General features: G+C 46.9%; 51 protein-coding genes, 1 tRNA gene and 1 pseudogene (2 of these 53 cut by a window edge). 25 read left to right on the forward strand and 28 right to left on the reverse strand.

Annotation, left to right across the window (positions count from 1 at the left end; translation table 11 throughout):
• The 8 genes from ACMUEV_RS16220 to trpE all read left to right on the forward strand — a co-directional run.
• Positions 1 to 161, forward strand: partial view of a histidine kinase gene (locus ACMUEV_RS16220; protein ID WP_190652332.1) — the end only. It extends 988 nt beyond the left edge of the window; 161 of the gene's 1149 nt are visible here — the last part of the coding sequence; its start codon lies beyond the left edge, outside the window; it ends in the stop codon at positions 159 to 161.
• Positions 162 to 1132: 971 nt separating this feature from the next.
• Positions 1133 to 1408, forward strand: coding sequence for an Npun_R1517 family heterocyst differentiation transcriptional regulator (locus ACMUEV_RS16225; RefSeq protein ID WP_017288067.1), 276 nt, complete (start codon positions 1133 to 1135; stop codon positions 1406 to 1408).
• A gap of 258 nt (positions 1409 to 1666) precedes the next feature.
• Complete coding sequence (locus ACMUEV_RS16230; RefSeq protein WP_190652333.1) at positions 1667 to 3070, forward strand: TldD/PmbA family protein; 1404 nt, start codon at positions 1667 to 1669, stop codon at positions 3068 to 3070.
• 161 nt (positions 3071 to 3231) lie between these two features.
• Complete coding sequence (gene ispF / locus ACMUEV_RS16235; protein ID WP_190652334.1) at positions 3232 to 3711, forward strand: 2-C-methyl-D-erythritol 2,4-cyclodiphosphate synthase; 480 nt, start codon at positions 3232 to 3234, stop codon at positions 3709 to 3711.
• A 171-nt stretch (positions 3712 to 3882) separates the two neighbouring features.
• Positions 3883 to 5871, forward strand: coding sequence for a DICT sensory domain-containing protein (locus tag ACMUEV_RS16240; protein ID WP_190652335.1), 1989 nt, complete (start codon positions 3883 to 3885; stop codon positions 5869 to 5871).
• A gap of 15 nt (positions 5872 to 5886) precedes the next feature.
• Positions 5887 to 6915: a hypothetical protein gene (locus ACMUEV_RS16245; RefSeq protein WP_190652336.1), complete on the forward strand. Its 1029-nt coding sequence runs from the start codon at positions 5887 to 5889 to the stop codon at positions 6913 to 6915.
• 424 nt (positions 6916 to 7339) lie between these two features.
• The gene (locus tag ACMUEV_RS16250; protein WP_017288063.1) at positions 7340 to 7762 is read left to right on the forward strand and encodes a photosystem I reaction center subunit II PsaD; all 423 of its coding nucleotides are present in this window, start codon (positions 7340 to 7342) and stop codon (positions 7760 to 7762) included.
• Positions 7763 to 7899: 137 nt separating this feature from the next.
• Entirely contained in the window at positions 7900 to 9426 is a 1527-nt protein-coding gene (gene trpE, locus ACMUEV_RS16255; protein WP_190652337.1) for an anthranilate synthase component I, read from the forward strand.
• Between the two features lie 44 nt (positions 9427 to 9470).
• On the opposite strand, the gene ACMUEV_RS16260 is transcribed toward trpE, so the two are convergent.
• From ACMUEV_RS16260 to clpS, 4 genes are read right to left on the reverse strand one after another with little or no spacing between them, the layout of a single operon-like run.
• The gene (locus ACMUEV_RS16260) at positions 9471 to 10388 is read right to left on the reverse strand and encodes an NAD(P)H-dependent glycerol-3-phosphate dehydrogenase (protein ID WP_190652338.1); all 918 of its coding nucleotides are present in this window, start codon (positions 10386 to 10388) and stop codon (positions 9471 to 9473) included.
• Positions 10385 to 11275: a lipoyl synthase gene (lipA, locus tag ACMUEV_RS16265; protein WP_326498319.1), complete on the reverse strand. Its 891-nt coding sequence runs from the start codon at positions 11273 to 11275 to the stop codon at positions 10385 to 10387. The genes ACMUEV_RS16260 and lipA overlap by 4 nt, the downstream gene beginning before the upstream one ends.
• 9 nt (positions 11276 to 11284) lie before the next feature.
• Complete coding sequence (locus ACMUEV_RS16270; RefSeq protein WP_190652340.1) at positions 11285 to 12109, reverse strand: CPBP family intramembrane glutamic endopeptidase; 825 nt, start codon at positions 12107 to 12109, stop codon at positions 11285 to 11287.
• Positions 12110 to 12124: 15 nt separating this feature from the next.
• On the reverse strand, positions 12125 to 12406 hold the full coding sequence (gene clpS / locus ACMUEV_RS16275) for an ATP-dependent Clp protease adapter ClpS (protein WP_017288055.1): 282 nt from the start codon (positions 12404 to 12406) through the stop codon (positions 12125 to 12127).
• Between the two features lie 243 nt (positions 12407 to 12649).
• On the opposite strand from clpS, the gene ACMUEV_RS16280 reads away from it, so the two are divergent.
• The 3 genes from ACMUEV_RS16280 (at position 12650) to ACMUEV_RS16290 (ending at position 16244) form a co-directional block, all read left to right on the forward strand.
• Positions 12650 to 13009 carry a hypothetical protein gene (locus ACMUEV_RS16280; RefSeq protein WP_190652341.1) on the forward strand — a complete coding sequence of 120 codons (360 nt, stop codon included), beginning with the start codon at positions 12650 to 12652 and terminating at the stop codon, positions 13007 to 13009.
• 263 nt (positions 13010 to 13272) lie between these two features.
• Positions 13273 to 13608 carry an STAS domain-containing protein gene (locus ACMUEV_RS16285; RefSeq protein WP_190652342.1) on the forward strand — a complete coding sequence of 112 codons (336 nt, stop codon included), beginning with the start codon at positions 13273 to 13275 and terminating at the stop codon, positions 13606 to 13608.
• 77 nt (positions 13609 to 13685) lie between these two features.
• A complete protein-coding gene (locus ACMUEV_RS16290) occupies positions 13686 to 16244 on the forward strand; it encodes a TIGR03960 family B12-binding radical SAM protein (protein ID WP_190652343.1) in 2559 nt (852 codons plus the stop codon).
• 216 nt (positions 16245 to 16460) lie between these two features.
• Here the strand turns inward: ACMUEV_RS16290 and ACMUEV_RS16295 are convergent, their stop codons facing one another.
• Complete coding sequence (locus ACMUEV_RS16295; protein WP_017288051.1) at positions 16461 to 16664, reverse strand: hypothetical protein; 204 nt, start codon at positions 16662 to 16664, stop codon at positions 16461 to 16463.
• Positions 16665 to 16704: 40 nt separating this feature from the next.
• Here ACMUEV_RS16295 and ACMUEV_RS16300 point away from each other — a divergent pair.
• Positions 16705 to 17871: pseudogene (locus tag ACMUEV_RS16300) on the forward strand (Rne/Rng family ribonuclease); the annotation flags it as partial.
• A gap of 722 nt (positions 17872 to 18593) precedes the next feature.
• Here the strand turns inward: ACMUEV_RS16300 and ACMUEV_RS16305 are convergent.
• A complete protein-coding gene (locus ACMUEV_RS16305; protein WP_415354789.1) occupies positions 18594 to 18734 on the reverse strand; it encodes a hypothetical protein in 141 nt (46 codons plus the stop codon).
• Between the two features lie 107 nt (positions 18735 to 18841).
• Between ACMUEV_RS16305 and ACMUEV_RS16310 the strand changes: the two genes are divergently transcribed.
• On the forward strand, positions 18842 to 19483 hold the full coding sequence (locus tag ACMUEV_RS16310) for a ribonuclease HII (protein ID WP_190652345.1): 642 nt from the start codon (positions 18842 to 18844) through the stop codon (positions 19481 to 19483).
• On the opposite strand, the gene ACMUEV_RS16315 is transcribed toward ACMUEV_RS16310, so the two are convergent.
• Positions 19467 to 20045, reverse strand: coding sequence for a DUF1997 domain-containing protein (locus tag ACMUEV_RS16315; RefSeq protein ID WP_017288048.1), 579 nt, complete (start codon positions 20043 to 20045; stop codon positions 19467 to 19469). The two genes, ACMUEV_RS16310 and ACMUEV_RS16315, sit on opposite strands and share 17 nt — an antisense overlap.
• A gap of 169 nt (positions 20046 to 20214) precedes the next feature.
• Here ACMUEV_RS16315 and pheA point away from each other — a divergent pair, with 169 nt between their 5' ends.
• Complete coding sequence (pheA, locus tag ACMUEV_RS16320; RefSeq protein ID WP_190652346.1) at positions 20215 to 21060, forward strand: prephenate dehydratase; 846 nt, start codon at positions 20215 to 20217, stop codon at positions 21058 to 21060.
• 48 nt (positions 21061 to 21108) lie between these two features.
• On the opposite strand, the gene ACMUEV_RS16325 is transcribed toward pheA, so the two are convergent.
• Together ACMUEV_RS16325 and rpsJ are read right to left on the reverse strand one after the other, a co-directional pair.
• Positions 21109 to 21756: an LON peptidase substrate-binding domain-containing protein gene (locus ACMUEV_RS16325; protein ID WP_017288046.1), complete on the reverse strand. Its 648-nt coding sequence runs from the start codon at positions 21754 to 21756 to the stop codon at positions 21109 to 21111.
• A gap of 114 nt (positions 21757 to 21870) precedes the next feature.
• Positions 21871 to 22179, reverse strand: coding sequence for a 30S ribosomal protein S10 (gene rpsJ, locus ACMUEV_RS16330; protein WP_239741349.1), 309 nt, complete (start codon positions 22177 to 22179; stop codon positions 21871 to 21873).
• 206 nt (positions 22180 to 22385) lie between these two features.
• Here rpsJ and ACMUEV_RS16335 point away from each other — a divergent pair, with 206 nt between their 5' ends.
• The gene (locus ACMUEV_RS16335; protein ID WP_190652347.1) at positions 22386 to 22943 is read left to right on the forward strand and encodes a Uma2 family endonuclease; all 558 of its coding nucleotides are present in this window, start codon (positions 22386 to 22388) and stop codon (positions 22941 to 22943) included.
• Positions 22944 to 23235: 292 nt separating this feature from the next.
• Here the strand turns inward: ACMUEV_RS16335 and tuf are convergent, their stop codons facing one another.
• The 7 genes from tuf to ACMUEV_RS16370 all read right to left on the reverse strand — a co-directional run bounded on the left by tuf (position 23236) and on the right by ACMUEV_RS16370 (position 30801).
• Positions 23236 to 24465, reverse strand: a complete 1230-nt coding sequence (tuf, locus tag ACMUEV_RS16340; protein ID WP_017288041.1) for an elongation factor Tu — start codon at positions 24463 to 24465, stop codon at positions 23236 to 23238.
• Between the two features lie 23 nt (positions 24466 to 24488).
• Positions 24489 to 26627 carry an elongation factor G gene (gene fusA, locus ACMUEV_RS16345; RefSeq protein ID WP_017288040.1) on the reverse strand — a complete coding sequence of 713 codons (2139 nt, stop codon included), beginning with the start codon at positions 26625 to 26627 and terminating at the stop codon, positions 24489 to 24491.
• Between the two features lie 84 nt (positions 26628 to 26711).
• The gene (rpsG, locus tag ACMUEV_RS16350; protein ID WP_017288039.1) at positions 26712 to 27182 is read right to left on the reverse strand and encodes a 30S ribosomal protein S7; all 471 of its coding nucleotides are present in this window, start codon (positions 27180 to 27182) and stop codon (positions 26712 to 26714) included.
• Between the two features lie 189 nt (positions 27183 to 27371).
• Positions 27372 to 27758 carry a 30S ribosomal protein S12 gene (gene rpsL / locus ACMUEV_RS16355; RefSeq protein WP_017288038.1) on the reverse strand — a complete coding sequence of 129 codons (387 nt, stop codon included), beginning with the start codon at positions 27756 to 27758 and terminating at the stop codon, positions 27372 to 27374.
• Between the two features lie 148 nt (positions 27759 to 27906).
• Positions 27907 to 28239 carry a HesB/IscA family protein gene (locus tag ACMUEV_RS16360; RefSeq protein WP_017288037.1) on the reverse strand — a complete coding sequence of 111 codons (333 nt, stop codon included), beginning with the start codon at positions 28237 to 28239 and terminating at the stop codon, positions 27907 to 27909.
• 192 nt (positions 28240 to 28431) lie between these two features.
• Entirely contained in the window at positions 28432 to 28839 is a 408-nt protein-coding gene (locus ACMUEV_RS16365; protein WP_017288036.1) for a cupin domain-containing protein, read from the reverse strand.
• Positions 28840 to 29019: 180 nt separating this feature from the next.
• Positions 29020 to 30801: a phosphodiester glycosidase family protein gene (locus ACMUEV_RS16370; RefSeq protein ID WP_190652348.1), complete on the reverse strand. Its 1782-nt coding sequence runs from the start codon at positions 30799 to 30801 to the stop codon at positions 29020 to 29022.
• 561 nt (positions 30802 to 31362) lie between these two features.
• Here ACMUEV_RS16370 and gltB point away from each other — a divergent pair.
• Positions 31363 to 35997 (forward strand): glutamate synthase large subunit, encoded by a 4635-nt coding sequence (gltB, locus tag ACMUEV_RS16375; RefSeq protein ID WP_206753993.1) that lies wholly within the window; start codon positions 31363 to 31365, stop codon positions 35995 to 35997.
• 69 nt (positions 35998 to 36066) lie between these two features.
• Here gltB and ACMUEV_RS16380 read toward each other — a convergent pair whose 3' ends face one another.
• Positions 36067 to 36648 carry a Uma2 family endonuclease gene (locus tag ACMUEV_RS16380; RefSeq protein WP_190652350.1) on the reverse strand — a complete coding sequence of 194 codons (582 nt, stop codon included), beginning with the start codon at positions 36646 to 36648 and terminating at the stop codon, positions 36067 to 36069.
• 169 nt (positions 36649 to 36817) lie between these two features.
• Here ACMUEV_RS16380 and ACMUEV_RS16385 point away from each other — a divergent pair, with 169 nt between their 5' ends.
• Positions 36818 to 37321 (forward strand): DUF29 domain-containing protein, encoded by a 504-nt coding sequence (locus tag ACMUEV_RS16385; RefSeq protein ID WP_242044608.1) that lies wholly within the window; start codon positions 36818 to 36820, stop codon positions 37319 to 37321.
• Positions 37322 to 37331: 10 nt separating this feature from the next.
• Here the strand turns inward: ACMUEV_RS16385 and ACMUEV_RS16390 are convergent, their stop codons facing one another.
• The 7 genes from ACMUEV_RS16390 to ACMUEV_RS16420 all read right to left on the reverse strand — a co-directional run bounded on the left by ACMUEV_RS16390 (position 37332) and on the right by ACMUEV_RS16420 (position 44144).
• Positions 37332 to 37676 (reverse strand): type II toxin-antitoxin system RelE/ParE family toxin, encoded by a 345-nt coding sequence (locus ACMUEV_RS16390; RefSeq protein ID WP_190652352.1) that lies wholly within the window; start codon positions 37674 to 37676, stop codon positions 37332 to 37334.
• Entirely contained in the window at positions 37673 to 37921 is a 249-nt protein-coding gene (locus ACMUEV_RS16395; protein WP_190652353.1) for a hypothetical protein, read from the reverse strand. The genes ACMUEV_RS16390 and ACMUEV_RS16395 overlap by 4 nt, the downstream gene beginning before the upstream one ends.
• Before the next feature lie 359 nt (positions 37922 to 38280).
• Positions 38281 to 39963 (reverse strand): DUF262 domain-containing protein, encoded by a 1683-nt coding sequence (locus ACMUEV_RS16400; RefSeq protein ID WP_190652354.1) that lies wholly within the window; start codon positions 39961 to 39963, stop codon positions 38281 to 38283.
• Positions 39964 to 40147: 184 nt separating this feature from the next.
• A tRNA-Arg gene (locus ACMUEV_RS16405) sits at positions 40148 to 40220 on the reverse strand.
• Between the two features lie 97 nt (positions 40221 to 40317).
• Positions 40318 to 42078: a ribonuclease J gene (locus ACMUEV_RS16410; RefSeq protein ID WP_190652355.1), complete on the reverse strand. Its 1761-nt coding sequence runs from the start codon at positions 42076 to 42078 to the stop codon at positions 40318 to 40320.
• A 103-nt stretch (positions 42079 to 42181) separates the two neighbouring features.
• Entirely contained in the window at positions 42182 to 43078 is an 897-nt protein-coding gene (dapA, locus tag ACMUEV_RS16415; protein WP_026148616.1) for a 4-hydroxy-tetrahydrodipicolinate synthase, read from the reverse strand.
• 25 nt (positions 43079 to 43103) lie between these two features.
• The gene (locus ACMUEV_RS16420) at positions 43104 to 44144 is read right to left on the reverse strand and encodes an aspartate-semialdehyde dehydrogenase (protein WP_026148615.1); all 1041 of its coding nucleotides are present in this window, start codon (positions 44142 to 44144) and stop codon (positions 43104 to 43106) included.
• 436 nt (positions 44145 to 44580) lie between these two features.
• Here ACMUEV_RS16420 and tig point away from each other — a divergent pair, with 436 nt between their 5' ends.
• The 4 genes from tig (at position 44581) to ACMUEV_RS16440 (ending at position 49138) form a co-directional block, all read left to right on the forward strand.
• The gene (gene tig / locus ACMUEV_RS16425; protein WP_190652356.1) at positions 44581 to 45987 is read left to right on the forward strand and encodes a trigger factor; all 1407 of its coding nucleotides are present in this window, start codon (positions 44581 to 44583) and stop codon (positions 45985 to 45987) included.
• A 191-nt stretch (positions 45988 to 46178) separates the two neighbouring features.
• Positions 46179 to 46874 carry an ATP-dependent Clp endopeptidase proteolytic subunit ClpP gene (gene clpP, locus ACMUEV_RS16430; protein WP_086371024.1) on the forward strand — a complete coding sequence of 232 codons (696 nt, stop codon included), beginning with the start codon at positions 46179 to 46181 and terminating at the stop codon, positions 46872 to 46874.
• Positions 46875 to 46883: 9 nt separating this feature from the next.
• On the forward strand, positions 46884 to 48221 hold the full coding sequence (gene clpX, locus ACMUEV_RS16435; protein ID WP_026148614.1) for an ATP-dependent protease ATP-binding subunit ClpX: 1338 nt from the start codon (positions 46884 to 46886) through the stop codon (positions 48219 to 48221).
• A gap of 62 nt (positions 48222 to 48283) precedes the next feature.
• Positions 48284 to 49138 carry an alpha/beta fold hydrolase gene (locus ACMUEV_RS16440; protein WP_190652357.1) on the forward strand — a complete coding sequence of 285 codons (855 nt, stop codon included), beginning with the start codon at positions 48284 to 48286 and terminating at the stop codon, positions 49136 to 49138.
• Here ACMUEV_RS16440 and cofG read toward each other — a convergent pair.
• Positions 49084 to 50055: a 7,8-didemethyl-8-hydroxy-5-deazariboflavin synthase subunit CofG gene (gene cofG / locus ACMUEV_RS16445; protein WP_190652358.1), complete on the reverse strand. Its 972-nt coding sequence runs from the start codon at positions 50053 to 50055 to the stop codon at positions 49084 to 49086. The two genes, ACMUEV_RS16440 and cofG, sit on opposite strands and share 55 nt — an antisense overlap.
• A 97-nt stretch (positions 50056 to 50152) precedes the next feature.
• A complete protein-coding gene (locus ACMUEV_RS16450; RefSeq protein ID WP_190652359.1) occupies positions 50153 to 50839 on the reverse strand; it encodes a helix-turn-helix transcriptional regulator in 687 nt (228 codons plus the stop codon).
• A 358-nt stretch (positions 50840 to 51197) separates the two neighbouring features.
• On the opposite strand from ACMUEV_RS16450, the gene ACMUEV_RS16455 reads away from it, so the two are divergent.
• The 3 genes from ACMUEV_RS16455 to ACMUEV_RS16465 all read left to right on the forward strand — a co-directional run bounded on the left by ACMUEV_RS16455 (position 51198) and on the right by ACMUEV_RS16465 (position 55240).
• Positions 51198 to 52232, forward strand: coding sequence for a hypothetical protein (locus tag ACMUEV_RS16455; protein WP_017288021.1), 1035 nt, complete (start codon positions 51198 to 51200; stop codon positions 52230 to 52232).
• A 177-nt stretch (positions 52233 to 52409) separates the two neighbouring features.
• Positions 52410 to 53492: a photosystem II q(b) protein gene (psbA, locus tag ACMUEV_RS16460; protein WP_017288020.1), complete on the forward strand. Its 1083-nt coding sequence runs from the start codon at positions 52410 to 52412 to the stop codon at positions 53490 to 53492.
• Positions 53493 to 53632: 140 nt separating this feature from the next.
• Positions 53633 to 55240 (forward strand): DUF697 domain-containing protein, encoded by a 1608-nt coding sequence (locus tag ACMUEV_RS16465; protein ID WP_190653710.1) that lies wholly within the window; start codon positions 53633 to 53635, stop codon positions 55238 to 55240.
• Here the strand turns inward: ACMUEV_RS16465 and ACMUEV_RS16470 are convergent.
• Positions 55237 to 55539 carry an isochorismate lyase gene (locus tag ACMUEV_RS16470; protein ID WP_017288016.1) on the reverse strand — a complete coding sequence of 101 codons (303 nt, stop codon included), beginning with the start codon at positions 55537 to 55539 and terminating at the stop codon, positions 55237 to 55239. The genes ACMUEV_RS16465 and ACMUEV_RS16470 overlap by 4 nt on opposite strands.
• A complete protein-coding gene (gene murD / locus ACMUEV_RS16475; RefSeq protein ID WP_190653709.1) occupies positions 55536 to 56900 on the reverse strand; it encodes a UDP-N-acetylmuramoyl-L-alanine--D-glutamate ligase in 1365 nt (454 codons plus the stop codon). The genes ACMUEV_RS16470 and murD overlap by 4 nt, the downstream gene beginning before the upstream one ends.
• A gap of 175 nt (positions 56901 to 57075) precedes the next feature.
• On the opposite strand from murD, the gene ACMUEV_RS16480 reads away from it, so the two are divergent.
• Positions 57076 to 57671 carry the start of a 16S rRNA (cytosine(967)-C(5))-methyltransferase gene (locus ACMUEV_RS16480; RefSeq protein ID WP_017288014.1) on the forward strand. 727 nt of this gene lie beyond the right edge of the window, so 596 of the gene's 1323 nt are visible here — the first part of the coding sequence; the start codon lies at positions 57076 to 57078; its stop codon lies beyond the right edge, outside the window.

Here is a 57671-nt window from a genome sequence, read left to right on the forward strand (position 1 = left end):
ATCATTATCGGCTGCAACGCGATGAAGCTCAGGACGGATACGGCATTGGATTATCCTTATGCCAAAGGATTGTCAGAGCGCACTACGGGCAGATTTGGGTCGATTCGATCGCAAATCAAGGCAGTTGTTTTCACTTTACCCTGCCTATATTCCGCTCCTAGCCTGTGGAGAATACGGAGTTTTCAGTAGTTGTACTGAATGATCGTTTTTGAACCAACGAAGGTTCAAAAATCAATGTGCTTGAATGCTTGAATATGTAAGGATCTGAGCAAGAAAGATACTATTTCGGAGAATGCCATCTGAACCGAAAAAGCAGAATTTAAGAACCGAATCTTGCCTTATACAAAATCTTTAAACTCATGGTCTAAAACAACTCGTCTACTGAAGTGCGATCGATACTTAGCAACTCAGAAAAAACTAGGCTTGATTTCAGTCAATGTATTTTTAATTACATTAAATTTAGTTAAATACGTAGAGAACAAGATTGAGGATTTCAAGGCGCATTCTCTAAAAACTGATTCGCTCTAGTTTTGCGAAGTCCACTCAGATCAGATCGAAATCAACCTAATCTGATATTGCTTAGATTTGTGCAATCCTTACGTATAGGATTTAAGGATCGTAATACAGGCTACAAGGGAATTTACTAGCTTCAGAAATTGAAATTACAGGTTGCTGAATCAGGGAGAACTTCATCAATGCATCACACAAATTTGAGATCAAAAAATCAAAGACAGACTCGATCAAAATTTTGCATTCAATCTTTCTGACTCTCCAATTCAAAGTGCCTGAAAGATTGGTGTTATTACGGTACTAATTCCAAAATCACTCCTCTATAACTGAGCATAAGCAGGATTTGAGAACGGCTGAGAAAATCAGGTTCACTTCTCAATGAAGCTGAGATATTGATGAATTTGATTCAGCGATATAGCTGATCTGACTAACTTCCTAAAAGTGCTAAGTTCAAGCAGTTAAAGGAACATCTACCAGATTGCTTCTAGATTAATTGCTGTTTCGGCGTGATTTCTTGAAGCACTCAACTTATCTGCATCTTTTTCGTGGCGATCTGCCAATCGAACAGCCTAATTCTGAAACCCTATCCAACTTAACCGCGTCATTGGGACTGCCTGCGTAGATGAATTACGATCCTTTAGAGTGTAAAGTCACAGCTCCAGCAGAGGTTGGAGTTTACGAGTGTGAGGTTCGACTGAAGTTTAGACTGATTGAAGAGAAGGGCGCTTTGAGCAACCCAGAGCAACTTCTAGAGTTTCTCTTAGATGCTTATTCCTGCGGAGCAGATGAATATTTAGAACCTCTGGATGTGGATGTAAAGGCAACGGAGATTTCTGAACTGGCGGCTTCTCCTCAGATGCGTCGCCGTCTCATGCGCCTTCGTAACTCGAAAGATTGAATCGTTCGTAAATTGAATACTTCAAGAAAGGAGCCGACGACAATCCGTGGCTCCTTTTTTGCAGGGTGGCGCGATTAGGCGCACAATTAAGAAGTGAATTTGATAGGTTAGCAGCCTCATGACTCGCGGCTGCCATCTCCTAAATCCGCTATGTCACCTGCTTTCTCGTTGGGAAACTCGCTCGACGAAGTGACTGAATCATTTTGGGGAATTTGACGATCGAATTTGCGACTAATCTAGTGATTTTCTAAAACATCTATGAATTCGGCATTATCTGACGCTAAGAACTTAATTTCTGATTTGATGAGTCGCTACCGTCATCAGGTCGATTATTTGGCAATTCGACTCGAAGCGGCAGAAGGAACCGACATTTTATTGCGAGGTCATAAGATCGAAACGCTGAGTGAAGGAATTTCAATCGGGGGACAGGTTCGCGCTTGCTATAAAGGCGGTTGGGGGTTTTCGAGTTTTAATCAGTTGTCGAGTTTGAAAGAGCGCGTTGAAGATGCGATCGCTGCTGCAAAATTAGTCGGCATTGATGAAACGATTTTGGCGCCTGTTGCGCCAATTCAAGACGATCGCGCTTTACGACTAACAGGAAGCGATCCACGTCAGATTTCGCTTGCTCAGAAAAAATCGCTTTGCCAACATTACGGAGAAATTCTTCGCAGTGTCGATCCTCGGATTGCGACGATTTCGGTGCGATATGGAGATAGCGCCCAGAAAATTATTTTGGCAACGTCTGACGGCAGTCTGATCGAGCAGTCTTGGGTAGACCTAGAGATGCGATTTGCAGCGACAGCCCGTGACGGCGAAACTGTGCAGACAGGGCGCGAAACGGTTGGATCACGCAAGGCTTACGAGGATTTACTGGGACTCGATCGACAAGTTGAAGAAGCCGCGCAGCGCGCTGTCAACTCGCTCGCATTGCCCCCGGTCAAAGGTGGGGCGTATACCGTTGTCATTGATCCGATTCTGTCTGGATTGTTTGTGCATGAGGCGTTTGGGCATTTGTCTGAAGCAGATATGGCATATGAGAATCCGGACATTTTGGAAGTGATGAGCCTAGGGCGACGGTTTGGATCGCCGGAATTGCAGATTTATGATGGAGCCGCGATCGAGGGACATCGAGGCAGCTACTTTTACGATGACGAAGGCGTTCCAGCCACTACGACGCAACTGATCAAAGATGGCGTTTTGGTGGGACGACTGCATTCGAGGGAAACCGCTGGAAAATTAGAAGAAGCGCCGACAGGAAATGCACGCTGCTTGAACTATCACTATCCCCCGATCGTCAGAATGACCAATACCTGGATCGAGCGGGGTAAGACTCCCGTCAAAGATCTCTTTCAGAATATTCAAGAAGGTGTTTATGCCCGCAATTGGATCGGAGGCATGACCAATGGCGAAATGTTTACCTTTACCGCAGGTGAAGCTTGGATGATTCGGAATGGGGAAGTCGCTGAACCCGTAAGGGATGTAACGCTTTCAGGTAATGCATTTAAGACCCTAGCCGACATTGAAGCGATCGGAGATGATTTCTTCTGGGATGAGTCGGGAGGGTGCGGCAAAGGTGGACAGAGTGGATTGGCCGTCGGATGTGGCGGGCCGAGTCTAAGAATTCGAGATGTCGTGGTTGGGGGAGAAGCGATCGACGATTAGCAGAGCGTGTCGCCTAACACCTGAGATTCTCAATGCTTCGGGCGTTTTGATTTTCAGGTTCAGCACGGTGTAACTTTTGCACCTGCATCATCGGAACCTAAATCCAACGCCTAAACTGCGATATTGTAAAAATTGTGATCGATCGTTAATTTCACACTCTCATGAAGCTTCGCATTGGCAACGGATACGATATTCATCGCTTAGTTAGCGGACGAGACTTAATCTTAGGTGGCATCCAGATCGCACATGAAACCGGATTGCTCGGTCACAGTGATGCAGATGTGCTGACTCACGCCATTATGGATGCCATGCTAGGAGCTTTGAGCTTAGGGGATATTGGGCATTATTTTCCGCCGACTGATCCGAAATGGGCAGGAGCCGACAGCATTGTGCTGTTAGAACAAGTTCATCGACTCATTCAAGATCAAGGTTGGCAAATTAGTAACATTGATTCGGTGATCGTGGCAGAGCGTCCGAAATTGAAGCCGCATATTGAAGCGATGCGATCGCGTCTTGCCAATGCTTTGAACCTCACACCTGATCAAGTCGGTGTGAAAGCAACCACGAATGAAAAGATGGATGCAGTTGGGAACGAACAAGCGATCGCATCCCATGCGGTAGTTTTACTAATTCAAGCATGAGTTAAGAAACAAAACATGATTCAGTCATCGATCCCGCTCAACCTTTACAATGGCTGAGAATATAGTCCTATATGGGTCTGGGTCGTCGGCTGAACCCTCAACGACCTCAGCTTCTCGACCTAACTGGAAATTGCACAAAAAATTACACAGTTGGCGGGTTAATTATTATCGATGATTCTTACTGATTCTGTCCTGGAAGCCTTACTGAATGCGCTTCCCCAGGTGCGACCTCAAATCTATTTCAAGTCTTCCTTAACGGCATTGTCCCATGCCATGGAAGACCAAGTTTTAGCAGGTCACGATCGCCCACTGGTGATTGCGAGTTTCCAGCGCGAACGGTTCTATCGTCAAGAAGCGCATCGATATTTGAGAATTGCAAGCCGCACGGATCAAGTTTATGTGCTTGCCGCTCCTGAGACAGATTTCACCAATCGCTCAGAGCATTATGAAACGATCGCGTTTGAGCCAGAGGATGGACTCAGCCAAGAATGGCATTTAGTCGTCATGAGCGAACAATACGCATCGTGTTTGATTTGCCGAGAACGGGATTTAACGACGGAGAATCAATCTGCTCCACCGCTGCATGTCGATCAATCGCGGCGATTTGAAGGCATTTGGACATTCGATCGCGATATTGTCCTCAAAGCCGCTGAGATTTTGTTGCACCGGATTCTGCAATATCGCCCTGAATTGCAAAGCAAGATTGCGCCTGTGCTAGATCAGATGGCAACAGGCATGGTTTCTAAGTTAAATCAAGTCGATCCGGCTCCGTTTGCCGATCGCTTAGTGACTTATTTGCAAGCAGGACAGTACAAATTAGCGAAAGCCTATCGCTCGATCGCTGAAAAAGAACGCAAAGAGCGCTTAGTCAATTCGATCACGTCAGCAGTTCGACGATCGCTGAATCCAACTGAAATTCTGAATGTTGCGGCAGAAGAACTCGGCAAAGTTCTCGGTGCAGAGCGCTGTTTGATTTATCGGTGCAAATCGACTGATTTATCTGCCACTTTAAGTCACGAATATCTCACAGAATCCATGCCGTCTTTAGTAGGGCATGTCTGGACATTACAAGGCAATCCTCTGTTTGAAGAAGTTGCTCAGCGCCAGGAAGCCGTCTTTATTGAAGATACGCAAACCGATCCGCGATTCTCCATGATCAAGGATGGCGATCGTACCTTGCAGGCATTAACGCTCGATTGGAATATTCGATCATGGTTAATGGTTCCGGTTCTGCATCAAAACCAAGTGCTCGGCATGGTGGAATTGCATTATTGGGGTGCAACACCGCATGTTTTAGAGCGCGATGAAGTCGAAATGGTAGAAGCGATCGCGACTCAAATCGGGGTTGCCCTGATTCAAGCCGAATCGTTTGCGAATTTAGAAGATCTCAATCAGCAGTTAGAGGCACTCGATCGCACGCGCAGCAATTTGATCGCGATTACTGGACACGAGCTTCGGACTCCACTTTCAACGATTCAAGTCTGTCTAGAAAGCCTAGCGAGTGAACCTGACATGTCCCCCGACTTGCGGCAAGTCATGCTGAATTCTGCTCTCGTTGATGGAGAGCGGATGCGAAAGCTGATTCAGGATTTTCTCACGTTGTCTCGCCTAGAAAGCGGTCGAGTCGAATGGCGATTTGAACCCTTACCTCTGTGGGAATGCGTCGATTTAGCGCTGAGTAGTCTGCAAACTCGCCGTATGACTACGAATTTGCCGCAAATTGTCACACAGCTTTCAACGGAATTGCCTCTGGTACAAGTCGATGGCGAATGGCTCGTCGAAGTCTTAACCAAACTGCTGGATAATGCTTGTAAATTCACTGACGCTACTGGCAGAGTGACGATTCGAGCACAGCGTAGCGGAGACACGATGCTAGAAGTCATGATTTCTGATACAGGACGCGGAATCGAGGAAAACCGCCTAGAAACCGTGTTCGATCGCTTTTACCAAGAGGAAGGCGCGCTCCGTCGAACGACAGGCGGAACAGGGCTTGGACTTGCGATTTGTCGCCAAATTATTACGAATTGGGGCGGAAAGATTTGGGCAGAGTCGAGCGGCAAAGATTTAGGCAGTGAGTTCCACTTTACGATTCCAATCGTTGCTACAGGCGAGACAAAGAGAACGGCACAGCGGAAAAGAACGTCTCGATCGAGAGACTAATCTTTGACATCAACAATGAAAAGACCGCCGCCCGATTGGGCAAATGATGCAAATTTTCTGAGTCTCACGATTTCAGAGAATCTGATTGTTTTGCCAATCCCAACTTGCCCGCTTCCCAGTGGTTTTACTTTCATTGTGGTCGAAGTAAATAATCCGAGTTCGGGAGACCGATGGGTTAATCTGCATGGTTTTTTGCCAGACTTACTGGATGATTCACTAGAGCCTGTGACAAGGCATTTCGCGCAACCTGATCAATGTGATTCTCTTTACCTCACCCGCATTCATAGCCATCGAGATGCAGGCTCGACGCTGATGTTTCGCTTAGCTTGGCAAGGTGAGAGGTTAGATATGGAAATTAGGACACATTTTGTCCGAGAGCTTCGAGCAACGTTTGAGAATCTGCGAGCGGGTGAATATTTGCTGAGGTTCAAACACTATCTTCCTTCTGGAACAAAATGGAAATCAACCGCTCTAGAAAGCAATTTCAAGACACTACGCTTTGTTGAGCCTGTGGGTTCGGATTATGGAATAGTTGAGGTTGATGGGATTCAATTTGAAGCGATCGCACCCGAAGAAATTTTAATTCCATCTCAGCAAGTCGAATCCAGCATTCCGGTCGAATTCAAATTACGAATTCACAATACTTCGTCAATCCCACAGCTTTTTCTTTTGTTTCAATTGATGCCTGAAATTCAAGACAGCACAGGGCAAGTGCTCGATCGCTCGTATAACCGCAATGCAAGTTATAATCCGCGCGAACTTGATTTTCGCTGGCTGCAACCTGGAGAAGATCTAGCGTTTGCGATAAATGGCGAGTTTTATTGGTATGAGAATCAGCTTCATTTGCGCGGCTATGAGAACTCAGGAGGGTTCTGGGGTTTTACGATTCCAGCAGGAGAATATTGGCTACGAGTCACTTACTGTAAACGTCGATGGAATCGAGACCCAAAATATTGCGAAGATAATGCATGGAAACTACATCGAGAGATTTGGGAGGGATGTGTCTCTACTCCAGTTAAGAAATTTAGAGTGATAACAGACTAATCGTTACTACTCTCAAATTCATCGGCAAATAGAGTTGGCAAATCACGTGCGCCATGAATAATTTTCAGATTCAGAATTTCAATTCCAGATTTGCTCGGCTGATAAAAAATTAAATAATTCTCAAAGTCTCTCTGTTTCTAGACATACATTCCAGCAAGTACTGGAATATCAACATCGTGATTTACGCCTAGATTGAGTTGGGAAAGCAAAAGGGCAAAGGCTTGAGATCAAGCCTCATAACACCATAATCCTCCAGCAATACTGAAATAGGTCGCAATCTGAAGAGCTTCACGATCTAACGATATGAACGATACGTTAGGTGTCTCAACAGGCAGCACACTCTCGCCTATTAACAACTGTTACGGAATCGTTAAACCTGTAAACAGCCGATGATACGATGCCAAAAACGTTTAGAGCGAGACCTATGTCAGAAACTCTTACTGGACAAGCACCTTTGTTCGGAGGCAGCACAGGCGGACTGCTTACCAAAGCCTTAGTAGAAGAGAAATATGCGATCACATGGAGCAGCCCCAAAGAGCAAGTCTTTGAAATGCCCATGTGTGGTGCAGCCAAAATGCGTCAAGGTGACAACTTGCTGTATTTAGCTCGCAAGGAACACTGTCTTGCACTCGGTGGACAACTTCGCACGAAGTTTAAGATCACCAACTACAAGATCTACCGTGTCTTCCCCAACGGCGAAATTCAGTATTTGCATCCCGCAGATGGTGTTTTCCCTGAGAAGGTGAACGAAGGTCGCGTAGCCGTGAATAGCGTGCCGCGCAACATCGGTTCTAACCCCGAACCTGCAAAATTGAAGTTTAGCGGTCGTCTCCCTTACGATCCTTAATTTCAATTTTATTGGTTGTGCTTTTAGGAGCCAAAGTTTAGCCGTTTCGGTTGAAGTTTGGCTCCTCTTGTTGTTTCTGGCATACCAAACTGCTAATTAAGCTTGTATTCTTTAAAGCCAAGCTCAAACGTGATTCTATGATTTCTCCTGATTTTTCTCAGTTTGCCGAACTTGCAAAACAAGGTAATTTTGTCCCGGTTTATCAAGAATGGGTCGCAGATTTAGATACACCTGTCTCCGCGTGGTATCGCGTCTGTGCCGGACAGCCTTATAGCTTTTTGCTCGAATCGGTGGAAGGCGGAGAAACGATCGGGCGATATAGCTTTTTAGGATGCGATCCGTTGTGGATTTTAGAAGCGAAAGGCGATCGCACAACCCAAACGCATCGAGATGGCACTCAGCAAGTTTTTGAGGGCGATCCATTTACGACATTGTCTGAATGTTTAGCGCCTTATCATCCGGTAAAAGTGCCAGAATTACCACCAGGAATCGGGGGACTGTTTGGGTTCTGGGGATATGAACTGATCAATTGGATTGAGCCGCGTGTCCCGATTTATCAGGCGACAGAAGACGATTTGCCCGATGGGTTATGGATGCAGATCGATCAAGTGTTGATTTTTGATCAAGTGAAGCGGAAAATTTGGGCGATCGCTTATGCCGACTTGCGTGATCCAAATACAGATTTAAAGGCAGCTTATCAACAAGCGTGCGATCGCGTTTCTCAACTCGTCGATAAACTCAAAGCTCCCTTTTCCGAGGAAGATCGCCTCCTGTCTTGGACACCAAAGAATGATACTTCGGTGAATTGGACGAGTAACACGACGAAAGAACAGTACTGTGCCAGCGTAGAGACCGCAAAGAACTATATCAAAGCGGGTGACATCTTCCAGGTTGTGATTTCTCAACGGCTTTCTTCAGAATTTGAAGGCGATCCGTTTGCCTTGTATCGATCGTTGAGATTGATTAATCCTTCGCCTTACATGGCGTATTTCAACTTTGGCGATTGGCAGATCATTGGCTCAAGCCCAGAAGTCCTGGTGAAAGCAGAACAAGCAAGCGATCCAACTGAACCCAGAATTGCTACTGTTCGCCCGATCGCAGGAACTCGCAAACGCGGCAAAACTCATGCAGAAGACGTTGCCTTGGAACAGGATTTACTCGCTGATCCAAAAGAAGTGGCTGAGCATGTGATGTTAGTTGATTTAGGACGCAATGACTTAGGGCGGGTTTGCATCAATGGCACTGTCAAAGTTGACGAACTGATGGTGATTGAGCGCTACTCTCATGTCATGCACATTGTCAGTAATGTGATTGGACAGCTTTCACCCGATAAATCCGCCTGGGATTTACTCAAAGCCGGATTTCCTGCTGGAACGGTGAGCGGTGCGCCGAAAATTCGAGCAATGGAAATTATTCATGAGTTAGAACCTTGTCGGCGGGGAGTTTACTCCGGCGCGTATGGTTACTATGACTTTGAAGGGCAATTGAATAGCGCGATCGCGATTCGGACAATGGTTGTTCGCGATCAAGGCAACGGCAAACATACCGTGAGTGTGCAAGCTGGAGCCGGACTCGTCGCTGATTCTGTCCCGGAAAGCGAATATCAGGAAACCCTGAACAAGGCGCGGGGGTTGTTAGAAGCGATTCGATGTTTACAATCTTAAGTGCGATCGAAGGGGGGTGGATGAACGATTCGCCCCACTGCAATCTACTGTTCGGGTTTACTATCACGCTGCATCAGTTCATTGACTGCCAGTTGAGGCGTAATTTCCCCTCGCAGTAAGCGATCGACTTGAGTCGAAATCGGCATCGAAATTCCTTGCTCTTTTGCCAGTCTGACTAAAACTTGAGAGGTATTAATTCCCTCGGCTGTCCCTTCCAAATTTGTGAGAATGTCATCGAGCGATCGCCCTTGAGCCAGCCCACATCCCACCTGATAATTACGGCTCAACGCACTGCTGCAAGTCGCCAACAAATCCCCTAATCCCGACAATCCGTAAAACGTTTCTGGTTTCGCGCCCCAAGTTGTCCCCAAGCGAATCATTTCAGCCAGTCCACGTGTGACTAATGCTGATTTTGCATTGGTTCCAAGCTGCAATCCATCACAGGCACCCACTGCGATCGCAATCACATTCTTCAACGTGCCACCCAGTTCAACGCCTAGCGGATCAGAGTTGGTATACACCCGAAATCGACTCGATGAAAAGGCTCGTTGCACTTGATCTGCAAGCGTTTGATCCTGGCTTGCAACTACACTCGCTGCGGGTAAACCTTGCTGAATTTCTTTCGATAAATTTGGGCCTGATAAAACTGCGATCGCACTCTTTTCAAATGCAGATTGCCAAACCTGGGACGGCAACAAGGGCAAAGCCTGATCACTAACTGATTGTGAATCTAGCCCCTTTGTGGCGGTCACAATGGCGGGAATCGGAATGGAGATTTGTTCAATAACAGAACGAACCCCTTTCATCGACACAGCAGAGATTACCAGTTCAGAATTTGCGATCGTATCGTTGAGCGATCGCTCACTGCGACGCGACCAGATCGACACGTCATGCCCATTATCGCGGACTAATCCTGCCAGCGTTGACCCCCAGGCCCCCGCCCCAATCACAGCAATCTTCATCGCGGATACTGTTCCATCAATGCGCGAACCTGCTCTGCGTGATACGAGCTACGAGTCAGCGGAGTCGAAACAACTTGTAAGAAGCCAATCGACTCGCCATATTCTCGCCACGCATCGAATTGCTCTGGAGTCACGAAGTCTTTTACGTCTAAATGCTTCTGAGTCGGCTGGAGATATTGACCAATCGTTAAAATATCGCAGTTCACCGATCGCAAATCTCGCATCGTTTGGCGCACTTCTTCATCAGTTTCGCCAAGTCCAACCATGATCCCCGACTTCGTATAAACGTGAGGATTAATGTCTTGAACTTTTTGCAGGAGTTCTAGCGATCGCGCATAATCCCCTTGCGGACGCACCCGACGATAAAGCCGAGGAATCGTTTCAGTATTATGATTCAAGACTTCCGGTGATGCGCTGAGAATCGTTGCCAGAGCGTCCCAGTTGCCACAGAGATCAGGAATGAGCAGTTCGATCGTGGTTTTTGGTGAAACAGCTCGAATTCCTTCAATACAGCGAACAAATTGCGATGCGCCTCCATCGGGCAAATCATCCCGATTCACAGAAGTAATCACAACGTGGTTCAGATTCATCCGCCGAACGGCTTCTGCCAAGCGAGTTGGCTCTGTCGGGTCGAGCGCTTTCGGCTTCTTTTCAAAATCAATATCGCAATACGGACAAGCCCGCGTACAAGCTGGACCCATGATTAAAAACGTCGCTGTACCTGCATTGAAGCATTCGCCGATATTGGGACAAGATGCCTCTTCACAGACTGTATTTAGTTCGAGATCTCGCAGAATTTCTTTAACGCTGCCGACTCGTTCCCACTGCGGAGCCTTAACTCTTAACCACTCTGGCTTAACAACCACGTTTTTAACCCGATGTGCGATTTGCGTGATCTATCTTAACGCTCTTACACTCGCTTTTTTGAGACTCAACGAGATCGCGCTCAATGCCAAAATCCCAATCAGCCCTGCCAACGGATTTCGATCAATTCCCGTCACCCACTCCGGAGCGTGATTCGTATACTTCACCAATTGCCCGACATTCACTAAGTAATAGCCCCACACCAATCCAGCATGAAGTCCGATCGATCGACCTAATCGCCCTTCTGTTCCTCGTTTCGCCCAAACTAAAGCTACTCCAAGCAGCACCAGCGCAAAAAACTGCGGTCGAGTGCCATGAACGATCGCAAAAATGAAACTACTCACCCACAAGGAAATCCGAGGCGAATAATCCCGATCGAGTTCATTCAGCAACCATCCGCGAAACAGCAATTCCTCTGCAAAGCCAACTGCGATCGCCATCACCCCACCTTCTAACAGAATTCGGGGAAACGAACTTTGTGGAGTTTGCCACTGCACCAAGCCCAATAGACCTTGCAGTAAAAACATCAGCATCAAACTGCCAAGCCCGATCGCAAGCCCTTTCAGCAGATCGCGAACAGTTTGACGAGGCTGCCTGAGTCCATAAGTTTTGAAGAGATTCTCGTGGTAAACCGCTCGACTCCAAACTCTCACTAAGACAATGAATTCGAGGTACAAAATCACCAGCGTCACGATCGAAGCAAGATTTCGAGCCGCATCATTTACGCCATAAAGAACAGAAATCACCCACTCGATTGGGAGCTTCACAGGCAACCAAATTGCCAACAACATCAGCAAAAATAGCCCAATCCGGATCGGAGTTGGGCGGTGAGCAAGGTTGGCAAAATTAAGCTTCAAGTCGGGTTCTGAGGTTTATTCGTCAGGCTCGATCGTACTATCTAAGCCCTTCATTTTCAGCGTTTCGCTATAAAACTCCGCATGTTCCTGAGCACAGGTGATCACAAGTCCAACGCCACTATTGTGCGTTTCCATCATGATATTGACCGCTTGGGGCTGGGTCAGACTGGGAACCGTTTCCATCAGAGCTTGCACCACGTATTCCATCGTGTTGTAGTCATCGTTATGAAGCAAAACACGATAGCGAGGGGCAAGTTTACGGGTTGTTGAGCGCTGTTCAATCGTTTCAACAGACACAAGTCTTTCCTCTCGGTAAGCAATTAGGGGTTTACTACAATGTTGTGGGCAAATCCACCCACCTAATTTTAATGACTTCGACCAAAATTGGCGAAATCAGATGGATTGTTTGAACAATCCGGGTTTAAACGAATTTAATCTAGCGATCGTATTCTAGCTTGAAGCTCCCAGACGCGACTCAAGAGTAGCAGATCTAATTTTCAGACCTCTAGAATTAGAAATAGCAACCTTCAACCGTTTTCTATGACCGCGCTGATCAAGTTTCATGCCTCCCAAGTTGTTTTTCTCGAACACGACCATTCACGCCTCTATGCTGAAGTGGTGCAATTCGTAGAGTCAAGGCAGCTTTGCTGGGTGCGCCCGATCGCACTCGTCACCGACCCAGAACAGAGGTGGACAGATTATCAGTACTGGATGATTCAAGATCTGCGAGATGGCTCCGATTTGATGTGTCCGGCTCGTCTCTTTCATGAAGCATTAGATACCGAGGTATTGCCCTTACTCGATCGACTGTATCAACTGCAAGATTCTAAACCTCAATCCTCAGATTTACATCAATTCATCCACGAGATTTGGCAAGCGCATCCTGAAGCATTTCAATAACTTTATGGTGTAGTGAATAATACGTAAATATCTCAGCCAAAATAGTTGGTTATATAACGATTTAGCTTATGCCTTTTACTGCCGAAATGTGTAAAATTACACATTTTTGGATTTCAAGCTTACTGAAAAATTTAAACAATTGAGGTAATCAAGTGAAGTTTCTGCGAAACTCGTATTTCTCTCTAGGCTTTCGCGGATGCCGACAGTTATCGTCAAAGCGTTCACATGAAAGTTGTGTTTGAGAGCTTAAAGGGTAAGTAGTTATGCAGAGTTTGCTCGTTCGTCCACAGGCTGTCATCATCCGTCCTTGCGGTTCTCTCAATGCTGCGAATGCCGCAGAATTTCAACAGCAACTAAATGCAGCCGTTCTCTCAGAGCACAATAACGCCCTTGTGGTTGATATGAGCCAGGTTGAAGCCTTAGATAGCGCTGGCTTGATGGCACTGGTTTCCACTTTGAACTTAGCAAAAGTGAATCAAAAGCGTCTCAGTCTGTGTTCTGTTTCCTCCTCAGTCCGGATCGTATTTGAACTGACTCAACTCGATCGCGTATTTGAAATCTTCGAGAGTATTTCTGGATTTGAACTTGCCGCAGCCTAATTTCCCAAATTCGCCTTGCGTTCGTCGCTATACTAAAAGACTCGAACGCATCTGATTTAGAAACGCAAGGTGGAATCGTGGCAATTGCAGTAGAAAACCTCTTAACAACCGATATTCTGCGCCCCGCTCGATATCTTGGGAACGAATTGGGCGCAGTTCACAAAGATTGGGAAACCACGGTCGTTCGATGGGTGCTGACTTACCCAGAAGTTTATGAAGTCGGGGCATCGAATCTCGGTCACATCATTCTCTATAGCATTCTCAATACCCAGCCGCGTCAATTGTGCGATCGCGCTTATCTGCCCGCTCCCGATCTCTCTACAAAACTTCGGGAAACGCAAACGCCACTCTTTGCGGTTGAATCGCGTCGCCCTCTCACCGATTTCGATATTCTTGGTTTCAGCCTCAGCTACGAATTGGGCGCAACTAATATTCTCGAAATGCTCGACCTCGCTGGCATTCCTTTGACCTGGAGAGAACGATCAGAATCCGATCCCCTAATTTTTGCAGGTGGACAAACCGCGACTTCCAATCCCGAACCTTACGCGGATTTCTTTGATTTCGTCGCTTTAGGCGATGGCGAAGAATTACTCCCAGAGATTGGATTAATTCTTGAAGAAGGGAAGCTTGCAGGACTGAGCCGCGAAGACCTTTTATTCGATCTGGCACAGATTCCAGGGGTTTATGTGCCGCGATTTTATGACATGGCGGCAGATGGCTCGGTGCACCCGAATCGCCCAGACGTACCCAAACGAATTTTGAGACGAGTTGCAACTCCGATTCCAGCGTATTCGATTGGCTTAGTGCCCTATGTGCAAACTGTCCACGATCGCTTAACGATCGAAATCCGGCGCGGCTGTACTCGCGGCTGTCGATTCTGCCAGCCGGGTATGCTCACGCGTCCGGCACGGGATGTTGAACCAGAACAAGTGGTCGAAGCGATCGAATCCGGAATGAGAGCCACCGGATATAACGAATTCTCGCTGCTTTCATTGAGTTGTTCTGATTATTTGGCACTTCCAGCCGTTGGGGTTGAGATTAAGAATCGGTTGCACGGTGAGAATATTTCGTTGTCTTTACCGAGTCAGAGAGTCGATCGCTTCGATGAAAATATCGCCAATATCATTGGCGGAACTCGTCAAATCGGGATTACCTTTGCGCCGGAAGCTGGAACTCAGCGAATGCGCGACATTGTGAACAAAGGTTTGACCAATGAAGAACTGCTCAGAGGCGTGAAGACCGCCGTTGAGCAAGGTTGGGACAAGGTGAAGCTTTATTTCATGATTGGGCTTCCCGGTGAAACTGACGAAGATGTTTTAGGCATTGCAGATACAATTCGCTGGTTGCGCCGCGAGTGCAGTAAACAGGGGCGCAGACGGTTGGATTTCAACATTACGATTTCTAATTTCACACCGAAACCGCATACGCCGTTCCAATGGCACTCTGTTTCGACCTCAGAATTCAAGCGCAAGCAAGAATTATTGAAAGAAGCGTTTCGATCGATTAGAGGCACAAAGGTCAATTTCACCGACACGCGGATTTCGGCAATGGAAGATTTTGTCGGCAGAGGCGATCGACGATTAGCGCCTGTTGTGAAGCGGGCTTGGGAACTCGGTGCAGGGATGGATTCCTGGTGGGAAAGTGTCGAAAAAGCATTTGGAGCTTGGACACAAGCCATTGAAGAATCAGACTTAACGTGGAAATATCGCCAAGTCGATAGCGGTGAGTGGAATATTTTTGATGCAAATGAATCCATTTCGCTTGATGCACCGCTGCCCTGGGATCATTTGGATACCGGAATCGATAAGAAATGGCTACAAGAAGATTTGCAGAAGGCATTAGAAGCCGCGATCGTGCCGGATTGCTCGTTTGAAGGCTGTTCTCACTGTGGCGTTTGTGGCGTTGATTTTGGACACAATATTGTGATTCCGCCACCAGAAATTCCAGAGTTCACCGGGCACTTTGTTCCCAATCAAACCCGCGCTCAACGAATTCGGGTACGGATGGGCAAAGAAGGAGAAATGGCGTTATTGAGTCATTTGGATTTAATGCGATTATTCGATCGAGCCGTTCGCCGCGCTTCGATTCCACTTACCTTTACAGGCGGATTTCATCCTCAACCTAGAATTGTGCCCGCGAGTGCGTTGCCGCTTGGGGTCAGTAGTTCTGGTGAAATTGTGGATTTTGAATTGACTGAGCCAATGTCGATCGAAGAATTCCGCACTAAACTCGCGGCTCAACTTCCGGCTGACATGCCCATCTATGAAGTGCAAGACGTAGATCCGAAACAACCTGCCGCCGCAGTTTTGCTACAGAAAGCTGAATATTGGCTTGAAATTGCGGGTGATCAGGGAAATTGGCAAGATTGGATCGAGCAAATTTTGGCGAAATCTGAGATTCTCCTAGAACATACGACGAAATCGGGTAAGACCTATCCGTTGAACATGCGCGATCGCTTATTTGAATTGGAATTACTCGAATCGTCTTCAGATCGAGCGATCGTTCGTTATGTCGGAAGCTGTCAGAATGACGGGACATTGTTGAAACCTGAACAACTGGTTTCAATCTTTGAACAGGTGAGCCAGCAAGAACTCCACTTGTTAACCATTCATCGAATTCAGCTGGTTTTAGCGTAATTTGTCATCCCCAAAAGGGGGAGTTAGGCAATAAGAACACGGTCATAAGCTACGCTTTTACTCCCACTTTTTGAATCCAATTGTTAAAAATGGTACGGATGCAGATTCGCACGTTATAATGCTTTGCATCACAAGCTGAAGCAAGCTAGGAATCCCCGTAGATGCTGTCGGGAGATAGTCTTAGAGTCTTTGCTCATCTTGTCTGCCAGATTTTCGCTATTCTTCATCCGGATGCAGCATGCGTAACTCTTTACCACCGCTGCTAGCTTGATCGAAGTTCACTCGTTGGATGCCTATCGTCATTTGGCGAGAAGTGGCTTGAGGTTGTCGGTTTTTCAGAAACCACTTCAGCCAGAAACCGCCCAGATTTGTGTGATTTTGTGCGCCTGTATTTTTGTTTGTTAACGCGAAAGAAGTCAAACTTCAAAGCTTCGATCGCGCTCAGTTTTGAGGAAATTGAATGCCTAAGCAAATTGTGATTGCTGAGCAGCATAGAATCGCTGCTGTATTTTCAGAAGATCAAATTCAAGAATTAATCGTTGCCACCGGAAGCCACCAGGTTAGTGACATTTATTTAGGAATTGTTGAGAACGTCTTACCCGGAATCGACGCTGCATTTGTCAATATTGGCGATTCAGAACGAAACGGATTTATTCACGTCTCGGATCTCGGCCCCTTACGTTTAAAGCGTGCGGCAGGTTCGATTACCGAATTGCTTGCCCCGCAGCAGAAAGTTTTAGTTCAGGTGATGAAGGAGCCGACCGGAAATAAAGGTCCTCGACTGACTGGCAATATTTCCATGCCAGGTCGCTATTTAGTCTTGATGCCGTACGGTCGCGGCGTTAATCTCTCTCGTCGGATTCGCAACGAGAATGAACGAAACCGATTACGGGCATTGGCAATTCTAGTGAAGCCTGCTGGAATGGGCATTGTCATCCGCACCGAAGCCGAAGGAATGCCCGAAGAGGCAATCATCGAGGACTTGGAAGCGCTGCAACGGCAGTGGGAAGCGATTCTGCAAGAAGCAAGCTCCACCCGTGCCCCAGCGCTCTTGAATCGAGATGACGACTTCATTCAAAAAGTGCTGCGCGATGTCTACAGTTCAGACGTGAACCGGATTGTGGTCGATTCTCATACCGGGCTGAAGCGCGTCAAACAACAACTGCTCAACTGGGGCAGTGGCAAAACGCCTCAAGGAGTTCTGATCGATCATCACCGCGATCGCATTCCGATTCTCGATTATTTCCGGGTCAATGCCGCGATTCGAGAAGCGCTCAAACCGAGAGTAGACCTACCTTCTGGCGGTTACATCATTATTGAACGCACCGAAGCTTTAACGGTCATTGATGTTAACTCTGGATCATTTACGCGATCGGCAACGGCAAGAGAAACGGTTCTCTGGACAAACTGCGAAGCGGCAACCGAAATCGCTCGACAACTCCGCCTCCGCAACATTGCCGGGGTGATTATCGTAGACTTTATCGATATGGACTCACGCCGCGACCAATTGCAGGTCTTGGAGCATTTCAATAAAGCATTGCGATCGGACAAAGCAAAACCGCAGATCTCTCAATTGTCCGAACTCGGACTCGTCGAACTGACCCGGAAACGCCAAGGGAAAAACATTTACGAACTCTTTGGTCGTCCTTGCCCAACTTGTGGCGGTTTAGGTCATGTCGTTCACTTGCCGGGTGAAGCAGACTCATCTGAAGAATTTGAGACTTTAGAGCAGCGTCCTGCGGCTCGTTACACTGAGCGAGATGCTTCGGTTCGCCGCATCGAATCGCGACGCGACACTCCAGCCACTTCAGAATCATTTTGGGAAGGCGACGATTTAGAAGGTGATTCGGGCGATTCTGACCTCGAACTTCTGCATCATCCGAGTTATCAAGAACGGGGTCGATCCGCGAAAAGAACGCGTCATCGTCGCCAAGATGCCCCACGTGAATCGAGTCGATCCGAAGCTCCTGTGCGCGAATCTGCCCCCAGACCTTCTCGTTGGGAAGAATCCGGCAGCAGCCGTCCCCCAGTTTCTGCACCCACTTTGGTGTCTCGATCGAATAGCGATTTCCCCGCAGAACCCGTTGCAGAACCCCCAACCGAAGAAGCCCCTCGCGAAAATCGATACGAAGAGCGTCGCGGTGGACGGTCACAAAGACGCGATCGCTTTAATAAAACGCCATCCGAACCGCCCGAATCGGTTTATGTCGAAATGACTCCCGATGAACAGGATGTTTACGCCTGGATGGGAATTTCACCGCTGATTCTCTCGAATCAAGAAGTGAAGAATCCCAAAAATGCAATCGTGTCCATTCTTCTACCCGGTGAAGTTCCACCTCCTGAAGCAGTTCAATCTCTACCATCTGTTGACGTAGAATCTTCTCCAGTAGAGGATCTCGAAGCGTTTGCAGAACCAGAGTTTGAAGCTCCAGAGTTTGAAGAACCTGCGTTTGAAGAACCTGCGTTTGAAGTTCCAACATTTGCAGACATTTCAGAACCAGAGCCACCCGCAGTTGAGGAAGCTCCGGCGGAACCCGAAGAAGACACAACGGTTCGTCGTCGTCGTCGTCGCTCGTCTGCTTCGACAAACGAGTAAAATGCCGCAGAATCCGACCCTAGAAATCGAGCAGTCTTTGTGGAAGCAAGGACTGCTTCGGATCGTGGGTGTAGATGAAGCCGGATTAGGATGTCTTGCTGGTCCAATTGTGGCCGCAACCGTTCTCTTGCCTGTGCATTGCGAAATGATTGCCGGAGTCAGAGATTCTAAATTGCTTTCTGCATCTCAGAGAGAGCGACTGTTTGACGTGGTTAAATCAAATGCGATCGCGATTGGAGTGGGCATTGCCACAGTTCGAGAAATTGAGCAAATCAATGTTCTCCGCGCTTCCTATCTCGCGATGCAACGCGCTTTAAGCCGAGTTGCACCTTATGATCACGCATTGATTGATGGTCGTCCAATTCGGCAAACGGATTTAGGCTCACATACTGCAATCATTGACGGAGATGCGACCTGCTACGCGATCTCGTCTGCCTCGATCATTGCTAAAGTCAGACGAGATCGCTTTATGTGCCGTTTGGCACAACGATATCCAGGGTACGGATGGGAGAAAAACGCAGGATACGGAACAAAGCAGCATCTTGCCGCGATTCAATCCTTGGGAATTACTCCTTATCACCGCAAAACTTATGCTCCGGTACAGAAAGTCATTCAGCAATTCGAGCTTAATTTAGAGGCTTAAGCACAACCGAATCTTGCACAGAATTAGTTCCCACTTGCACTGCAACCCAGTTCCGATAATCAGTCAATAACTGCTGCATTAATCTTTGCTTAATCGTGGTTAAAACACTCAACAGCAAACCGTTTCCAGTCGTCTCAATCAGGGGGCGTGGCATAAAGGTCAGAGGTGGCGGAAGTTCAACTGCGACCGCAAGATTCGCCAAGCCTTTCAAATAAGTTTCACCATGCTGCTGACAGGGTGATAATTGTCCTTTCAAATCAAATAAAAACTTGTCATTGACATACTCAATTCCGCGCAATTCGCAGGCAGCCGATTGAATATTAATCGCTGCTTCCTCATTTGCCCAAACGCGCATATCGACAATCGGTTGAATGCTCAGGGTCATAAAATTCAGCGATCGCATTTTCAGCCGATAAAGGTCTGAATCCAATCGCTCAATCTGGCTAGAAGCGGCGAGTGCATTGACAACACGTTGCGGCTGGCGCAAGTAATTCGTAATATGAATGGGCTGCTCTGGAACAACCATTTCAACTCCCAGAGAGGCGGAAAACCGAGTATCCATTCGCAAAGATTTAGGGAAGGTTTGATCTAATTATGAACTAATTTTAAGGGCTTCTCAGTCACGTAAGTCATCTTACTGAAATATAAACATAATTACTTATACAAAAGATTATTGTTTTACAAAACTCAGCAGAGTATATAGAGTACTGAATCATTTTTGGAAAAAGGCGATGACTATTTCGATCGCACATTTAGGACCGCATGGAACTTATACAGAAACGGCTGCACTGAAGTATCTCAACTGGTTCACGAAAAGCCACGATCAAGCTGCGTTGCTGTGTCCTTATCCCAGTATTACGCAATCTTTAGAAGCTGTGGCAAAGGAACAAGTTCAGTGTGCAGTTGTCCCAATCGAGAATTCGATCGAAGGCAGTGTCACGATGACCTTAGATGCTCTCTGGCGGCTTGATACCTTGCGAATTCAGCATACGATCGTGTTACCGATTCATCATGCGCTATTGTCGATCGCATCTGATTTCAGCGAAATTCAAACGGTCTATTCTCATCCGCAAGCGCTGGCTCAATGTCAAAATTGGCTCGATCGTAATTTACCTTCGGCGCAAGTCATTGCCGCAAATTCCACAACTGAGGCATTACAGCATTTAGGCGAGAATCAAACGATCGCAGCGATTTCCTCACAAAGAGCAGCACAACTCTACAGCCTGCCCGTTCTTGCGTCTCCAATTAATGATCATCCAGAGAACTGCACGCGATTTATTGTTGTCAGTCTCGATCCTTCACCCGGTGGAAGTCGAACTTCGATCGCGTTTAGTGTCAGTGCGAACCAGCCTGGAGTATTAGTTAAACCGTTGCAGATTTTTGCAGAAAAAGAGATTAACCTGAGCCGAATTGAATCGCGCCCAACAAAGCGATCGCTCGGCGATTACGTGTTCTTTGTCGATTTAGAAGCCGATACCCGACAAGATGCGATTCAATCTGCACTCGCTGAGTTAGAGCATTGCACCGAGACTCTGAAAATCTTCGGAAGCTATGACGTTTTACCCGCGATCGGTTAAATGCTTGCAGATTCAAACGATCGCTTCTTCATTCGCTTGATTCTTCAACTATTCAGCAACGTCTTTTAAGGTGTCCTTTAAAACCGTTCTAGCTGCCAAATGGTTCCGAGTTGAAGTTAAAATCTCAGACTCTCGCTCTAGGCGAGCTTCCGTATCTTGCAACTCAAGCAATGCTTGCTGCTCGTCTGGAACATTGTGCAAGTTACTAGCAATCCAGTAGGAAAGCTCAGTCGGTAGCTCTGGAATATCTTCAGGCAGATCAATCTCTTGTCCAGAAAGCTTCTCAGTCAACCTAACCACATCATGCAGAAGTTGATTGACTTCTTTTGCTAAAGGTCTGAGATCGATCGCGGGAGGATGATCTTCAATCCACTCCACCAAACCAACTCGATATGGCTTTTCGCGAGTATATTCCAATACTCTAAATCGCTGCTGTCCAAGTGTGAGAATTTTCATGCGATCGTCTTGCAACCGCTGAAACTGAACAATCTCAGCACAGCATCCCACCGGAGCAGGCTGTCCTTTAACGGGATCCCACATTAATACTCCAAATCGTCGATCGCTTTCCAGAATCGTGTTCATCATCATGCGGTAGCGAAACTCGAAGATGTGAAGAGGAAGGGGGCGACCTGGGAAAAGTACCAGGTCGGGAAGAGGAAACAGGGGGAGTTCACGAACCGCGATCGATGATGTCATGCTCTGCAAACTTGTGATTGAGGGTGCTTACTCTACTCTAACGGATCTGTTATTGAGAAATGTAAACATCTTTAAAAAATTAAAGGATGTGATCACTCACATCCTTTCAAAGTTCTAGAGTTTGACTTCAATATCAACACCAGCGGGAAGGTCAAGCTTCATCAAGGCATCAATGGTCTTAGAAGAAGGTTGATAGATATCAATCAAGCGATGGTGAGTGCGAGTTTCAAAATGCTCACGCGAGTCTTTATCAACGTGGGGAGAACGCAGAACGCAATAGATTCTACGGCGAGTCGGGAGCGGAATAGGGCCAATTGCAGTGGCATTCGTGCGGTTTGCAGTATCGACGATCTTTTCACAAGATGTATCGAGTAAACGTCGATCGAACGCTTTCAGACGAATCCGAATTTTTTGCTGTTGAATCGTTGCCATTTGAAGTTAAGTTCCCAAGTTGTCAATGGTTCAGATGTGGACGCGCGATCGCGCCAGTAAAATATTGTAGCGCTAAAAACGCTTCAGACTCGCTCTTTTCTCAAGAAACCTTGATCGACTGACTTGATCAGCAGTGAGCAACATACGGTCAGTGAATTCTCAGTAAAATAGAACCAGGTTCAAGTGGAGCGAGGCAGATGACGATCGCAACTTACCAATGGACAATCGACCGTTACCATCAAGCAGTAGAAGCTGGCGTGTTTGAGGATCAAGCGATCGAATTGTTGAAAGGAGAATTGGTTCTGATGTCGCCTGAAGGGACACCTCATGCTTATTACAGTGATAGAGCCGCTCGTTACCTCAGACGATTATTGGAACTTCCTGAACTCGCTTATGTCAGAGAGGCAAAACCGATCACGTTGCCGAATGCATCAGAGCCAGAACCAGATATTGCGATCGTTCAACCCCTTGATCAAATTTATCTAGCGCATCATCCTTATCCAGAAAATGTATTTTGGGTCATTGAATATGCCCAGTCAAGCTTGACGAAAGATCTGGAGATTAAACGCAAAATCTATGCAGAAGTAAACATTGCTGAATATTGGGTGATTAATCTGCGTGACAAGAAATTGATTGTTTTTCGCATTCCAGTAAATGGAGAGTATCAATCAGAAGTTAGTGTCACTTCTGGAGTAATCAGCCCATTGTCTTTCCCAAATATTCAAATTGATGTGCGACAGTTGATGACTGTCTAAAGGCTGAACATAAGCGGCGAAATAAACTGATGCAAGGATTTGGGCAGGACGAATTAGGTTTATGTTTATGCAATCGGCAGAAGGTCGATCGGGGCGTTTAGGGTGTGATACATAGGATATTTTTTGCGATACAAGCTCAAATCAAGGCATTGCTCTAGAAAGCGAGCAATAGTCCGTGACCTTCATCTTGTCGATCGAGCAACCAATTGCGATTGCGATCAATTTTGAAGCGCAAAAAGCAAAGCCCCCAGTGGAGTACTCCACTGGGGGCTTCAAGCTAGTCAACTAAGATTTACTTGAGGATCTTAGCAACAACACCTGCACCAACAGTACGACCGCCTTCACGGATTGCGAAACGCATTCCTTCTTCAATTGCGATCGGGTTGATCAATTCAACCGTCATTTTGATGCGGTCGCCGGGCATCACCATTTCTGCTGCGCCACCTTCGTCAGTCGTGAAGTCGCTGATCGTTCCAGTTACGTCAGTTGTACGAACGTAAAACTGAGGACGATAGCCAGGGAAGAACGGAGTGTGACGGCCGCCTTCTTCTTTCTTCAGAATGTAAACTTCAGACTCAAACTTGGTGTGAGGCTTGATCGAACCTGGCTTAGCCAAGACCATCCCACGCTCAATGTCAGCCTTCTGAATACCACGGAGAAGAATACCAGCGTTATCACCAGCAACCCCTTCATCCAAGGACTTCTTAAACATTTCGATACCCGTTACAGTACTCTTGCGAGTGTCACGAATACCAACGAGTTCAACTTCGTCTTGAACCTTGACTTTTCCACGTTCAATCCGACCCGTTGCAACCGTACCCCGACCTGTAATCGAGAATACGTCCTCAACCGCCATCAAGAAAGGCTTGTCAACATCACGCTCAGGAGTCGGAATGTATTCGTCAACGGAATCCATCAACGCATAGATACAATCAACCCACTCGTTTTCACCCTTCTTGGTTTTGGGGTTCGCGGTCATCGCTTCAACTGCTTGGAGAGCAGAACCTGCGGTGATAGGAATTTCGTCACCGGGGAAGTCGTAAGAACTGAGAAGTTCGCGAACTTCAAGTTCTACGAGTTCGAGCAGTTCTTCATCATCCACCATGTCTTTCTTGTTCAAGAAGACAACCAGACGGGGAACGCCAACCTGACGAGCCAAGAGGATGTGTTCGCGAGTTTGGGGCATGGGACCATCAGCCGCCGATACCACCAGGATCGCGCCGTCCATCTGAGCCGCACCCGTGATCATGTTCTTCACATAGTCAGCGTGTCCAGGACAGTCTACGTGAGCGTAGTGACGGGATTCAGTTTCATACTCCACGTGAGCGGTGTTGATGGTGATACCCCGTGCTTTTTCTTCCGGAGCTGCATCAATGTCTTCATACTTCCGAGCCGCTGCTTGACCCAGAGCTGATAGGGTCATCGTGATTGCAGCCGTCAGCGTCGTTTTACCGTGGTCAACGTGACCAATCGTGCCGATGTTAACGTGGGGTTTAGTCCGTTCAAACTTTGCGCGTGCCATGAATTACAATTCCTCTTTCCTGATTAAGCGTTCCCTTTGTTTTTCGCAATGATGGTTTCAGCGACGTTCTTAGGTACTTCCTCGTAATGGCTAAATTCCATTGTAAAAGTACCGCGTCCCTGAGTCATCGATCGGATATCCGTAGCATATCCAAACATTTCTGCCAGTGGAACCTTGGTGGTGACTTTGGCGATTCCGCGCTCGACACCTTGAGCTTCAATTTGCCCACGCTTCGAGATCAGATTCCCCATTACACTGCCAAGAAAGTCTTCTGGCACTTCAACTTCGACCTTCATCATCGGCTCTAAGAGTACCGGACTGGCTTTCATAACGCCATCCTTAATCGCCATCGATCCAGCAATCTTAAACGCCATTTCAGAAGAGTCTACATCGTGGTACGAACCATCGACGAGTGTTGCTTTCACATCAATCAATGGATAGCCCGCAACGATCCCACTTTCGCAAGCTTCTTTCATCCCTTGCTCAGCAGGACCGACATATTCCTTCGGAACTGTACCACCTACGATTTTCGAGACAAACTCGAATCCGCTTCCGACTTCGCCGGGTTCAAGCTGGATCACAACGTGACCATATTGACCTTTACCACCACTCTGACGGACAAATTTGCCTTCAGCTTTGACAGCTTTGCGAATCGTTTCACGGTAAGCAACTTGAGGCGCACCGACGTTTGCTTCAACTTTGAACTCGCGAAGCATACGATCGACCAAGATTTCCAAGTGCAATTCGCCCATTCCGGCAATTACAGTTTGGTTCGTTTCTTGGTCAATGCTGACGCGGAACGTCGGGTCTTCTTCAGACAGTGCCTTGAGCGCTTTGGAAAGTTTTTCCATATCGCCTTTGGTTTTCGGTTCAACTGCAACCGAAATCACAGGCTCAGGAATAAACAGCGACTCAAGCACAATGTTGTCGCCTTCAGGACAAAGAGTGTCACCCGTGAGCGTGTCGGACAATCCAGGAATCGCTCCCAAATCACCAGCCCTGAGTTCGTCTACGTCAATCCGCTCATCTGCTTTCAAGATGATCAAACGAGAGACGCGCTCTTTCTTACCTTTGGTCGAGTTGTAGATGTAGCTTCCTTTCGCAAGCACACCAGAGTATACGCGAACAAAGGTTAAGCGACCCACGAACTTGTCGGTCATGACTTTGAAAGCGAGTGCAGCCAAAGGTGCATCGTCTTTCGGCGGACGAGCTTGAAGGCTTCCATCCGGCATCGTTCCTTGGATCGGCGGAATATCGATCGGGGAAGGAAGGTAATCCAAGACTGCGTCGAGCATCTGCTGAACGCCTTTGTTCTTAAAGGCAGAACCACAAAGCAGCGGAACAAAAAATTCTCCGTCGATTCCTTCGATCGTGCCTTTGCGAATTGCAGCTTTAATTTCTTCTTCGGTCAGTTCTTCACCAGCGAAGTACTTCTCAAGTAGAGCTTCATCGGTTTCTGCAACGGATTCGATCAGAATCGTGCGGAATTCTTCAGCTTTCTCTTTGAGATCTTCAGGAATATCGGTGACTTCAATTTCACGACCTAAATCGTCTTTGTGGATGTACGCTTTCATCCGAACCAAGTCGATGATGCCTTTGAATTGATCTTCAGCACCGATCGGAATTTGAATTGGAACAGCGTATTTAACGTTTAAGCGATCGCGAATTTGACCGTAGACCTTAAAGAAGTCTGCGCCAGTTCTGTCCATCTTGTTAACGAACACCATGCGGGGAACGTTATAGCGATTCGCCTGTTTCCACACAGTTTCGGACTGGGGCTGAACGCCACCCACGGAACAGAACACAGCAATTACGCCATCTAGAACTCGCATGGAACGCTCAACTTCAATCGTGAAGTCTACGTGTCCAGGCGTGTCGATGATGTTGATCTTGTGTTCGAGTTCGCCTTCACCGGGCTGGTTCGGCTTGTCTGCATCGCGACGAGTCCATTGAGTACTAATTGCAGCAGCGGTAATTGTGATTCCCCGCTCCCGCTCTTGCTCCATCCAGTCCGTTGTGGCTGTCCCCTCATGCACTTCGCCAATTTTATGGACGATGCCGGAGTAAAATAAAATCCGTTCTGTTGTTGTTGTTTTGCCCGCATCAATATGCGCGGCGATCCCGATGTTTCTTACTCTTTCGAGCGGGACGGTACGAGCCACAGCTACCTCCTTAGCATCTGTGAAAAGGGTCTTGGGTTTAAATCACACTACTGCGTCTGTGCGTCTGTTAAGATTCTATACTTTTTAATAGCGATAGTGCGCGAATGCTTTATTTGCTTCTGCCATCCGGTGCGTTTCTTCGCGTTTACGAATTGCGCTTCCGGTTTCATTTGCAGCATCCATCAATTCATTCGCCAGTTTCGCTGACATGGACTTTCCTGCCCGCGCCCGTGCGAATTGAATTAACCATCTCAAGGCCAACGCGATTCCTCGATCGGTTCGCACTTCCATCGGAACTTGATAAGTCGCACCACCAACCCGACGCGCTTTCACTTCGACGAGTGGCGTTGCATTTTTTACAGCCCGTTCAAAGGTTTCGAGCGGATCAGCGCCAGTGCGCTCTTTGATCGTTTCAAACGCATCATAAACAATGCGAGTGGCGAGAGATTTCTTGCCACTTTTCATAATCCGCCGCACCATCATGGTGACGAGACGGGAATTGTGTACCGAGTCCGCAGGAATGGGACGCTTTTTGATTGCGACGCGACGAGACATAATGAGCCTTCAAGAAAAACAACGATGGATTGAGGTTCAACCAGCATAGTTGACCGACAAAAGCGCGATCGCAGAACAGAAAGCCGTGAGATGTTTTCTATCAATACCTTCGATCGCTAACAAACGAACCTCATTGACTCATAGATGTGAGCGACGAGGTTCTTTATTAAGCAGATAATTTTAGCGTGCTTATTTAGCAGCCGCTGGTTTCGGACGTTTCGCGCCGTACTTAGAACGACCTTGTTTGCGGTCTTTTACACCAGCCGTGTCAAGAGTTCCGCGAATGATGTGGTAGCGGACACCAGGTAAGTCTTTTACCCGTCCGCCCCGAATCATCACAACGGAGTGTTCTTGTAAGTTGTGACCGATACCGGGAATGTACGCTGTCACTTCAAATCCTGAAGTTAAACGAACCCGCGCCACCTTACGCAGAGCCGAGTTCGGCTTCTTCGGCGTAGTGGTATAAACCCGTGTGCAAACTCCACGACGCTGAGGGCAACTCTTCAGAGCCGGGGATTTGGTTTTCTTCTTAGCTTTACTGCGCTCATCTCGGATGAGTTGCTGGATGGTGGGCATCTTCTAAAATGTATTGGAGAATGCAGTTTCGAGACTGCTCCGACTTTCAACGATCACTAAACATACCAATGGATCGATACGCCTGTCAAACCCTTTTTTTGGGAAATCCAGAACGATCGACATTTTCGGAATGTAAAGCCTATCTATTCTAGCTCTCGTTTACCGAGAAGGAGACCCCACAGTCGCAACTTTTTTTAGCATTGGGGTTATGGAAGCGGAAACTGCCGCCCATTAAGTCTTCTGAAAAGTCGATCGTTAATTCAGTTAAATAAGTGGCGGTTTGTGGATCGATCGCGACTTGGATGCCGTGACAATTGAAAATGCGATCGTCGGACCTACTTTCAAGATCGAATTTCGTTTCATAAGCAAGTCCGGCACATCCGCCTGGAATGACTTGGAGACGGAAAAGAGCGTCAGGAGTAGAGTGGCGGGTGCGAAGGCGTTGGACTTCGGCGATCGCCGAAGGGCTTAAGTTGATCATGGAATTTCCTAGAATTAACAACCCGCACCAGTTCACTACATTTCTAGGGTGATTGTCCTTGAACTGGGACTTTATAGAACTGGCACGATATTGGATGCAAAATTTTGTGTTCCTATCGTACCGCGATTGGAATTTCCAAAAACATAGAGGGGCAATCCCGGTAGAATTGCCCCTCTAGAAAATAAATAAGATTTAGTTAGCGCGGGAGTAGTCGTCTTGGAATCTTACGATGTCGTCTTCGCCAAGATATTCGCCGTTTTGAACTTCGATCAGAATTAGAGGAATGACGCCAGGATTTTCTAAGCGGTGGGTCGTGCATTGAGGCACATAGGTCGATTGATTACTGCTGAGGGTAATTTCTTCACCGCCACACTCAACCTTTGCTGTCCCGGAAACTACAATCCAGTGTTCGCTGCGGTGGTGATGCATCTGTAAGCTAAGACGATGACCAGGTTTGACTTCGATCCGCTTAATCTTGTAGCCACGACCTTCTTCCAGAACTGTAAACGAACCCCAAGGACGGAGTTCGGAAGCACCCACCGACTTCAAAGCAGTTGGCGATAAAGTAAGGGTTGGGGTCTTTTCTTGAGCCTGAGCCACCGTTTTTCCTCCTCTAAAACTTAGGAACGAAGTCGTACTGCTTGACTTCACCGATTGGATTACCAACCAAGAAGCCTAACAGACCAATCTAGAACTCGCTTGTCTATAGTGGACGATTTGCGAAGATTTCACGAAGTCTTGACTTAAATTGCTTAATCGGTGAAGAAGGGCGAAGAGGCGTTAGGGCTGGATAAAAACGCCAATTCCATTATGAACACGGGCAGAAGTACGAGGAGGTCGATCGAGCAACTGTCCTCCTAGATAAAGCGTGGTTGAACTTCCTCCATCGAGATTTAACGCATTGACCGCACCTAATTGCTGCATGATGTCTGCCATGTCACTGAGTGTCGCGCCTAGACCTGCAACATTATTTTGAGCAGTAACAATGAGAATTCTGCCGTCAGAAGTTTGTCCGATCGCGCTTCGAGCTGCCGTTTCTCGAATGAAAGCATCACTAAATTGCTCGAGTCGAGCATCGAGAACGATTTGACCGTCACGGATGAGAAGTGGTCCACCGCCAATCAGATTGGGAAAAGCAGCGAGGTCAGAAGGAGTAAAGATACTTTCTAGTTGAATTGGCGTTGCAGGTGGGAAAGATGCGGCAGCGGTTCGATTCGATCGAAAAACGAGCAAATATCCAGTCGTTGGCAACGGAATGACCGTTCCCGCTTTTTCTGCGGCTTGCTGAGTTCCCGCTTGATTATTCTGGACAGTGAGCAGAATTTCATTATCGGTTAAAGTCGTATAAGTGCTGCCCCAATCAGCGGTGTACCGGGCAATCCCAGCTTGAACATAAGCAGAATTTAGAGCAGTTAAAGGGAAGCGTTGACCCGAACTGAGAATGAGAGTTTCTTGAAGTCTTAAGCGATCGAAATTCCAATTTCCCGCTGCATCCCAGCCGACAACCCCCCGATTCAAGATTGGACCAGAAGCAAATCGCTGATTTACCTTAATTGCTCCTAGAGGAAGCTGATTATTGCGATTGAAATATCCACCGTTAATGGCTGCTGAAGTGAGGGACTGTTGAGCCGTGGTAAATAAAGGTAGGGTTCCCGTCAATATTGTAGCATTGGGCAAAATCGGGCGGATGCTGAGACCCGGTTGACGTGGATTTACTTCAAACCAAACGATCGGGAATTGATTCGATCGTACAGTTAAGGATCTTTGCCGCCAGAGTAAGCCGTTTGTCCAGAGGATATCTCTGTCACTGAGAAAGTTGGAACCGATATCGATGACGATACGATCGGGATTGGAAAGCGTGGTAATTCGAGGTCTGAACCCAATGGGAATACCGAGCCGAACCGTTGTTCGGTTTGGCGTCGGTTCGACTTTGAGAGAACGAAGTCGAAAAGATGGCGTCGGCTTAAACGCTTGAATCCGGTTCTGATCCGCCTGAGCATCGAATGTTAAAACAAGTTCATTCGACTGCGGATCAGCTTGCCAGGTAATTGGGCGATCGAGCGAAATTGTAATGCGATCGACGTTTCCAGCCAGTTGCTCTTGCTGAATCGCTGTCAGGTTTGCTTTTGGAGTCGAAATCTGGAGAATATTGCCGCTAATTTGCAGTTGCCACCCGTACTTTTGGGCGAGATCTGTAACATCCAAATATCGCAGGGGTGGTGTGAGTCGAGTTGGTAAAACGGCTTCAGAGAACCATTGCACAGGTTGGCGAGTAGCATCGGTTGTACTGAGAAGCTCCGCTCCGAATTGAGAACGAATGATGGCATCACTGATTCCGACGCGATTTCCCTGCCATTGCATCCAATTTCCGCTGATGGTTACGCCATTCAAATTAATTTGAGTACCTTGAGCCGTTGGAACATTGAAATTCAAAGCAGGAACTCTTTGGGGAACGGATTGTTGCGCCACGTTAAAATCAAGAGCTGCAGGGGCATCAGCCCGAGCAGGAAGTGAAAAAGAGAGAAGTGCTAGGACGTAGAAACCAAATTTGGGAGAAGTCATCTAGACAAGATTTCGTGAAAGAGATTCCGCAATACCTGCGGTATTTTACTGCGATCGTCCAAAGGTGAAACTATCAACAAACCATAACTTTCCTCAGGGGACTTTATGGGAATCTACTGGCTCAGCAAAGCGATTGGGCTGAGAACGTCAGTCTATTTCAGTTGAAACCGCAATTTTACAGGGATTGTCAGAAGTCAAAATTTTCTATAATATTCTTAATCCGGTCTTTATAAAAATTCAGTCAAGCTAAGATCTCTTCGGCGATTGGGTATAGGCTGGCTAGTTCAGCTCTGATAAATCTGACATCACCATGAACGAGTGAATGGTTTCTCAGACTTGAGGTTTGGCAACAGATTTGGCTGTTTTGTTGTGATAGATCTTTTACGATGCCTTCGTCACAGGTAAGCGTGGCTACAGAACTGCTTGACGAGCAGAATCTTTTCCTTGATTGTTAAGTTTATGTGATCGTTCTTCTCCTTTCTTCATAAAAGTTTCTCAAGTCCCAGCGCTCTCCGTTCTAACCCTCAAATTCTCATTGAAATGAATCGAATCAATCCACCCATGAGTCAAGCAAGTGTTCCGTCTCCGAATGAATCTCAGTCAATCTCGAATGGATATGCAGGGCAGCGCTGGTTAGTCGAGGAACGCGATGCCTGTGGAGTTGGTTTTATTGTCGATCAGCAAGGTCGAGCCAGTCATGATCTGATGTCCAAAGCGCTGATTGCCCTGTCTTGTATGGAGCATCGGGGCGGATGCAGCGCGGATCAAGACTCCGGAGACGGCGCGGGTGTGATGGCAGAAATTCCTTGGGAGATTCTGAATCAATGGGCAAGCGATCGCGGTGTAACTCTTAAAATTGGTTATACCGGAGTCGGCATGGTTTTCTTGCCACAAGATTCTACGATCGCGGCTGAAACAAAACAGGTCGCAGAGAAAATTATTGCTGAAGAAGGGCTGACCCTTTTAGGTTGGCGAAGCGTTCCAGTCCAACCCGAAGTTTTAGGCGTTCAAGCTCGAGACAATCAGCCGCTGATTGAACAGTTAATTGTGCAGTCTGAAGTTGCCGATGAAGAATTAGAGCGCAAGCTTTATGTTGCTCGCAAACGCATTCATCGCACACTTGCAGTAAGACCTGAAGCCGGATTTGATGAGCTTTATGTTTGCTCTTTCTCGACGCGGACGATCGTGTACAAGGGCATGGTGCGATCGGAGATTTTAGGCGAGTTTTATCTCGACTTGCAAAATCCAGAATACAAAACCACCTTCGCGCTGTATCACCGCAGGTTTAGTACCAACACAATGCCGAAGTGGCAACTCGCGCAGCCGATGCGATTGCTCGGTCATAACGGCGAAATTAACACCCAGCTTGGCAACGTCAACTGGATGAGAGCGCGAGAAGCGGACTTAGCGCATGAGGTTTGGGGCGATCGCATTGATCTGCTCAAACCAACTGTGAATTCCAACAACAGTGATTCCGCGAATTTGGACAACGTGATGGAATTGTTAGTGCGATCTGGACGTAGCCCGGTCGAAGCGCTAATGATGATGGTTCCAGAAGCGTATAAGAACCAGCCCGAACTAGCAGATCATCCTGAAATCACCAATTTCTATGAATACAACAGCGGTGTACAAGAGGCGTGGGATGGCCCTGCACTGCTGGCATTTTGCGATGGAAAAATCGTTGGAGCAACTCTCGATCGTAATGGCTTGCGTCCAGCGCGTTACAGCATTACGCGCGATGGCTACTTTGTTGTCGGTTCAGAAGCGGGCGTTGTAGATCTGCCAGAATCTGAAATCATTGAGAAAGGGCGGCTCGGCCCAGGACAGATGATTGCGTTCGATTTGCAATCTCATGAAGTGCTGAAAAACTGGGAAATTAAGCAACGTATTGCCAGCGCTCATCCGTATGGAGAGTGGTTGAAGCAAAATCGTAAAACGCTGCAATCTCAAGCTTTCTTGGAATCAACGGCATTGGATGCAAAATCGCTGCTGACGCATCAAACTGCCTTTGGCTACACCTTGGAAGATTTGGAAATGGTCATCCAAGACATGGCGGCTCAAGGTAAAGAGCCAACATTCTGTATGGGGGATGATATTCCCCTTGCGGTGCTGTCTGAGCGTCCTCATTTGCTGTATGACTACTTCAAGCAGCGCTTTGCTCAGGTGACGAATCCGCCGATCGATCCACTGCGCGAAAAACTCGTCATGTCGTTGACGATGCAGCTAGGTGAGCGCGGAAATCTGCTGAAAATTAATTCAGATGGCGCAAATCTCTTCTTACTTGATTCTCCAGTATTAACTGAACCTGAGTTAGATCAGATTCGTGAATCGGGTTTGGCGACTGCAAATCTTTCGACTTTATTTGAAGTCGCAGCAGGCCCAGAAGGTTTGAAAGCTGCGGTGGCTCGCTTATGTGAGCAGGCGACGGCAGCAGTGCGATCCGGAAGCAAGATTTTGGTCTTGAGCGATCGCTTAGATCAATCTGGCAATCCAACTCAACTGAATGCGGACTACAGCTACATTCCGCCCATGTTGGCAGTGGGAGCTGTTCACCATCATTTGATTCAGAAAGGCTTGCGGATGAAAGCTTCTCTGGTCGTCGATACGGCCCAAGCTTGGAGTACGCATCATTTCGCTTGCTTAATTGGGTATGGTGCGAGTGCAGTTTGTCCTTACTTAGCTTTGGAATCTGTTCGTCAGTGGTGGTCAGATTCTAAGACTCAGGCTTTGATGGAACGTGGAAAAATTAAATCTGCCAGCATTGCAGCCGTTCAAGCAAATTTCAGAAAAGCGATCGAAGATGGCTTGCTGAAGATTCTCTCGAAAATGGGAATTTCGCTGCTTTCGAGCTATCAAGGCGCACAGATTTTTGAAGCGATCGGAATTGGGGGCGATTTACTCAATACTGGATTCTTCGGAACAGCTTCACGCTTGGGTGGTTTGACCTTAGCGGAACTGGCTCAAGAAATTCTCTCCTTCCATAGCAAGGCATTCCCTGAGCTGACAACCAAGAAGCTGGAAAACTTTGGCTTTGTGCAATACCGTCCAGGCGGCGAGTATCACATGAACAGTCCAGAGATGGCGAAGCACTTGCACCAAGCTGTGAGAACGAAGAATCCGGATCATTACGATCTCTATCAGAAGCATTTAGCCGGTCGTCCGCTCACGGCATTGAGAGATTTACTCGATTTCAAGAGCGATCGCACAGCTATCTCGATCGACGAAGTAGAACCCGCGATCGACATTGTGAAACGCTTCTGCACAGGCGGAATGTCTCTTGGTGCTCTGTCTCGTGAAGCGCATGAAGTCTTAGCGATCGCGATGAATCGGATCGGCGGTAAGTCCAACTCTGGTGAAGGCGGCGAAGACCCAGTTCGATACAAGATCTTGAACGAAGTTGAGAACGGGACATCTCCGCTCTTGCCGCACCTCAAAGGGCTGCAGACAGGTGACACCGCAAACTCTGCGATTAAGCAAGTCGCATCAGGGCGTTTCGGGGTTACGCCTGAGTATTTGATGAGCGCGAAGCAAATCGAAATCAAGATGGCTCAAGGTGCAAAACCGGGTGAAGGTGGACAATTACCTGGGCCGAAAGTCAGTCCTTACATTGCTCTCCTGCGTCGATCGAAGCCCGGAGTAACGCTGATTTCTCCGCCTCCGCATCACGACATTTACTCGATCGAAGATCTTGCCCAACTGATTTTCGACTTGCACCAAATCAATCCGCTGGCTCAAGTGTCCGTGAAATTGGTTGCAGAAGTAGGAATCGGTACGATCGCCGCTGGGGTTGCCAAAGCGAATGCTGACATCATTCAAATTTCTGGACATGATGGCGGTACAGGTGCATCTCCTCTCAGCTCAATCAAACACGCTGGAAGTCCTTGGGAATTGGGCTTAACCGAAGTGCATCGAGTCTTGATGGAAAATCAATTGCGCGATCGTGTGATTCTGCGCGTTGATGGCGGCATCAAGACGGGATGGGATGTTGTCATGGGCGCGCTGATGGGTGCTGAAGAGTATGGATTTGGCTCGATCGCGATGATTGCAGAAGGCTGTATCATGGCTCGAATTTGCCATACCAATAGCTGCCCAGTCGGTGTTGCAAGTCAAAAAGAAGAACTTCGCAAACGCTTCCCTGGCACACCTGAGCATGTTGTGAATTTCTTCTTGTTTATCGCGGAAGAAGTACGATCGCTCTTGGCTCGTTTAGGATACAAATCCCTGAATGAAATTATTGGACGTGCCGATCTGCTCAAGCCTAGAGAGGGTGTGAATCTGACCAAAACTCAACTGTTGAACTTGGATTGTTTGACTCAGTTGCCGGATACTCGCAGCGATCGCACTTGGCTAAATCACGAAACCGTGCATAGCAATGGTGCTGTTCTGGATGATCAATTGCTCAGTGATCCAAATCTTCAAGCTGCGATCCAGAATCAAGGAGATGTGACCAAATCCGTTGAAGTCGTGAACACAGATCGAACGGTTGGCACTCGGATTGCAGGAGCGATCGCGAAACAATATGGTAACTCTGGCTTCAGCGGTCAGGTCACTCTAAACTTTACCGGAGCGGTGGGTCAAAGCTTTGGTGCGTTTAACTTACCTTGTATGACGTTGAATCTCGTTGGAGAAGCAAACGATTACGTCGGTAAAGGAATGCATGGCGGTGAGATTGCTATCAAACCCTCTCCTGAAGCAACGTATGATCCATCTCAGAATGTGATCATTGGTAATACTTGCCTTTACGGTGCGACAGGCGGCAGACTGTTTGCGAATGGTCAAGCGGGTGAGCGATTTGCAGTTCGTAACTCTCTGGCTGAAGCTGTGGTTGAAGGTGTGGGTGACCACTGCTGTGAATATATGACAGGCGGCGTGGTCGTCGTTCTCGGTCGAGCAGGTCGGAACGTTGGCGCAGGGATGACTGGGGGATTAGCTTATTTCTTGGATGAAGATGGTAGCTTCCAAGAGAAAGTCAATCCTGAGATTGTCAAAGTTCAGCGAGTTGTCGCGCCTGCGGGTGAGCAACAGTTAAAAGAACTACTTGAGGCTCATGTTGAGCATACGGGTAGCCCGAAAGCGAAAGCTGTTTTGGCGAACTGGTCGGAGTATTTGCCGAAGTTCTGGCAAGTGGTTCCGCCGTCTGAGAAAGATACGCCGGAAGCAAACCCAGATGTTGAGAAGGTAGCTGTCTCGGCTTAGTTGAAAAAAGGAGCGATCGCTATTTCTGCAATCGCTCCTTTTTTCTGTAAGTTGCCTAAATTTGTTCTTTTAACCTTGGTTGAAGTCAATATTTTCGTAGAGTTCTGCAATTTGAACTTGAGATTCAACGGCTCCCAACGTCAAAGTAACCGTTGGATCGTCATATTCTGAGAACAGCCATTGATTAGTAGCAGTCTTAACGTGATGTTCGACGTGAATTCTGTACTGATCAATTAAGAGATACTCTTGAAAACTGGGAATCGATCGATAAGCAAGGAATTTTTCGCCACGATCATAATTCTGAGTTGATTTCGATAAGACTTCGGCAATGAAACAGGGGTTCATCACGGTATCAGTTCGACCTGTTTGAAGCTCGATCGGCTTTGGCACAACCATGATATCGGGATAAGTATAGAGACTAACGGCTGGAATCCAGAGGCGTTGATCGGCGTAGAAAGTCCGATAGGTCTTTCCCTTCAGGGCAGTTTTTAGCACAACATAGAGATTGCCGGAAATGTCGTTATGATCGGGCGTTCCACCTGTCATCAGGACGATTTCTCCATTGCGATATTCGCTGCGGGCTTCAGATGTAAGCTCTAGTTCTAGGTACTCTTCGGCGGTGTAATTTCTTTTCTCGATTTGAGCAATCATGTTTTACCTCAAAATCTCGCTCTCAATAACTGCCGCTCTAAGCTAGATTATCGCGGTTATCCGCTTGGAGAAACTATACTCTGAATCTAGCAATGTGCTTACCGATCGTCGAACAGCAACAGGAGCAAGACGGGTATTTATAATGAAGCATTACGATGGGAGCAAGCCAATGAACGCGCCGAAAGCGAATTCAGAGACAGCAAAATATCCGATTTCTGCACCCAATCTCTACGAAGCTGATTTCCATGCTTGGACACAAGAACAAGTGATGCTTCTTCATAACAAGCAATGGAATCAGATCGACTTACCAAATATCATTGAGGAAATTGCATCTTTGGGAAAGCAGCAGCGCCAAGAACTTCGGAATCGTCTCAGTGTTTTAATTGGGCATTTGCTGAAATGGCAGTACCAGCCTCAAAACCGTAGCCGTAGCTGGTTATCAACTCTTCGGATTCAGCGTTTAGATATTAATGATCTACTTGAAGAGAATCCTAGCTTGAAGCCTTACATTGAAGAAGCGCTTCGCAAAGCATATTTGAGAGGAGTTGAACTTGCGGTGAGAGAGACAGATTTACCGAATTCTACTTTTCCGATCGATTGTCCTTACAACTTGGAAGAGATATTGAGCGATCGCTTTTATCCGGGTGAGCCAAGCGAGTTAGTAGAAGACTAAACTCACCGTCTTATTCATCTGGATCAGTTTCATCCACTGCTTCACCAATCACAGGTTGCGAAGAATGCCGAATGTGAAGAATCCGAACTGACGATGATTCCTCTAACACAGTGAACAGAATTCGATACATATTTCGTTTCTGCCCGTAGAGAAGCTGTCGAATTTCCTGACTGAAATACTCATTCTCTTTTGCGATCGCACATCGCTTCGGCATGGTGGATAACGACTCGATCGCTTTGAGCAGTCCAGCATACCACTGACTCGCCTGATCAGGAGAAAGAATCTGCGATGAGCGCAGAAAGATGCTGTCTGCCTCTGCTTCCGCAACACTCGAAATCTCAATTCGGTAGTTCATGCGGGCAAATTGTATTTGCGGCGTTGTTCGGCAGCGAATTCGTCAAAAGCGCGAAAATTGCCTGCTTCAAAATCATTCAATCCCTGCTGAATGCCTTGAAGTGCCTCTTCTGAATCCTGCGCTTCCCATTCCAGAACACTTGCCAAAAGCTCAGTGGCAACAAGACCGATGTCTTGCCCTCGCTGTGTTGCCTTTTTGCGTAGTTGTTCCTCTAGTTCTGGGGTTAGAGTAATCTCGATCGACATAAGCTTTTGTCTACAGACTTCACTCAATAATTATCATTTTAACAGGCTCCAAAAATGGGCTTCTTCGATCGCGCTTTCCATTGCAATATCTTCAGTGATTTGTGCTATGAGGGCAGACACTTCCTACCGATTTTCCTGTAAGAGTTCAACGATCGTGCTTTTTACTACGGCTTTAAGCTGTTCTGAAGTTAAGACTCATTTCGGTCATCACATTTGCCTCATCAATGGAAGTTTTGGCAATTCATTGCTTTCAACGATATTTTTTAGACGCTATCTAAAGCACAAGCTAGCGAGAAGTTATAGAATTATCGAAATTCTTGTGAATAATCTAGACTAAGACAAGTAGATTCAGAAAAAAGCTATCTTGGCCAAACTTGAATAGCAATCTCACTTAAGTATTGCCCACGTCTCTGAATTTCTGACGCATTCCAAGCATTTACACTTCTGAAATAGTGATTTAAAGCAAAACTGCTCTTTTCAGCTAGATAAGTTAACTTGTCTGCAAATGGTTTATTTGAAAGTTCAGAATTATAAGCAGTAAGAGTTAGATTTCCTAGAGTATGCAACCATCTCTCATGCTGCTCATTCGCATTTGCGCCAAGCATAGCTCGCCATTCATCGGTTAGCGTTTGGGGCATTATATGCTCCACAGTAAAATTATCAGTTTTTACCTGCTCTTTTGATAAGTTTTCTGCAAGGCTTTCCAAAATTAACTTAACTCGATCATTTCGTCTATCTGTATATAAACGTTCCTCAACAATACTGCGCTTGAGAGAATCATCATCAGGCCAAATTTGAGTTCTTTGCAAGCTAAGCAACGTTTCACGCAACGCTCCTACTAAATCACTAGTTCGACGCTCCCTCGTTTCGCGATATAGGGTATTGAAAACTTTATCGAGCGCATTAGATGGCATACCGCACAGCAAACGGCGTACAAAATAAGATTCAATAAATCTCAACGCCTGCTCAAACTCCATAAGTAATATGCGCTTATTTTTGTAATCACTATAAAGGTTTAGAACTAGAGGATAGCAAGTCGTAAAATCTAGTCTTCTAAATCTTTTAAACCATCTTGCTAGTTTTGCTTCTTCTTCAGTTTCAGGAAAATGTACCCTACGATAATAATCCGCAAATTCAATAACTTGCTTGAGTTCTTGTAGGGCATTTAGCCCTTTATTTTCAAATGATTGCTTGAATACTTGATAGATTTGATTCTGCTTGAGAGAAACTCCATCCTTGCGCAAATATTGCCAGAAAGCTAGAGTCAATTCATCGAGATACCTTCCTCTAGCAACTGATTTAAAGTCCTCTTGCAACGGTAACCAAAAATCGGCATAAACTTGATCATGATCCTCTTTAGGTATCTGAAGAAAAAAGTAGTTCCTGATGAGATCTGCCTGGGTAAGCGGTGCACCTTTGTAGTTTAAACTCTCAAAGATAAGATACGGATTATCGTCATCGTTTAAAGTAATGCTAACCAGTGTCATACGCTCAAGCACCACAGTTTTGAGTCTAGAAAGATTCAAAGGTGTATTTACATGACCTGTTTCACCTTTTTCTAATTTCCTCAGAAAAAAAGAGTACGCCTCATATATTCGACTACGTTTTTCAACTTCCTTCTCTTGCACAATCTGCTGATAAAAGTTCCGATCCGCTTGAGTTGGAAGAACTTTGTATAAATCATTGCCCTTCTTAAATTTGTTAATCAAGTAAAGTTCGTGCAACTCTTCAGCGAATTCAGGGCCTTGTCTTTTCAAAATGTCTCTCAACGCCACTAGCAGTAGAGTGAGAGTTGTTAAGCGTTGCTGCCCGTCAATCAATAGATATGGTGAGATACCATCAGGTGTTCCTGGCTCTGCAAGAGTAACAATAGGCCCAAGAAAGTGATAGCCCTCCATATTTTCATCATATAGAGTCATCAAGTCATCCCAAAGAGTTTCCCAATTCTCTTTCTCCCAGGAGTAAGGTCTCTGAAAAAGAGGCACTTTAAATTGCTTACTACCTTCCAGTAAATTGCGAAAACTCGTTTCGGATGCTTTCATGTTATTTCTACTTAAAGCCAGAACGTTCTGAAGGTAGCATATACTACGTGATTTTTGTTGATTGCTGAATTCAGATCGAAAGCTCAATCAGGATGGATATGATGACAAAACTGGATATATGCGTTCCTATGCCCTTCGCTATCTCAAAAAGCGAAGAACGCATTACATCAAAAAACTAATCTAACGAGCATGGCAGGAATCGAACCTGCGACACCCAGAACCGGAATCTGGTGCTCTATCCCCTGAGCTACATGCCCTCGAAATACCCTTGCAAGTATCGCAACACTCTTGTGAGTATAGCAAGAATTCGGAACTAAAGAACTTAAGGATTCCTTAATTCCGAATTCTAATCTCTTAAGATGCGACTCTTGCGGCCGATCGCGTTCTTCCCGGAGTCGATTTCACCACAGGCGCGTCCGGCGTTTGCATCAAGAACACCAACAGCGGATTGCTTTGCAGTTCTCGACGCAGCAAGCGATGAATCTCGCGCTCGATTTGAACTTCCAAACCAGCCCAGTCGATCTCAATCCGACCCTCAAACGTGCTGTAGAAATCCTTCCAGCGATCGCTTAACACCGCCTCGATCGCGTCTTGAATTTTCGTTCTCAATTGCTCTGGATTCACCGAAGTTACAACCCCACGCAAATGCACATCGGGCTTACTGAACAAGCGCCCTTCATTCGTCACAGCCGCAGCAACGGTTACAACACCATCACCCGCTAACTGCTGACGCTCTTTCAGAACGCGATCGTCCACCATGCCCGATCGCGAAGTATCGACTAACTCAATTCCAGCTTTCACTTTGCCAGCCTTGCGGATCGAATCTTTAGTCAATTCAACAACATCACCATTGTCGATAATCACCATATTCTCAGCCGGAATGCCCGTGCTTTGAGCCGTTTGAGAATGTTTGATTAACATCCGATGCTCACCGTGAACGGGTAAGAAGAACTTCGGACGAGTCAGAGCCAGCATCAATTTCTGATCTTCTTGGCAACCGTGACCTGAAACGTGAATGCCTTGGTCTTTTCCATAAACGACCTTCGCGCCATTCATCATCAGCTTGTCGATCGTGTTGACAACCGCAATCGTATTTCCTGGAATCGGATTCGCTGAGAAAACAACAGTGTCACCTTCGCGAATTTTGACTTGGCGATGTTCTCCATTAGCAATTCGAGTCATCGCTGACATCGGTTCACCTTGCGATCCAGTGGTCAAAATCAGGACATCTTTATCGGGCATCTTTTGCGTCACATGCAGCGGCTGAAGGATATCATCGCGGCATTTGATATATCCCAAAGTTCGCGCGTGAGCGATCACATTCAGCATCGATCGACCTAAGACCGAAACCACACGACCATGCTTTTCTGCCAGTTCCAAAATCATGTTGATCCGGTGCACAGAAGAAGCAAACGTCGTGATCAGTAAGCGACCTTGAGCTTGTGTAAACACTCGATCGAGATTCGGGAATACAGCACGTTCCGAAGGAGTAAAACCTGGAATCTCAGAGTTCGTTGAATCGCTGATCAAACATTGCACACCTTTTTCGCCGTACTCCGCTAAGCGCTGAATGTCGAACTTCTCGCCATCAACTGGAGTGTGATCGAATTTGAAATCGCCTGTGTGAATCACAACCCCGACAGGCGTATGAATCGCAACGGTGAAACTATCCGCGATCGAGTGAGTATTCCGAATGAACTCGACAAAGAAATGAGAACCAATGCGGATAATGTCGCGTGGGCGAACCGTTCTGAGTTCTGTGCGGTCGGCAACGCCAGCTTCTTCGAGTTTGCCTTCGAGCAATGCCAGAGCCAAACGAGGTCCATACATCACTGGAATATCTAGCTGCTTCAAGTGGAAAGCAATGCCACCGATATGATCTTCATGACCATGGGTAATAATCATCCCCTTGATCTTTTCGCGATTTTCCCGCAGATAGGTCATGTCCGGCAGCACAATATTCACACCGTGCATCCCATCGGTCGGAAAAGCAAGTCCAGCGTCGAGAAGCACAATCTCATCGCCGTATTCAAAAACGCAGGTATTTTTACCAATTTCATGTAATCCGCCAAGCGGGATGATTTTGAGCGCGTTTGAAGAGTTATTTTGAGTCATCAGTATCCTTCAGGTTTACGAAAAAAACTTAGTGAAAAGTCAGCAGAGCAAGTTTTCAAGTCGCTGACTAAAAAATGGAGCTATTCAGTTGTGCAGAAACTTGTCAGACATGTGCAGCATTCAGCAAGTTCAGTTCACTCATGACTTGCATGACTTGATCTCGCACAGCGTCGTCAGGTGCGCAGAGCGGTAAGCGTAAATCCCCAACTTGCCAGCCCTGCAGGCTCATAGCAGCTTTGACTGGGATCGGATTTGTTGTGACAAATAGAACTTTAAACAAGGACAACAACTCTAAATGAATTTGGGTTGCTTTCTGGACTTGACCGCTCTCGAAAGCTCGGATCATCTGCTGTAAGCGATCTCCCACTAAGTGGCTCGCTACGCTCACAACGCCTTTTGCTCCAATCGCTAACATCGGCAGTGTCAAGGAATCGTCTCCAGAATAGATTGCAAACTCTGGCGGGGTCATCCGTCGAATTTGGCTTACTTGATCTAGATTGCCACTCGCTTCCTTAATTGCAACAATATTTGGAATTTTCGCAAGTCGAGCGACTGTCTCAGCTTGCAAATTCTGACTGGTGCGCCCTGGTACGTTATACAGCATCAGCGGCAGATCGGAAGATTCCGCGATCGCTTTAAAATGCTGATATAACCCCGATTGTGGTGGCTTGTTGTAATAGGGCACAACTTGTAACGAACCGTCTAACCCCATTTTAGCGGCTTTTTGAGTCGCCTCGATCGCTTCTGCTGTCGAGTTTGATCCCGTTCCTGCCATGACTTTTGCCTTACCTGCCACAGCACTTTTTACGACTCGGAATAATTCAAATTCTTCGTCCCAGGAAAGCGTTGGGGATTCTCCGGTCGTTCCGCAGACCACGATCGTATCTGTACCATGATCTGCTAAATGAACCGCTAATTTTTCGGTCACAGCATAATTGACTTCCCCATCTGCTGTGAAGGGCGTAATCATTGCGGTCAGGACATTTCCAAAATTTATCACACTCTATCTAAACTCCTTATAAATCCTATGAGTTGGCGACTAAAGCTGGTTTCAAGAGATTCTTCTCGATCAAGAGTTCAGCGATTTGAATCGCGTTGAGTGCGGCACCTTTGCGAATCTGGTCGCCACACAGCCAAAGCTCTAAACCATTGGGATTGGAAATATCTTGACGAATCCGCCCCACTAAAACATCATCCTTGCCGCTAGCATCGATCGGCATCGGGAAATAGTTTGCGTCCCAGTCTTCGACTAGCTGGACTCCAGGAGCTTGGATCAGGAGTTCGCGCGCTTTCTCGACTGCAAAAGGAGAATCGAACTCTAGGTTAATCGCTTCCGAGTGTGCCCGCAAGACAGGAACCCGTACACAGGTTGCGGTAATCCGCAGATCGGGCGCGCCAAAAATCTTGCGCGTCTCATTCACCATTTTCAACTCTTCTTCGCAATACCCGGAAGCTTCGAGTTTTGAATTGTGTGGAAACAGATTAAACGCTAATGGATAAGGCAAAATTTCGGCTTTTGGTTCTTGCCCTTGTAGAATCGCGATCGATTGTTTTTTCACTTCTTCCATCGCTCGCGCACCTGCACCACTAGCGGATTGATACGTCGATGCGACAATCCGCCGAATCGGCAAGACTTGATGTAACGGATAAACTGCAACCGACATCAAAATCGTGGTGCAGTTTGGATTCGCAATCACACCTTGATGGGCTGCTGCCGCTTCTGGATTTACCTCTGGCACAACCAAGGGTACATCTGGCTGCATCCGAAACGCGCTAGAGTTATCAATCATCACGGCTCCAGCCGCAACGATATCTTTCACCCATTGCTTGGAAATTGATCCGCCTGCTGATGCGAGAACAATATCGACATTATTGAATGACGACTCGTTGACGGCTTCGATCGTTAAACTTTCGCCCTGAAACATTACGGTTGAGCCTGCCGATCGTGGAGAGGCTAACAGCTTCAACTCAGACACGGGAAAATTACGCTGATCCAACAGTTCCAGTAGTTCAGTTCCAACCGCCCCTGTCGCCCCTAAAATCGCTACTCGATAGGATTGACCCAAAATAAATTCCTCCACAGTGAATGACTAAAGTCTCAAAAGCTTCAATAAGATTTTGTTTGAATACGAATCGGTAATACGAATAATCTGAAATATAAAGACTTTCGGTTGCTTCTGATTTCTTTCAGAGACTAGCGTGCTTTTGAACCGAATTCAAGTAGCTGATCCGACAAGGTTTTGATCCTTGGTATTTCTTAAATTATTATTGCAGAGCGCCGATGTTTATAGATATCACCTGCACTGTTTGCCCGATCGCTGCAATTTGGGGCAAATGGAAACGAAGCATACAGCCTCATATTCTTCTCCAGGCGGGCTTTTATAACAATCTGGACTCTCTAAAATCTAAAGATTCACCGAAACGAATCGCGCAACCGTGACTAGAATCGGTTAGTATAGCTTACTGCTTGGTAGAAATTCGCATTTTTTGTCACTTACGCCGATGAAAGTTACCCAGGAAAAGCTTCCCGCCAGTCAGGTCGGGTTAGAAATTGAAGTTACGCCAGAACTGTCTCAGAAAACTTACGATCGAGTCCTTCAAGACTTCACGAGATCGCTAAATATTCCTGGGTTCCGTAAAGGAAAAGTGCCAAAACAGGTACTGATTCAGCGGATCGGCTCGTTGCGCATCAATGCATCAGTTGTGGAGGAATTGGTTGATACTGCACTGAAAGAAGCCATCAAACAAGAAAAAATCGACGCATTGGGCAACTTCCAACTGAAGTCGTCGTTTGATGAACTGGTTGGAAACTACAAACCAGGCGAAGCCTTGACCTTCTCCGCCTCTGTTGATGTCCCACCGGAAGTGAACCTCAAGCAATATAAGGATTTCACGGTTCAAGCAGAAGAAGTGAAACCCGATCCAGAAAAAGTGGATTCTGTCATCGAAAATTACCGCACTCAGCTAGCAACCTTGATCCCGATCGAAGATCGCCCTGCTCAGAAAGGCGATGTTTCCGTGATCGACTTTAAAGGTCGCTTTACTCCGGCAGAGGGTGAAGAAGAAATCGAAGTTCCGGGCGGCGAAGCATCAGATTTCCAACTTGAACTCGAAGATGGTCGCTTTATCGAAGGCTTTATTGACGGAATTTTCGGTATGAAGCCTGGCGAAACAAAGGAAATCTCTGTCACCTTCCCCGAAGATTACCCTCAAGAACAACTGGCTGGACGACCCGCAAAATTTGAAATTACCCTCAAAGAACTGAAAGGAAAAGAACTTCCTGAAGTCGATGACGATTTTGCCAAAGAAGCGAGTGGCGATGAGTATGAAACGATCGCTGAAATGCGTGAAGCCCTCGAAAAGCGTTTCAACGACGAAGCGGAACAGCAGACCAAAACCAACAAAGAAGAAGCACTGCTCAACGAATTGTTGAATCAAGTTGAAGCTGATCTGCCTGAAACCATGATCGAACGTGAAGTCGAATACATGGTGACTCAAACCGCGATGCAGCTTCAGCAGCAAGGCATCGACATCAAGCGCCTGCTCAACAAAGACACCATCCCAATGTTGAAAGAGCGCTCTAGACCGGATGCGATCGAGCGAATCAAACGCACTCTTGCCTTGGGAGAAGTCGCCAAAAAAGAATCGCTTAAAGTCGAAGAAGACGAACTGAATACCAAAATTCAGGAACTTCTGACAGAATTGGCGGGACGCGACATTGATATGGATCGGCTCAGAAGCGCGGTTGAAGAAGACCTGCTGAAAGAAAAGATCATGGATTGGCTGATTGCAAATTCGACGGTCGAGCTTGTCCCAGAAGGCACGTTGAAAAAAGACGAACCCGATGAAGACGGCTTTGACGACGACGAAACCGAAGCGGAAGCAGTCGAAGTTGAAGTGGTCGAATAGGGTAGCGACAGAATGAATTGTGGGGCAGAATATTTTGCCCCACTGCAGGCAAGATGCCTGCTCCACAACCGGAATTCAATTTTGTCGAGATCTAAAGTCCATCCACAAATCTGTAAGCATTCGGATGTGTGCCGGATAACTTCGCGTTTGTTGGCTAGAATTGAACTTGTGGAACGTAAGCCGCTTGCCTCATGTATAACTCTCAGTCTTTCGACTACGCAATTCAAAATCTCAGCACGCTGGATGTCGTCTCTCAAGCTGCCCCAACTAACGTCGTTCCGATGGTGGTGGAGCAGTCTGGGCGCGGTGAGCGTGCCTTCGACATCTACTCCCGTCTGTTGCGGGAGCGCATTATCTTTTTAGGAAGCGCGATCGACGATAGCGTTGCGGATTCTCTAGTCGCGCAATTGCTGTTTCTCGAAGCTGAAGATCCTGAAAAAGACATTCAGATCTATATCAATTCTCCGGGCGGGTCAGTCACGGCAGGAATGGCAATCTATGACACCATGCAGCAAGTTAGCTGTGATGTTGTGACCATTTGTTTTGGGCTTGCTGCTAGTATGGGAGCGTTTCTCCTCTCAGGTGGAACACCCGGTAAACGGATGTCTTTGCCCAGCTCTCGCATCATGATTCACCAGCCGCTCGGCGGTGCTCAAGGGCAAGCAGTGGATATCGAGATCCAGGCGAAAGAAATCCTTTATCATAAGCGCAAGCTAAATGAGCTTTTAGCTCAACATACCGGACAGCCGCTTGAGCGCATTGAAGCAGACACGGAGCGCGACTTCTTTATGTCTGCTGACGAAGCAAAGCAATATGGCTTAATTGACCAAGTGATTTCCCGGCAGAACCTTCCCAAAGCTGGAGAACCTGTCGCCGCAGCAAGATAAGAGGCAGCTATGTCAAAGTACGACTCCCATCTGAAATGTTCTTTTTGTGGCAAGTCTCAGGAGCAAGTCCGCAAGCTAATCGCTGGACCTGGGGTTTACATATGCGATGAATGCGTGGATTTGTGTAATGAGATTTTAGATGAGGAGTTGTTTGACTCCAGCGCTGCTCCACAACCTGTGCCGCGCCGAGAACAAGCGCCTGAAAAACGTCGATCGCGCTCAGCCAATATCTCTCTCAATCAGTTGCCGAAACCCCGCGAGATCAAGAAATATCTGGATGAGCATGTGATCGGTCAAGACGAGGCGAAAAAAGTGCTCTCGGTCGCGGTCTACAACCATTACAAACGCTTGAGCTTTTTACAAGCGAAAAATAGCGGTAAGTCATCGCCTGATGATTCGGTTGAGTTGCAGAAGTCAAATATTTTGCTGATTGGTCCGACGGGGTGCGGTAAAACGCTCTTGGCTCAGACCTTGGCTGAGATTTTAGATGTACCGTTTGCGGTTGCTGACGCGACGACCCTAACCGAAGCAGGTTATGTCGGCGAAGATGTTGAAAACATTTTGCTGCGTCTTCTACAAGTTGCGGATCTCGATGTTGAAGAAGCGCAACGCGGCATTATCTACATTGACGAAATTGATAAGATTGCCCGCAAGAGCGAAAATCCCTCGATTACTCGTGATGTTTCAGGCGAAGGGGTTCAGCAAGCTCTGCTGAAGATGTTGGAAGGCACGATCGCCAATGTTCCCCCGCAAGGCGGTCGCAAACATCCGTATCAAGACTGTATTCAAATCGACACCAGCAATATCTTGTTTATTTGCGGTGGTGCATTTGTTGGATTAGATAAAGCGGTTGAGCAACGCTTAGGCAAGCGATCGATGGGCTTTGTCCAAGCTGGCGAACAATCGAAAGAGAAGCGAACCGCTGATGTGCTTCAGCATCTCGAGCCAGATGATTTGGTGAAATTTGGGTTAATTCCTGAATTCATCGGGCGTATTCCCGTGATGGCAGTCGTTGATCCACTCGATGAGAAAGCACTGTCTGAGATTCTCACCGAACCGAAGAACGCGCTGGTCAAGCAGTTCCAGAAATTGCTGAAGATGGACAATGTGCAGCTTGAATTTAAGCCGGATGCGGTGACCGCGATCGCTCAAGAGGCATATCGCCGGAAGACAGGAGCACGGGCACTTCGCAGCATTGTCGAAGAAATGATGCTCGACATTATGTACGAGTTGCCTTCGCGTAAAGATGTGACTCGCTGTACGATTACTCGCGAAATGGTTGAGAAGCGATCGACGGCTGAATTGCTTCTACATCCGTCTTCTCTACCAAAACCGGAATCAGCCTAAAGCTTCTTAGCGGATTGAAATTCCAGTGCTACCCTAAATTCTGGACATGTTTCAATCCGCTCATGGCTTACATCTCTGTAAATGGTTTTAATCACTACTACGAATGGCTTACTGAATCGGGGAATCAGCCGAGCGGTAAGCCTGTTTTAGTTTTTGTGCATGGTTGGGGAGGGTCGGCGCGCTATTGGGAAAGTACGGCTCGATCTCTCTGTCCGCATTTCGATTGTTTGCTATACGATATGCGCGGATTTGGGCGATCGAGAATGGATGATGCGCCTGAATCAACGTATGAACTAGATATCTATGTTCGAGATTTAGCAGGATTACTCGTGGCACTGCGGCTTCAGAAAGTGAGTCTGAATGCGCATTCGACCGGCTCGTCAATCGCCGTTTTATTCCTGAATCGGTATGCGGAATTCGTCGATCGAGCAATTCTCACCTGTAGCGGCATTTTTGAATACCAAGAAAAAGCGTTCAAAGCATTTCATAAATTTGGCGGCTACGTTGTGAAATTCCGTTATCCATGGCTCTATAGCTTGCCGTTTACCGATCGACTCTTTATGCAGCGATTTCTCCATCAGTCTGTGCCCAGAGAAATGAGCCGAGCATTTCTAGATGATTTCTTAATGGCAGACGAACCTGCTGCACTCGGAACGATGTTTTCTGCGGTGAGTAAAGAAGCAGCGGAGACAATGCCAGGGGAGTTCTCTCGAATTACCGTTCCAACGTTGTTAATCTCAGGAGAGTACGACAAAATTATTCCGGCTGAAATGGGGAGACAGGCGGCAGCATTAAGCGATCACATTCAGCATGTTGTGATTCCGAACACGGCTCATTTCCCGATGTTGGAAGACCCGACAACTTATTTGCGGTTTGTGACTGAGTTTTTAGAGGTTTCAAGTCCAGCCGTTCTATGATGCTCAACTGCGGTTCTGAGGTCGTCAGCCAGCCAGCGATCGTACTGCGGATAGATTGGCAGTCGTTGAACTAAGTGATAGCCCTGCGGCTCAAGCTGCTGTCTCAGCGCCTCAACTCTAGGATGTGGATAATCGGGATTAACTTCGTCATGCGGGCTAATCCCACCCAAATCCTGCGCACCTGCATCTAAGCAATCAATCAAATCATGTGAAACTAAGTTCGGTGGGATCTGAATTGAGATTTCATCTGGCACGATCGATCGTGCAATTTTAATCAGTTGAATGAGCTGCCTAGGCTGAAAAGCAGCTTGAGAAAGGCTCTCTTTTTGTCCAGGACTGTAAGGCTGGAGAATGACTTCTTGAATGTGCTTGTATTGTTCGTGAATGTTCGCGATCGCAACTAATGTCTCAATGCGATCGCGTTCACTCTCTCCAATTCCGAGTAATAATCCAGTTGTAAACGGAATCTGCAGTTCACCAGCCCAGGCTAACTGCTGCAATCTCACCTCAGGTAATTTGCTTGGTGCATGGCGATGGACAGATTCGAGTAAGGTTGGGGTCATTTGTTCTAACATTAACCCCATTGAAACATTGACGGTTTTTAGCTTTGCCATCTCATCAAAGCTGAGAATTCCAGCATTGGTATGCGGGAGAAATCCCATCGATAGCGCTAATTTGCAAAGATCGAAAATGCGATCGAACCAAGAAGCGCGTCTTGCACTGTTTGGATGGACTTCGCCGCTCAAGATTAGTAGTTCGACAACATGGTCTAATCGTTGCAAAATATGCTCGGCTTGTGCCAAACTCATCCATTCATCCTGACCCGGATCAGTACGAAAATTGCAATACGTACAGCGATTAAAACATTCGTAGGTTGGAACAATCGTGTAAGCCGAACTATAGGTAATCGCTTTCATTGATCCAAGAAGACTTGCTATCAGGCAATAGAGCCATCATACGCCGGGTTGAGCATAGTCGAAACCCAACCCTGACGGGATGCTCGACTCAATTTGTCTATCTGGAATACCAAATTTGCTGTTGGTTCCCTATGCTCTTGCGTTTTGCATAAATATTCTTAACGTGGGTCTTGACCGTATTCAATGTGATTTTTAGAAAGTCTGCAATCTCTTGATATGAATACTTTTGCCGCAACAAACACCAAACTTCGGCTTCTCGTTCGGTGAAATCGTATTTTACTTGTTCGATCGTCAATTCTTCCTGTAACAAGGCAAAACAGTCTTCTAAATGAACGAGAAAGAATGTCCGTTCAGCTAAATTTAGCCAGCGAACCTGTAATCGAAAGAGTTTATTGGCTCCATCTTGATACTCCATTATGAGGGGGTCTGGTATGACAAATCCTTCTGCTAGCAATCGTTCACAGAGCGAACGAACTAACGCTGGTATAGAGTTATTGGGTTCTAAACGATGACATAAGTGCTTTGCTGACTCATTGCAGTAAAACACTTGTAATTCATCGGTGAGCACCATCATCCCCACTGGCATCGTATCTAACAAAACTGCCCATAGTGCATCCTGGCTAATGAAACTACGACTGAAATCGGGTGATTCAACCGATCGTAATCGCTGCTGCTTATTAGTATTGAGTTGTTTTCTCTGAGAACGCCGAGACGATCTCTTTTGCAGATTAGGCGTGAATACAAACTGAGAATCCGATGAAACAGAAAAAAGGCGGGCAGTCATAATGTGACATCCTCAAGCAATTTCATGATTGTGAACATCGTACGTCCGAAGTCACAATGAGCGCACAGAAGCTCCCCGAAGAATGCCGAACAAAGGTGAACAAGGCTGAAATAATTTAAAGATTTAGGGCTTTTTCATCCCAGAGGAAAAACAGTTAGTCATAATCGTAAGAACAACAGGAGTTTTGCGCTGCATGACCGAACTGATGCAGGGCTATCTCTGCTTGGATTGACTAACGATGCACCAGCAATTTCACTTGTGCAAATGCCTCGCACTCTAAACTATTGCTGATCCAAGCATTATCTCGCTTCACCCATTCAGGTTGTTTTATCAACTCTCTTTAGCCCCCACCTTTGCCATGCTTCCAGATCTGGTCGATCGCTTATTTCCAATCGAGGTTCAACGTTCTTACATCGCTCTGATTCAACGCCGAGGCGGACTCACTCGGCGCAAGGCAGAATATTTTGTCCGCCTCTGGGCGTATCTCTTGCTGAAACAGCAAGAAGAATTACATGGCGGTATTCCAACTCGCTTAAAAGAACTTCGTGCTCCAGAAGGATTAGTCAACTGTACTCATCGTGAAGCAGCTGAGCTGTTTTACCGAGATCAGGAAAAAGGTAGCGATCGTGCGGCGGGAATGATGATCGATCGTCTTGCTGCGTTAGGATTACTCGACAAACAATATGACGGGAATTCTCTCGCACTCAAAATACGTACCTTTCCTGAAATTGAACTTCCTCCCAGCGAAGAGCCTGTCGAGCTTTTTGCTGATATGTTTAATCCTCGAACTGACGCAATTACTATCTCAACGCTATACACCAAAAACTATGCACCGATGATTCGAGATGGTGCAGCGATGGCTAAGCTTGCTAAAGTTCTCAGATTATGGTCACAACAGTACGGCAAAGGAATGCGGGTACTTCGGCGGTCAGATAATCATAATGTAGTGGCCGCTTGTGTTTTGTATCCAGTCGCCGCAGAATCCGACCAGTACTTCTTTCAGCAACCGAGTAAAAGCTTTTATCTCACAACGGACAATCCAGTTGATCCATTCATCATGGCTCAGCCAGGCGATAAGACCTGCGTCTCGATTTACATTCGGGCTTGGGTGATTGATCAACCGTATCTAACGATCACATCGCTCTGCCAGCTCTTAGAAGATACTCAGCAGACCTTAATTAAGATGCGTGAGGATTATCCGGAAAGCTGTGACCTTTACACATTAATCGTTCACCCAATTTACGAAGAGTTACGTCGAATTCTAGGATTTGAGCGAATTTGTGAAGACAGTCAGCGTTCCTTTGCTTGGATTCATGGCGCAATCGATCGTTTCTTAGAAACTGATATGCAGCGGGCACTCTCAAATCTCAGAATCGGAGACGCCTCGCAATAAGCTCTGTGTCAGGCTTTGCAGAGATTCAATGCCGATTTTGTGAACTTTCTGTTACAAAACCTGAGTAAAAACTTAATTTACCTCTTTACAAAATGAAACGATTCACTTAATCTAGATTCATAGATTGAAATTTCAATCTAATCTTTGAGCAAACAAATCAAGCACTCATACAGAATCATGACAACGACCTTACAGAGACGCGAAAGCGCAAACCTGTGGGCGCAGTTCTGCAACTGGGTCACCTCCACCGAAAACCGCCTGTATGTAGGCTGGTTCGGCGTATTGATGATCCCCACCTTGCTGGCTGCAACCATCTGCTACATCATCGCCTTCATCGCTGCTCCTCCTGTGGACATCGACGGCATCCGTGAACCTGTTGCAGGTTCCTTGCTCTACGGCAACAACATCATCTCTGGTGCAGTTGTTCCTTCCTCGAACGCAATTGGCTTGCACTTCTACCCAATTTGGGAAGCAGCATCCTTAGATGAGTGGTTGTACAACGGTGGTCCTTACCAACTCGTCGTATTCCACTTCTTGATCGGCGTCTTCTGCTACATGGGACGTGAGTGGGAACTCTCCTACCGTCTCGGCATGCGTCCTTGGATCTGTGTTGCATACTCTGCACCTGTTGCAGCAGCAACCGCAGTCTTCTTGATCTACCCGATTGGGCAAGGATCGTTCTCCGACGGTATGCCCCTCGGAATCTCTGGAACCTTCAACTTCATGTTGGTCTTCCAAGCAGAGCACAACATCTTGATGCACCCGTTCCACATGTTGGGCGTAGCTGGTGTATTCGGTGGTAGCTTGTTCTCGGCAATGCACGGTTCGTTGGTAACTTCTTCGTTGGTACGTGAGACCACTGAAGTTGAGAGCCAAAACTACGGTTACAAGTTTGGACAAGAAGAAGAGACCTACAACATCGTTGCAGCACACGGCTACTTCGGACGGTTGATCTTCCAATACGCATCGTTCAACAACTCTCGCGCACTGCACTTCTTCTTGGGTGCATGGCCGGTCGTCGGCATCTGGTTCACCGCATTGGGCGTGTCCACGATGGCGTTCAACCTGAACGGATTTAACTTCAACCAATCGATCATCGACTCGCAAGGTCGTGTGGTGAGCACCTGGTCTGACGTAATCAACCGTGCGAACCTGGGTATGGAAGTAATGCACGAGCGTAACGCTCACAACTTCCCGCTCGACTTGGCTGCTGGTGAAGTTGCACCTGTTGCAATGAGCGCACCTGCAATCAACGGTTAATTTTTAACTGATTTGAGCAAAATGAAGCCCTCCAGAAATGGGGGGCTTTTTCGTATTTGAGGATTGATCCCAGCTAGGCAAGTCAATCGCGAGACTTTGATTTATCCTGGAAGTCAGAGATTTGCAAGAGTGGGTTAAGAATGACTAGTTCGTGGCAGCGATCGTTAATCTTAGGGGGTGTCGGCGCAACGCTTTCACTCTGGGTCCTCGAAAATTTGACGCATACCTTGGGAGATTGGCTGCCCGCCATTGTCATTGGAAGTGGAATTGCCTGGGTTGTTCTAAAATTTCAACAGAGCGATACGCCTAAGATTCGAGTCGAGCCAGTTTCGCTGAATAAAGTTCAGACTGAATTGGTCGAGGCGAAAGGACTGCTAGACCAACTCGCGATCGAGTCGCAAGATTTATCGATCGATGGCAGTGCTCAGCAATTGTCTGACCTACGATCGCAAATTCAAAACATTACTGCGGATCTGAAGCGAGATGAGATTCGGTTTGCTGTGATGGGCGGTAAGTCAGTTGGCAAAACCATGCTGATGAATTTACTTGAGATCAAATGGACAAGAGGCATTTCACAAAAGCTCGTTTTGCAGGACACTCCTGAACTCTTTGCAGCAACGGAAGGCGGAATTATTGCAGAGCGGGATGCGTGGAAATTAGCGCGATCGGCAGATGTCATTTTATTTATGACGACTGGTGATTTGACTGGAACGGAATTTCAGGCAATTCAAAAAATTACGTCTGTGGGTAAAAGGCTAGTCTTGGTATTCAACAAACAAGATCAGTACTTGCCAGAGGAACAGAAAATCGTTTTAGAGCAATTGCGTGAACGAGTTGATGGCATTCTCAGCCCACAAGATGTCATTGCAATTGCAACCAATCCAAAATCTTTGAAAATCCGACAACATCGATCAGACGGCACATTCAAGGAATGGATGGAGAAAGTCGAACCGCAGATTCTGCCCTTACTGGAGCGGTTAAATCAAATTCTCATCCAGGAAGGGAAGCAACTTGTTTTGTCTAGTTCTCTTAGCAATGTGACTGCGGTTCAGGCAGAAGCGAAATCAGCGTTAAATCGAATTCGACGCGATCGCGCAATGCCCCGAATTGATCAAGCGCAATGGATTGTGGCAGGTACAGCATTTGCCAATCCATTTCCAGCATTGGATCTGTTAGCAACTGCTGCTATCAACGGTCAGATGGTAATGGATCTGAGTAATTTGTATCAGCGCAAATTCACGTTAGAACAAGCGAAGACTGTCGCTGCGACGATGGCAGGTGTGATGGTGAAATTGGGGCTAGTGGAGGTTTCTACACAAGCGATCGCGGCAATTATGAAAACGAATGCGATCACCTTTGTCGCAGGTGGATTGATTCAGGGCGTGAGTGCAGCGTATTTGACCAGATTAGCTGGATTAACGTTGATTGAATATTTTGAAGGGGAATCAGCAGAAGAGATTAAGCCTGACATTCTGCAACAGATTATGGAGAAAGTCTTTGAGCAGAATCGACGATTGCCGTTTATGCAGATGTTTGTCAAACAGGCAGTTGATCGTTTGGTGAAAACGCCGCTTTCTGCTTCTGCGCCTGTCCCAACTCCAACTCCGCTAGATGGGTTGCCTGCTCCACAGGAAGCTCCTTTAGAAATCGGAGCAAAGCTAGAGAAAGATGTGAACTCGGAAATAGCAAAATCGGATGAACCAAAGCTTTTAGAAATTCCTGAAGTTTCTTTGGTTGAGATTAACTAATCTGGGTGTTGGGTTTTCCATTGCTGGAGTTCTTCCTGAATGAAGTGATTGACGAGATCTCGGTATAGCTTTTCGATCGCATCAGGGTTTAATCCTTCTACTTCTGCCCAAATTCTCCGCTGTTGCAGCATCGATTGAAATCGTTCTGGTGCTTTGACGCTGGTTGCATCGGTTTTGAACTTAGCCGCAGCTTTCACATAAGCGAAACGTTGACCAAGAAGTTGGATGACTTGTCGATCGAGAGCATCAATCTCAGATCGAATCTCAGTCATGTTCTGGCATTCTTCAGGTGGCTTCATTGGAAGGATTCTAGACAGAGTTGACGGAAGTGATCGCCGCGATGCTCAAAGCTCTGATACTGGTCAAAACTCGCACAAGCGGGAGAGAGAAGCACGACTTTAGCGGAATGTTGTTTTGCGAGTTGGGGTGATCGTGAGATCGCGCGATCCATGGTTTCGACAATCTCGTAATTCGAGTAGCTCACCTCATCTAAGCGCTTCGCAAAGGTCGGGGCTGCTTCTCCAATTAATAGCACTGCGGCAGCATTGGATTGAATGACATTCAGCCAAGCTTGATCTTCGCCAATTTTCGGTTCTCCACCTGCAATCAGAATTGCTGGAGCTTTGACGGCAGAGAGTCCAACTTCGGCAGCATCGTAGTTCGTTGCTTTGCTGTCGTTGATGTAATCGACCCCTTGATAAGTGCAGATGAATTCTAAACGGTGTTCTACTCCAGGAAATTCTGCAACGGCTTCGGCGATCGCACTCTTCTCAATGCCTGCAAAATGTGCGGCTGCAACAGCAGCTAGTAAATTCTGTAGATTGTGCGCTCCGGGCATTTTTAGCGCATCTGCTTGGACGATTTTTTCATCTCGGACAAAGACCCAATTGTTCTCGATATACGCTCCGAATGCGGGATTTCCAACCAACTCAGACCGTCCTTTGACACTTGTCCAACAGGCAGTCTCTTGAACTGGATAACCATGGGCTGTTCCAATCTTCCGAAGATAGGGGTCGTCGCCGTTAAAGATCTGCTGCTTAGTTTGATTGAGTAAACTCGCTTTGATGTTGTAATAGTTTTCTAAGGTTTTGTGGCGGGCGAGGTGATCGGGCGTGAAGGTTGTCCAGATGCCGATTTCAGGTGCAAGTGAAGGAGCCGATTCGATCTGATAACTGCTAATTTCCGCGATCGCCCAATCGGGTTTTTGGTCGAGTAATGCGACTTCGCAGGCGGCATAGCCAATGTTGCCAAAAGCAGGAGCATAAAGTCCGGCTTTCTGGAAAATTGCTGCAGTCAATGCCGTAGTTGTCGTTTTGCCATTGGTTCCGGTGATAGCGACCCAAGGAGAAGAATTGAGCGATCGCCAAGCGAGTTCCATTTCGCCAATAGTTTCGATGTTGAGCGATCGCGTTTTGACTAAACTGGGAATATCCCAGGGCACACCGGGACTGACTACGATTAAATCTGGGCGGGCTGATTCAGGGTCAAAGTTATCCCCTAACCGTACTTCAATGCCTTCTGCGATCAGGGCTTGCTGTTGAGAGTGGAGAGATTCGGAAGACCCACGATCGCTGATGATGACTTGCCATCCTTGACGTTTCAGAAGTCGGGCGGCAGCATTGCCAGATCTTCCCAAACCAATTACGTAAGCTTTCGGCATAGTCACAAACACAACAAGTCTTTTTGCATTCTTAATCGTACTGCGGAACGCTTCACGATGATTGAATCTCTATATGCTTCTTGCAGCGATCGAGACATTGAGCAATGTCACTTTCAACTGAAATCGATCAACCGATTGTTATCCTAGATAAGCCACTCTCGCATTTCCTCGATCTTTGAATCAGTCCTCTCGCCAGCTTGCTTTTACGACACTCCGATCGATTCAGAAAGGAGCCTTCGCTGATGTTGCAGTTGATCAAGTGCTGCATCAATCTGATCTGAATCTCCTCGATCGACGATTGTTTACCGAACTCGTTTACGGAACCGTTCGTCGTCAGAGAACCTTAAACGCGCTGATTGATCAGTTTGCGAAAAAGAAAGATCAACCCCCTGATCTCAGATTGATTCTGCAATTGGGACTGTATCAACTACGCTATCTCAATCAAATTCCTGAATCCGCCGCAGTCGATACGAGTGTTGAACTTGCGAAGAAAAATAAGCTGAGTGGACTCACAGGAGTCGTCAATGGGATTTTGCGGCAGTATCTGCGATCGCAACTGATTCTTCACGCTGACCCATTAAAACTTTGCGATGATCCAGTCGAACAACTTGGAACGCTACATAGCTATCCCGATTGGATCATTCAAGTTTGGTTAGAGCAATTTGGAATCGACGATACAGCTAAACTCTGTGAATGGATGAATCAACCCCCTCGGATTGATCTGCGGGTGAATACTTTAAAGACCAACATCGAGCAAGTTGAATCTGCAAT

It is taken from the genome of Leptolyngbya sp. FACHB-1624, from assembly GCF_047649235.1.
GTDB classification, from domain to species: domain Bacteria; phylum Cyanobacteriota; class Cyanobacteriia; order Leptolyngbyales; family Leptolyngbyaceae; genus Leptolyngbya; species Leptolyngbya boryana.

What these genes read in the sequence shown, in the direction of transcription:
- ACMUEV_RS16225 (WP_017288067.1), top strand. Translation starts at nt 1,133, where the DNA reads ATGAATTACGATCCTTTAGAGTGTAAAGTCACAGCTCCAGCAGAGGTT.
- ACMUEV_RS16230 (WP_190652333.1), top strand. Translation starts at nt 1,667, where the DNA reads ATGAATTCGGCATTATCTGACGCTAAGAACTTAATTTCTGATTTGATG.
- ispF (WP_190652334.1), top strand. Translation starts at nt 3,232, where the DNA reads ATGAAGCTTCGCATTGGCAACGGATACGATATTCATCGCTTAGTTAGC.
- ACMUEV_RS16240 (WP_190652335.1), top strand. Translation starts at nt 3,883, where the DNA reads ATGATTCTTACTGATTCTGTCCTGGAAGCCTTACTGAATGCGCTTCCC.
- ACMUEV_RS16245 (WP_190652336.1), top strand. Translation starts at nt 5,887, where the DNA reads ATGAAAAGACCGCCGCCCGATTGGGCAAATGATGCAAATTTTCTGAGT.
- ACMUEV_RS16250 (WP_017288063.1), top strand. Translation starts at nt 7,340, where the DNA reads ATGTCAGAAACTCTTACTGGACAAGCACCTTTGTTCGGAGGCAGCACA.
- trpE (WP_190652337.1), top strand. Translation starts at nt 7,900, where the DNA reads ATGATTTCTCCTGATTTTTCTCAGTTTGCCGAACTTGCAAAACAAGGT.
- ACMUEV_RS16260 (WP_190652338.1), bottom strand. Translation starts at nt 10,388, where the DNA reads ATGAAGATTGCTGTGATTGGGGCGGGGGCCTGGGGGTCAACGCTGGCA.
- ACMUEV_RS16280 (WP_190652341.1), top strand. Translation starts at nt 12,650, where the DNA reads ATGACCGCGCTGATCAAGTTTCATGCCTCCCAAGTTGTTTTTCTCGAA.
- ACMUEV_RS16285 (WP_190652342.1), top strand. Translation starts at nt 13,273, where the DNA reads ATGCAGAGTTTGCTCGTTCGTCCACAGGCTGTCATCATCCGTCCTTGC.
- ACMUEV_RS16305 (WP_415354789.1), bottom strand. Translation starts at nt 18,734, where the DNA reads ATGTCTGCAAATGTTGGAACTTCAAACGCAGGTTCTTCAAACGCAGGT.
- ACMUEV_RS16310 (WP_190652345.1), top strand. Translation starts at nt 18,842, where the DNA reads ATGCCGCAGAATCCGACCCTAGAAATCGAGCAGTCTTTGTGGAAGCAA.
- ACMUEV_RS16315 (WP_017288048.1), bottom strand. Translation starts at nt 20,045, where the DNA reads ATGGATACTCGGTTTTCCGCCTCTCTGGGAGTTGAAATGGTTGTTCCA.
- pheA (WP_190652346.1), top strand. Translation starts at nt 20,215, where the DNA reads ATGACTATTTCGATCGCACATTTAGGACCGCATGGAACTTATACAGAA.
- ACMUEV_RS16325 (WP_017288046.1), bottom strand. Translation starts at nt 21,756, where the DNA reads ATGACATCATCGATCGCGGTTCGTGAACTCCCCCTGTTTCCTCTTCCC.
- ACMUEV_RS16335 (WP_190652347.1), top strand. Translation starts at nt 22,386, where the DNA reads ATGACGATCGCAACTTACCAATGGACAATCGACCGTTACCATCAAGCA.
- tuf (WP_017288041.1), bottom strand. Translation starts at nt 24,465, where the DNA reads ATGGCACGCGCAAAGTTTGAACGGACTAAACCCCACGTTAACATCGGC.
- rpsG (WP_017288039.1), bottom strand. Translation starts at nt 27,182, where the DNA reads ATGTCTCGTCGCGTCGCAATCAAAAAGCGTCCCATTCCTGCGGACTCG.
- rpsL (WP_017288038.1), bottom strand. Translation starts at nt 27,758, where the DNA reads ATGCCCACCATCCAGCAACTCATCCGAGATGAGCGCAGTAAAGCTAAG.
- ACMUEV_RS16360 (WP_017288037.1), bottom strand. Translation starts at nt 28,239, where the DNA reads ATGATCAACTTAAGCCCTTCGGCGATCGCCGAAGTCCAACGCCTTCGC.
- ACMUEV_RS16370 (WP_190652348.1), bottom strand. Translation starts at nt 30,801, where the DNA reads ATGACTTCTCCCAAATTTGGTTTCTACGTCCTAGCACTTCTCTCTTTT.
- gltB (WP_206753993.1), top strand. Translation starts at nt 31,363, where the DNA reads ATGAGTCAAGCAAGTGTTCCGTCTCCGAATGAATCTCAGTCAATCTCG.
- ACMUEV_RS16380 (WP_190652350.1), bottom strand. Translation starts at nt 36,648, where the DNA reads ATGATTGCTCAAATCGAGAAAAGAAATTACACCGCCGAAGAGTACCTA.
- ACMUEV_RS16385 (WP_242044608.1), top strand. Translation starts at nt 36,818, where the DNA reads ATGAACGCGCCGAAAGCGAATTCAGAGACAGCAAAATATCCGATTTCT.
- ACMUEV_RS16390 (WP_190652352.1), bottom strand. Translation starts at nt 37,676, where the DNA reads ATGAACTACCGAATTGAGATTTCGAGTGTTGCGGAAGCAGAGGCAGAC.
- ACMUEV_RS16395 (WP_190652353.1), bottom strand. Translation starts at nt 37,921, where the DNA reads ATGTCGATCGAGATTACTCTAACCCCAGAACTAGAGGAACAACTACGC.
- ACMUEV_RS16400 (WP_190652354.1), bottom strand. Translation starts at nt 39,963, where the DNA reads ATGAAAGCATCCGAAACGAGTTTTCGCAATTTACTGGAAGGTAGTAAG.
- ACMUEV_RS16410 (WP_190652355.1), bottom strand. Translation starts at nt 42,078, where the DNA reads ATGACTCAAAATAACTCTTCAAACGCGCTCAAAATCATCCCGCTTGGC.
- tig (WP_190652356.1), top strand. Translation starts at nt 44,581, where the DNA reads ATGAAAGTTACCCAGGAAAAGCTTCCCGCCAGTCAGGTCGGGTTAGAA.
- clpP (WP_086371024.1), top strand. Translation starts at nt 46,179, where the DNA reads ATGTATAACTCTCAGTCTTTCGACTACGCAATTCAAAATCTCAGCACG.
- clpX (WP_026148614.1), top strand. Translation starts at nt 46,884, where the DNA reads ATGTCAAAGTACGACTCCCATCTGAAATGTTCTTTTTGTGGCAAGTCT.
- ACMUEV_RS16440 (WP_190652357.1), top strand. Translation starts at nt 48,284, where the DNA reads ATGGCTTACATCTCTGTAAATGGTTTTAATCACTACTACGAATGGCTT.
- cofG (WP_190652358.1), bottom strand. Translation starts at nt 50,055, where the DNA reads ATGAAAGCGATTACCTATAGTTCGGCTTACACGATTGTTCCAACCTAC.
- ACMUEV_RS16450 (WP_190652359.1), bottom strand. Translation starts at nt 50,839, where the DNA reads ATGACTGCCCGCCTTTTTTCTGTTTCATCGGATTCTCAGTTTGTATTC.
- ACMUEV_RS16455 (WP_017288021.1), top strand. Translation starts at nt 51,198, where the DNA reads ATGCTTCCAGATCTGGTCGATCGCTTATTTCCAATCGAGGTTCAACGT.
- psbA (WP_017288020.1), top strand. Translation starts at nt 52,410, where the DNA reads ATGACAACGACCTTACAGAGACGCGAAAGCGCAAACCTGTGGGCGCAG.
- ACMUEV_RS16465 (WP_190653710.1), top strand. Translation starts at nt 53,633, where the DNA reads ATGACTAGTTCGTGGCAGCGATCGTTAATCTTAGGGGGTGTCGGCGCA.
- ACMUEV_RS16470 (WP_017288016.1), bottom strand. Translation starts at nt 55,539, where the DNA reads ATGAAGCCACCTGAAGAATGCCAGAACATGACTGAGATTCGATCTGAG.
- murD (WP_190653709.1), bottom strand. Translation starts at nt 56,900, where the DNA reads ATGCCGAAAGCTTACGTAATTGGTTTGGGAAGATCTGGCAATGCTGCC.